Here is a 57671-nt window from a genome sequence, read left to right as displayed (position 1 = left end):
CGGGAAAAACCAAGACGGATCAAGGTCCTTGCCCACCCCGAACCCCGCCGTTACCCTGGCCCCCCGCGAAAAGGAACACCCGCACGCCTCATGCCCGCTTACTCACGCCCCGTTTTCATCGGTATCAGGGGCGCGTTCGCGCCGCTCGCCGTCGCCCTCGCACTGTGCAGCCTGTCCTCGCCAGCCGCCGCCGTGTCCAAGAAGGAGCAGGCCGCGGTCGATGCCCTGACCCAACGCCTGCAATCGGCCGAAACCCGTTACCAGTCGGCCCTGGTCAAGATCCGCAACGCCGATCCGACCGGACGCCAGGACAGCGACGCCGCGCTGGAGGACATGGAGGACGTGATCGCCGCCTGCCTCAAGCAGAAGGGCTGCCAGGTCAGCACCATGCTGGCCGGCTACAAGCGCCTGCTCAAGGCCAGCGCCGACGCCTCGGCGGTCAGCGATGAAGACGCCGACGACGGCGGCCAGCTCGACAGCGACGGGCTCGCCGCCGACGTGCCCGAAGCCGCGCGCGCCGCCGCGCTGCTCAGCGACGACGGCCAGCGTTTCGTCAAGATGGTGCAGTACAACCCGGCCGTGCAGGCCGGCATCAAGCGCTGGCTGACCGATCTGCGCGGCCCGCTGATGCAGAGCTACGACAACTATCAGTACATGCGTTCGATGATGTGGCCGTCGTTCGAGCGCGAAGGCCTGCCCGAAGCGCTGCTGTTCGGCATCATGGCGAAGGAATCCAACGGCCGCGTGCACGCGACCTCGCGCGCCGGCGCGGCCGGCCCGCTGCAGTTCATGTTCGCCACCGGCAAGCGTTTCGGCCTGGGCGACGACGGCACCGGTTTCGATACCCGTTACGACGCGCGTTCTTCGTCGCAGGCCGCCGCGGAATACCTCAACGAACGCCTGGGCCAGCTCAACAACAGCATCGAAATGTCGCTGGCCGCCTACAACGGCGGCGAAGGCCGCGCGCTGCGCATCAACAATGCCAGCGGCGGGCGCAATTTCTGGGACGAGTCGGTCTATAACCAGTTCCCGGCCGAAACCCGCGACTACGTGCCGATGGTGATCGCCGCGGCCTGGCTGTTCCTGCATCCGCGCGAATACGGCCTGCGTTTCCCCAAGGTGGACAACAAGCCGGCGACGCTGCGCCTGAGCAAAGCCAGCTCGATCTACGAGCTGACCATCTGCATGGGCAGCAGCGGCAGCCGCGACGGCTACATGCGCGCGCTGCGCAACCTCAACCCGCGCTATCAGGCCGACAGCTATCTGTCCGCCGGCACCACCCTCAACGCCACCACCAAGATGGTCAGCCTGTACAACCGCTGGTGCGTGCAGGGCAAGCGCGCGGAACTGGCGCACACGCTGATCATGAGCGATCCCAACAGCGCGATCGTGCGCACCGGCCCGCTGACCGTGGTGCCGATGGAAGGCACGGGCGAAGACGGCACGGTGCCGGTCACCGTCGCCACCGGCGTGCCGACGACGGTCGCCACCGGCAAGCCCGCCGCGGTCAAACCCGAGCCGAAGAAGCGCGCGGTTCCGCGCGATTACAAGGTCCAGCGCGGCGAAACCCTGACCGACGTGGCGCGCAAGTTCTCCTGTGATACCAAGCAGCTGGGCAAGGCCAACGGCATCAAGGCGCCGCGTTATGTGGTCAAGCCGGGGCAGCGGATCAAGTTGAACGGTTGCGGCGACTGATCGGGGCGAAGTCGCCCACGCGCATCGAAGTACGGCGAACCGGCCGGTTCGCCGCTGACACAGACCGCACGAGCGAGGATGCATGACGGCGAACACGCAAGCCCCGGCATCCGCGCCGCGCGTCTGGATCGGCGCGATCGCGCTGTGCGCGATCCTCGCCATCGCCGGCGCCTACTTCGCGCCGTGGCTGCATTACCTGTTCAAACCATTTACCACGCTGCTGATCGCGGTGATGGTCTGGCGCCACGGCGGCGACGCCGAGCCCGGTTATCGCCGCGCGATCCTGATCGGCCTGCTGCTTTCGACCTGCGGCGACGTGTTCCTGATGCTGCCCGGGGATTGGTTCGTGTTCGGCCTGGGCTCGTTCCTGTGCGCGCATCTGGCGTATCTGGCGGGCTTGTGCGGACGCGCGCGATTGTTCGCGGTCATGTGGCCCTCGCTGGCCTACGCCGCGCTCGCCGCCGGCGTGCTGGCGATCCTGTGGCCGCATCTGCCCGGCGCGCTGCGTGTTCCGGTGATCGTCTACGTTGTCGTACTCGCGACGATGGCGGCGCAAGCGGCGGTGGTATGGCGTCGCTGGCCGGTGCCGGCGACCGCATTGGCCGCGTTGGGCGGAGCGTTCTTCGTCGCCTCCGACGCCACGCTGGCGATCGACCGTTTCGCCGCGCCGTTCGGCGCGGCGTCGCTGGTGGTGCTGGCGACGTATTGGATTGCGCAGACGTTGATCGGCTTGTCGGTGAGGCGGCTGAGCTAGGTCACAACTATTCGACCTGAACCTTAGGCATGCACTCAGTCTGATTTACTCGTGTCCAATCACGTGGTAAATCAGTTGCACGCAATTCCTCAGGATCAACGTTATGGCAACAGGACGTAGTCACGCCATTTTTTTCGTGCCCTTGGTGGTTGTATTGAGCGCCTGCGCAACCGCAGGTACGCCGAATTTCGCCGGGCAGTGGGGCTATCGGCAGACCTGCGGCTGGAACCACTCGGCCAATCTCGAACTACGCAGCACGGGGAAGTCGTACACCGGTAGCTGGGATGACGGCACCCGTGTGCGCGGCGACAACGGGCAACTGCGCGGCGAAGTGCAGGGCGACCGGTTGATGCTGCGTTTTTGTACTCAGACCTCCGACCAGCCTTGCAGCGATTTCGATCAGATCGGCGGCTATGCGGTTCGCAAGGGCACGGCCTTGCATTGGTATCGAAAGAGCGGCGACAGCTACTCACCTTATCTGGTGTTGCAGCAGGCCAAGGCAGGCAAGCAGGTGCCGGCCGACAATCAGTGCGATGAGGAAGAGCCCAAGGACGACGTAGCGCCGGAGCGCTGAGTCCCATAGTTCATGATTTTTTGTTGCAGGGAAGCCAGACGATGAATCAGCCAGCACCAGCCGCCGCCCCGCCGCGTGTGATGACCGACGACGAGCGTCGCGCCATCGCTTACTTCGCCATCGGCGTGGGCTCGGAAGGCAGTATTGCCGGACGCGATGTGTCCAATCACCTGTCCTTTGCCGGCAACACCCGTAACGGTGTAATGACGCCGGTAGGCAACAGTGGTTATTCGATCGGAACCCTGCAGACCGATTTGGGACAGCATCCGGAAGTGGTGCCGTCCCTGGTCGATGCTTATCAGGATTGGGCGCGATTGCAGCAACCCGAGCGGACACTGACAGCGGCTCAACGTACCCAGACCATCGCCGACCTCAGTCGCAACGGGAACACGATCACGACGCAGGGCGGCCGCCCGATGGATGCGGGTGTCGAAGCCAATCTCAACGAGTTTCTGCGTTCCGATGCAGGCGTGACGTATATCCACACCCGCGACGTTGCCCAGGTCGATGAGTTGGTCGGCGGCATCATGCCTCGAATCGCCCAGACGGCGGCCTACCGTAACGCCAGCGCCGACGATCAGGTGCGGTTGACCGCCATGGTCACAAAGGTGCAGAACCAGAGCGGCGACAATTGGACGCCCAGGTTATTGCGCGACATGGACAACGGCACGCTTAATAACGTGGCCGATGTCAGCGGCGCGATCGATCGTCTGTTACCGCGAACCAGTGGTGACCGCGATTACATGGAAACCGGCCGCGACGCGACGTTGCAAGGCGCCGAGGTGCTTATCGGATTGCGTAATGCCGATTCGCGCAGCCCCCTGCATCAGACTTGGCAGGATGTGGTCGCCAATCCTCTGATCAATCCCAGTCAGACTGGACAGGATGCGGCCCGACCGCAACTACCTGCCGAATACGGCACGGTCAAAAATCTGTTTCTGCAGAAGAACGAAGCTCCGCAGCTCATCCAGGCCTTGGATCAAGGCGGCAGTTACGCCTATGGGCGCCCACGCCCGGAGGGGCAGGGCCGGGCAACTGCTGGTCTGTATGCATCAGGTAACGATTTTGTGGTCTGGAATCGCGACGGCAGCGGTCATTCCAATATCGGTGGCGCTTGGGCCGAAGTAGACCGTAACGATCTGACGCGCACTCGCAATCGCGACGGAACCACAGACCTGGACATCGTTCGTGATGGTCAACCACCGCAGCGGTTGCTGCATGTGGATCCGCAAGCGCCGCCGTTGCGCACCACGCCGGACCCGGGTATCCCGATCGCCGCGCCGCAGGCGCCGGATGCGTCCGCACCCAACGGCCCGGCTACCTCGGCGCCAACGGCTCCGGTGCAAGGCGCAGTGCCGGATCGAGCCGCCTACGAATATCCCCTACAGGAACAAGCACGTGCGGCGGTAGCCCGATTGGACGTGCAGCTGGGTCGAACTCCGGACCAGTTCAGCGAATGCATGAGCCAGAGCTTGGCGTGTCTGGCCCGGGAGAATAATTTTTCCCGCATCGATGGGGTGTTCTTGAGCCAGGCTAGCGGGACCGCCATGGCCGGGCAGAACGTATTTGTGACGCAAGGCGATCCTGGGGATCCGGCCGGTTTGCGCGCCTATATGCCGACCGCTCAGGCAGTCGGTACTCCTGTGCAGGAATCGCAGCAGCGGTTTGCCGATCTGAACGAGCAGCAAGCCGCGCAGCAACGCGAATCGCAAGCCCAGCAGCAAGCGCAGGCATCTCCGGTTCGAGGCGGTCCTTGAGCGGTTAACCTATCGCCGCAACTCGCACTTACTTCGAGCCCGCCGCCCGCCGCTCGGCTTCAGCCGGTTTGTCCTGCGCCGGCTCAGCCTTCGGCAACGCCTCCGCCGGCATCACCGCCTCGCGCGCCTTGCTCCACCAGCTTCCCGCCACTTCGCGCGCTTTGCCGGCGCCGTTGCTCACCGAATCGTTCAAAGGCTTCCAGGCCTGCTGCTCGGCGAAACGTGCGGTGGTCTTCAGCACGTCCGGGCCTTCTTGCTTGATCGCTTCCCAGGTCAGCACCGCGACCAGGCGCGGCATGAAGGCGAAGGAATCGACATCGCCGCCCTTGGCTTCGATCTTGGCGATGAAACTCGCCAGTTCCGCGCGCACTTCCGGCGGTGCGGTCGGGTCCTGGCTCATGTGCTTGAGCGCGACCAGGCCGTCGCCGGTGCGGCCTTCCTTGAAGGCGATGCCGGCGCGCGGCAGGTCGCTCATCCACGGTTGCCTTAGCAATTGCGCGAGCGCGTCGATATGCAGTTGCGCGCGATCCCAGCGTTGTTCGCTGACCGCCAGATAGGCCAGGGTGAGGTGCAGGATCATCACCTGTTCGGCCGGCGCCTTGTCCTGGCCGGCTTGCTTGGGCGCGGCCCAGGCTTTGTCGCTTTCGGCCTGCGCCAGTTGCGGCCACTCCTGCCGGCGGAAGACGACCGAACGCAATGAATTGGCGGCGACGCGGTCGAACGGCGCGCAATCGCCGGCCTCGACGATGTCGCTTTCGGCCAGGGCGATGGTGCTCTTGTCGGCGATCAGGGCGCCGTAGGCCAGCAGCACATGCATGACGCAGGTGTCGGCCTCACTGAACTCCACCGGCGGCGTTTGGCCGCTCCACTGAGCGCCCTTGCGATACGCGGCGATGGCGGTGGGCATGCCGTTCTCGGACACGCGCCGGTAGTTCGTGTAGGCCAGACCGTCGCGCAAGTCGGTCAGTTGCTCGGTTTCGCTCTTGTCGCCGCAACCGCTGAGCACGATGGCCAGCACGGCCAGCGACAGCGCCCGGCGCAGCGCCGGGCGTAACAGGATTCGCATGATTCCCCTCCGTGGGTGATGAGGCGCGGTCAGGCGCCGCGCCGTGCCAGTGCCTGTCCCAGCCGCACCGCGGTCTCGGCGCTCAAGCCCGCGTCCAGCGTAGCCACACCCGGCGGCAGCAGCACGATCACGGTCGAGCCGTAGTTGAAGCGCGCCATCTCGGCGAAGCGGTCGAGCTTGATGCCCTTGCCGCGATAGTCCTTGGTGGTGACCGCGTCGGCGTAGCGCGGAATCTCCACGCCGCTCCAGACCGTTTCCACGCCCGAGACCAGCAGCGCGCCGACCATCACCATCGCCATCGGCCCGAATTCGGTATCGAAGTGGCAGACCAGGCGCTCGTTGCGCGCGAACAAACGCGGCACGTTGCGCACCGCGTCCGGGCCGACGCTGAAGAGACGGCCCGGTACGTGCACGGTTTCGCGCAGCGTTCCGGCCCAGGGCATGTGCACGCGGTGATAGTCCTTCGGCGACAGGTACACGGTGGCGAACACGCCGTCGTTGAACGGCGCGGCCGCGGCGGCATCGCCGCCGAGCAGTTCGGTCGCGGTGAACGACTGGCCCTTGGCCTGGAAGATGTCGCCGGCGCGGATCGGCCCGCATTGGCTGATGCGGCCGTCGGCCGGCATCAGCAGCGCGCGCGGGTCCGGATCGGCGACGCGCGCGCCGGGCTTGAGCGCGCGGGTGAAGAAGGCGTTGAAGGTGGCGTACGAACGCGGATCGGGATTGGCCGCCTCGGCCAGATTCACGCCGAACTTTTCCGTGACCGTGTCGATCAGCCAGCGGCTGACGCGCGGATCGTCCGAGTACGCCAGCGCGCGCGCCAGCGACGACATGAAACGGTGCGGCAGGGCGTAGGTCAGGGTGGTGACGAGGCTCACGGAGCGGCCTCCGTCAGCGCCTTCATGTCCTTGGCGATCACGTTCGGGTCGAACGGCGGACGCAGCAGGCCGGCCATGCGGCCCTGCGGATCGAGCACGGCCATGCTGGCGCTGTGGTCCATCGTGTATTGGTCGGCCGGCGCGCCGTCGGGCGCGGGCACCTTGGCGAAGACCATGCTCAGCGACTTGGCGAAGGCTTCCAGCGCCGGCACGTCGGCGGTGGCGGCCAGGGTGTCCTTGTGGAAGCCGTGCGCGTACTCGCCGATCTTGTCCGGCGTATCGCGCTCGGGATCGACCGACACGAACAGCACGCGCGGGCGGCTGGCTTCGGCGATCGACTCCCAGGACTTCTGCGCCACCGACATCTGCGCCAGCGTGGTCGGGCACACGTCGGGGCAGTGGGTGAAGCCGAGGAAGACCAGGGTCCAGTGGCCCTTGAGCTCGCCGGGAATCAGCTGGGTGCCGTCGGACTGGCGCAGCGAATAGGCGGGCAGGGTGCGCGGCGGGTCGAACAGGCGCACCGCTTCGGTCTGCGGCAGATTCGAGCGGCGGGCCTGGCCGAAGTATTTCTGCGAGGCCCACAGGCCGAGCGCGGCGGCGAGCGCGGCGATGAGGACGATGGCGGTGGTGCGATTGAACATGTCGGTTCCGGTTGTTGCGCCGGGGCATGATACCGGGCGCGGCGGGTGGTGCTGGGCTTAGGGCATAAAGGCAAAAGCGAATCCCCCCCGGCCCCCCTTTTTCAAAGGGGGGAGTCATCCTTTGGGATGCGAGGCGGCCGCAGCCGCGCCCCACCCGAACTCAACGTCCCCAACCCGAAGGATTCCCCCCTTTGAAAAAGGGGGGCAGGGGGGATTTGCTCTTCCCCAAACCCCCAATTCACCTCTGCGGCTATACTGCGCCCCTTGTTTCGCCCTCGGACCCGCCGTGCCCGCTCCCGTTTCCTTCGAACCGCTGACCCTCGTCGACCTGATCCGCTACGGCGCCAGCCGCTTCAACGCGGCCGGGCTGACCTTCGGACACAGTTACGACAACGCGCTGGACGAGGCGACCCAACTGGTCCTGCACGCGCTGCATCTGCCGCACGACCTCAGCCCGGTCTACGGCCAGGGCAAGGTCACCAGCGAGGAAAAGGACGCGATCCTGGCGCTGTTCGAACGCCGCGTCGCCGAGCGCATTCCGGCCGCCTACCTGACCGGCGAAGCCTGGTTTGCCGGCCTGAGCTTCAAGAGCGACCGCCGCGCCCTGGTGCCGCGTTCGCCGATCGCGGAGTTGATCGAATCGGGCTTCGAGCCCTGGCTCGGCGGCCGCGAAGTCGGGCGCGCGCTGGACCTGTGCACCGGTTCGGGCTGCATCGCCATCGCCACCGCGCATTACCACCCGGATTGGGAAGTGATCGGTGCGGACATCAACGACGAGGCCCTGTCGCTGGCGGCCGAGAACAAGGCGCGCCTGCACGCGGACAACGTCGAGCTGCGCAAGTCCGACCTGTTCCAGGGCCTGCAGGGCGAGGTCTTCGATCTGATCGTGACCAACCCGCCTTACGTCACCAACGACGAAACCGACGCGTTGCCGAAGGAATATTCCTTCGAACCCGAACTGGGCCTGCGCGCCGGCGACGACGGCCTGGACCTGGCGCTGAAGATCCTGCGCGACGCGCCGGAGCATCTGAGCGAGGAAGGCCTGCTGATCTGCGAAGTCGGCGAAGCCGAGCGCGCGCTGGTCGAACTGCTGCCGCAACTGCCGTTGGCCTGGGTCGAATTCAAGGTCGGCCAGATGGGCATCTTCGTGGTCGAGCGCCACGATCTGGTCGAACACCACGACGAAATCAAACGGCTCGCCGACGCGCGAGCCTGAGTCACGCGCGTCGGCGGCCGGTAGCGAAGGCGGAATCCCGTTCTTCGCAGTGCCGCGCGCAGCGCCGATTCCCCGGCGCCGCGTACACGGCGCCAAGCCCGCCGGAACTTACCCGCAGCAAGTGGTAAGCGCGCCGCGGCGTCCTGCACCCATCGGAAGCCGCGGATCGTCCGGATCCGTCGCGGCCGCGCGTGCGCCTTCGTTACAGCGGAAACCGGCCGGGTCGGCTATCGTGGACCGGATCGGTGTTTTGCTTGCGCGCTGGCCCTCACCCCAGCCCTCTCCGGCAAGCGGGAGAGGGAGCGGTACGGCCAGGCGCGATCGCGAACGCGCGCGAAACCGCCTTCTCCCTCTCCCGCCTGCGGCAGAGGGCCGGGGTGAGGGCCGCCGCCAACCGCCCGCACCGGCAAAGGTTCTGAGCCTGCGCCATTTGCTCATTTCCGCCCGCGAACGCCGCGTCATACCATCGAAGCGGCACGCGCGGCTCAAGCCGCCGCGCACTTCATCGGCAGCACACCGGCAACACCGATCATCGCCTTCGCCCCACACGCCGGAACACCGGCACGCACCAGGAACCCCGCAGTGGCCAGCAACAGCTTCGGAACCCTCTTCACCGTGACCACCTTCGGCGAAAGCCACGGCCCGGCGATCGGCTGCGTGGTCGATGGCTGCCCGCCCGGATTGGCGATCGCGCCGGAAGATTTCCGCCACGATCTCGACCGCCGCGCCACCGGCAAGACCCGCCACACCTCGGCGCGGCGCGAGGCCGACGACATCGAAATCCTCAGTGGCGTCTATCAGGGCCTGACCACCGGCACCCCGATCGCGCTGCTGATCCGCAACACCGACGCGCGCAGCAAGGATTACGGCGCCATCGCCGAGCAGTTCCGCCCCGGCCACGCCGATTACAGCTACTGGCAGAAGTACGGCCTGCGCGATCCGCGCGGCGGCGGACGTTCGTCGGCGCGCGAGACCACGATGCGCGTGGCCGCCGGGGTGATCGCCAAGAAGTGGCTGGCCGAACGTTACGGCGTGGTCGTGCGCGGTTTCATGTCGCAGATCGGCGAGGTCGTGCCGAACGGCTACGACTTGTCGGTGGTGGAGGGCAACCCGTTCTTCTGGCCCGACGCCGCCCAGGTGAGCGAGCTGGAAACCTACATGGACGCGCTGCGCAAGTCCGGCGATTCGGTCGGCGCGCGCGTGGACGTGGTCGCCGACAACGTGCCGCCGGGCTGGGGCGAGCCGATCTACGGCAAGCTCGACGGCGAACTCGCCGCCGCGCTGATGAGCATCAACGCGGTCAAGGGCGTGGAAATCGGCGACGGTTTCGCCGCGGTCGCGCAAAAGGGCAGCGAGCATCGCGACGAACTGTCGCGCGCCGGCTTCGCCAGCAATCACGCCGGCGGCATCCTCGGCGGCATCAGCACCGGCCAGCAGCTGCGTTGCTCGACCGCGTTCAAGCCGACTTCCAGCCTGCGCCTGCCGGGCCGCAGCGTGGACATCCACGGCAACGAGGTCGAGGTGGTCACCACCGGCCGCCACGATCCCTGCGTCGGCATCCGCGCCACGCCGATCTGCGAGGCGATGGTCGCGCTGGTGCTGATCGACCAGGCGCTGCGCCATCGCGCCCAGTGCGGCGATGTCGGCACGGTGACCCCGCGCATTCCCGCCGCGCCGGAATTCGACGGCGATGTCTGAGCGGCCGCGCGTATGGGTGTCGCAGCCGTTGTTCGACGACATCGTCGGGCGGCTGGCGGAGTATTTCGAGGTCAGCGCCACCGCGGCGGTGACCCAGCATTCGCCCGAGGCGGCGAACGCCGCCTTGCGCGAGGCCGACGGCGCCCTGGTCACGCTCAACGATCCGATCGGCGCGGCGCAGATCGCCGGCGCCGCCAAATTGCGCGCGATCGCCAACGTCGGCGTGGGTTACAACAATCTCGACCTGCCGGTGCTGAGCGCGGCCGGCATCCTCGCCAGCAACACGCCCGACGTGCTGACCGAAACCACCGCCGATTTCGGCTGGGCGCTGATGATGGCGACCGCGCGCCGGATCGGCGAGGCCGAGCGCTGGTTGCGCGAAGGCCACTGGCAGCGCTGGAGTTTCGATTCGCTGCTCGGCGGCGACGTGCACGGCGCCACGCTCGGCATCCTCGGCATGGGCCGGATCGGCCAGGCCATCGCGCGGCGCGCGACCGGGTTCGGCATGCGCACGCTGTATCACAACCGCAGCCGCCTGCCCGAGGCGGTGGAGCGCGAATGCGCGGCGAGCTATGTCGGTTTCGACGATCTGCTGGGCCGCGCCGATCATCTGATCCTGGTGCTGCCGTATTCGCCGCAGTCGCATCACCTCATCGACGCGGCGGCGCTGGCGAAGATGCAGCCGCATGCCACGATCACCAATATCGCGCGCGGCGGCATCATCGACGAAGACGCGCTGTGCGACGCCCTGGAGCAGGGGCGGTTGGCGGCGGCCGGTCTGGATGTCTTTGAAGGCGAGCCCAAGCTCAACCCGCGCTTGCTGCAACAGCGCCGGGTGGTGCTGACCCCGCATATCGCCAGCGGCAGCCTGGCCACGCGCCGGGCGATGGTGTCGCTGGCGGTGGACAATCTGATCGCGGCCCTGGGTTATGGGCCCGATGCGGGACGTCCGCCGTCGCCGTTGAATGCCGATCAGGTGGCTGTAACGAAGCGGAGCGGAGCATGAGCCGCTACGAGGTCGTTGTGGAGGCTTTTGTGGGAGGGGCTTCAGCCCCGATGCTTTTCGGTCAGACCTCAGGAATCCACTGCAACTGACCGAAAAACATCGGGGCTGAAGCCCCTCCCACAAAAGACCTCGCGGCTGTCGCAGCAACTGGTTTAAGTCGAGGCATCAACGACCGAAGCCGGGCCGCAGTTTTCACGCAACACCCGCCGGAAATGGGTCCGGCGGTCCCCACAAGTCAGGTAACTGAGAACAGATGAACGCCAAGACGTCCTGCAATGTCGCCGTGGTCGGTGCTACCGGCGCGGTCGGTGAAACCATGCTGAAGGTGCTGGCCGAGCGCAAATTTCCGATCGGCCGGCTGCATGTGTTGGCGAGCGAACGCTCGGCGGGAGAGAAACTCGAGTTCGGCGGCAAAACCATCGTGGTCGAGGATCTGGCGAAATTCGATCCGAGCGGCGTGGACATCGCGCTGTTCTCGGCCGGCGGCTCGGTGTCGAAGGAATACGCGCCCAAGTTCGCCGCCGCCGGCGTGGTGGTGATCGACAACTCCTCGGCCTTCCGCTACGACGACGACGTGCCGCTGGTGGTCAGCGAGGTCAATCCGGAAGCGGCCAGGAACCGTCCGCGCGGCATCATCGCCAATCCGAACTGCTCGACCATGCAGATGCTGGTCGCGCTGGCGCCGATCCACCGCAAGGCCAAGATCGAGCGCATCAACGTGGCGACCTACCAGTCGGTGTCCGGCACCGGCCGCCGCGCGCTGGAGGAACTGGGCAAGCAGACCGCGGCGCTGCTGAACTTCCAGCAGGCCAAGGCCGAGGTCTATCCGGTGCAGATCGCCTTCAACGTGATCCCGCACGGCGGCGACTTCACCGATAACGGCTACACCACCGAAGAGATGAAGCTGGTCTGGGAGACGCGCAAGATCCTCGGCGACGACAGCATCGGCGTGAACGCGACGGTGGTGCGGGTGCCGGTGTTCTACGGCCACTCCGAGGCGGTGCACATCGAAACCCGCGACAAGCTGTCGGCGGCCGACGCGCGCGCGCTGCTGGAAACCGCGCCGGGCGTGGAAGTGGTGGATGAGCCGGTCAATGGCGGATATCCGACGCCGGTCACGCACGCTTCGGGACAGGATCCCGTTTTCGTCGGCCGCATCCGCGAGGACATCTCGCACCCGCGCGGGCTGTCGCTGTGGGTGGTGTCGGACAACATCCGCAAGGGCGCGGCGACCAATGCCGTGCAGCTGGCGGAGCTGGTCTGGAACGAGCGCTGATCGCGCGGCGCTTGACGGCTATATAGAGGTATCGATCGGGCCCCGCGGGGCCCGATCTTCTTTGCGCGGCCGGGGCGGGGCGGACAGGGCGGATCGGCGGCCTCAAGGTCTTTTGTGGGAGGGGCTTCAGCCCCGATGCTTTTCGGTCCGGTGCTGCCGGCTTACCGGTGCTGATCGAAAAGCATCGGGGCTGAAGCCCCTCCCACAAAAATCTCGGGGCCAGACGCCTTGGGCTGAGAGCCGTTCCAGCGGCAGGCTTTCAAGCGCAAACCCCATCGATTCCGTCATCCATACCCGATGACACCCATCCGACCGCAACGAAAACTTCACTTCGCGTTGCGCATAACTACTCCCGACCGCTAGAGTCGCCGCCTGACGTTGGCAATGGGATCGTCCGTGAGATCAGGTTTCGCACGCACCGCCTTGGCTCTGGCGCTGGCTTTGGCCAGCGGAGCTGCCTGTGCGCTGGGTCTGGGACAGATCGAGGTCAAATCGCGCTCCGGCCAGCCGCTGCTGGCCGAGATCCCGGTGATCTCCAGCGGTCCGGACGAACTGGCGCAGTTGCGCGCGGGCCTGGCCTCGCCGGAAACCTTCCAGCGCATCGGCCTGGAAGCGCCGCAGGGCATCGTCACCGACCTGCGCTTCACCCTCGCGCTGGACAGCGCCGGCAAGCCGGTGATCCGCGTGACCAGCTCGCTGCCGGTCAACCAGCCGCTGCTGACCTTCCTGATCGAAGTCGATTGGGGCCAGGGCCGCTTGACCCGCGAATACTCGGCCCTGCTCGACGCGCCGCGCACGGTGTCGGCGCCGATGCAGCCGCCGATCCAGGCGCCCAAGGGCGCCGCGCCGAACACCATCGAACGTCCGCTGGAGGCGCCGCTGCCGTTCGGCGCGCAGCCGCAGGCGACCGATCCGCTGTCGGTGGACAACGAACTCGATCGCTACGATCCGGGCAGCGCGGTGCCGGCGCCGTCGGCGTATCCGCCCGACGCGATCGCGGTCCAGCCCGAGCCGGCGCCCGAGCCCGACGTGCTCACCGCCGAGCCCGCGCCGCGTCCGCGCGCGCCGTCCAACACCGGCAGCATCCCGCGCGCGCCGCGCCAGCCGCGTGCGCAAGCCGCCGCGCCGGTTGCCGCCGCCGAGGGCGACATCACCGTCGAACGTGGCCAGACCTTGTCGGGCATCGCTGCGGGCATGGCCGGCGAGCACACGCTCAACCAGACGATGATCGCGCTGCTGCGGGCCAATCCTGAGGCCTTCATCGGCGGCAACATCAACCGCCTGCGGGCCGGCGCGGTGCTGCGCCAGCCGCCGAGCAATCAATTGACCGCGATCGACGCGCGCGAAGCCAGCGAACTGGTGCGCGTGCAGATCCAGCAGTGGCGCCAGGGCGTGGCCAGTCCGGCGGTGCCGCAGCCGATCGCGCTGGAGGCCGACCGCGTCGCCAAGGCGCCGGTGGCTCCGGCGCTGCGCGACGGCTCGGGCCGCAGCAGCGACGCGCGTTTGGAAATCGTTCCGCCGGGCGCCAGTCGCGCGACCCAGGCCGGGGCTCAATCCGGCATCAGTGCCGGAGGCGAGGGCGAGATGGTGCGACAAGAAATGCAGCAGGCCAACGAGACCATCGCCGCGCGCGATCAGGAACTCAGCGAACTCAAGAGCAAGGTCGCCGAGCTGGAGAAGTTGCAGAAGGATCAGCAGAAGCTGATCGCGCTCAAGGACAGCGAGCTGGCGGCGACGCAGCAGCATCTGTCCGAGCAGCAGGCGCGCGCCGACGGCGGTTCGCCGATGCCATGGATCTTCGGCGGCCTGGGCGTGCTGGCGCTGCTGGTCGGCGGCTGGGTGCTGAGCCGGCGTGAGCCCAAGCGGCCGGCGTTCCGCGCGCCGGGCCCGGACAGCGCGGCGTCCTACGGCGACCGCGACCCGGTCCAGGACCCGGTCGAATCGCTGCGCCGCCGGCCCGAGGTCGCGCCGGCGTTGATCGATCCGGTCGCGCAGTTGCTTGCCGAACCCGAATCCAAGCCTGCGCCCGACGCGCAGGACGAACCTTTGGCGGCGCCGTTCTGGACCGCGCCGGCGGCCGAACAGAAATCGCGTGCGACCGCGCCGACCTGGCATTCGGCCGAGGTCGGCAGCGGGCCGGCGCGCCGTGCCGCGCCCGCCGCGTCCACGGTCGCCGCGCCCGTCGCGGCTCCGCCCGCCGCGATCCCGGTTCCGGTGCAGGCCGCCGTGGCCGAGCCGGCCGCGGCCGACGCGCGTGCGGCGGTAACCGCCCAGGCCAGTTCGGCCCCGGGCCAGGAACGCATCGAGCTGGCCCGCGCCTACCTGGACCTGGGCGATGAAAGCAGCGCGCGCCAGTTGCTCGGCGAGGTGCTGATCAACGGCGACCACGCCGCGCGCCAACAGGCCGCGCGTCTGCTGCGCGAGCTGGAAGCCTCCAGCTAAAGCGCATCGGTGCGGCGAACTCGCAGGACGGCTGACTCATGGCGGTAGAGCAACGCGATCCCATCGCGAACGACGGCGCCGTGCCGGTGCGTCGCTTCGCGCTGGGCGTGGAATACGACGGCGGCGAGTACTCCGGCTGGCAGCGCCTGGTGCGTCCGGGCGAGCCGGACCTGCGCGGCGAATCGACCGTGCAGACCACCTTGGAAGACGCGCTGAGCTTCGTCGCCGGCAGCCGGGTCGAAGTGACCTGCGCCGGCCGCACCGATGCCGGCGTCCACGCCTCGTGCCAGGTCGTGCATTTCGACACCCATGTCGAGCGCGAACCGCGCGGCTGGGTGCTGGGCACCACCTCGCGCTTGCCGGCGTCGGTATGCGTACGCTGGTGCGTGCCGGTCGCGGCCGATTTCCACGCCCGCTTCTCGGCGCGGGCGCGGCGCTACCGTTACCGCATCCTCAACCGCTCGGTGCGTCCGGCCCTGCAGCGGCAATACCTGAGTTGGGAGAGGCGCCCGCTCGACGCCGACGCTATGCACCGCGCCGCTCAGGCGCTGCTGGGCGAACACGACTTCTCCGCGTTCCGCACCGTCCACTGCCAGGCGCCGCACGCGCGCCGCGATCTGCAGCACATCGGCATCCGCCGGGACGGCGACATCGTCGAGATGGAAGTCCAGGCCAACGCGTTTCTTCACCACATGGTGCGCAACATTGTCGGAAGCTTGCTGCTGGTCGGCCGCGGCGATCAGCCCGAAGGGTGGATCGCCGAGTTGCTGGCCGGGCGCGACCGTACCGTCGCCGGTCCCACCGCACCGTCGGCGGGTCTGGTGTTCGTGGGGCCGCGTTATCCAGTCGAGTGTCAGTTGCCTGCCGAGGTCAGCCTTTGAATCCGCCCCGCACTTTGTTCCGCACCCGCATCAAATTCTGCGGTTTCACCCGTCCCGGCGACGTGCGCCTGGCTTGCGAGCTGGGCGCGGACGCGATCGGCTTCGTGTTCGCCTCGGGCAGTTCGCGCCGGGTCGCGGCCGAGGAAGCCCGGGCGATGCGCCAGGCCCTGGCGCCGCTGGTCGATGCGGTGGCCTTGTTCAGCGACAACCCGGTCGATGAGGTGCGCGAAGTCGTGCGCCAGGTCCGGCCCAGCCTGCTGCAGTTCCACGGCAACGAGGACGACGCGTTCTGTCGCGGTTTCGGCGTGCCTTATTTGAAAGCGATCCCGATGGGCGGCGAGTTGGCCGACCAGCATCCCTCGGCGCTGCACATGCGCTATCCCGGCGCGGCCGGTTTCCTGTTCGACAGCCACGCCCGCGGCGGCAGCGGCGGCAGCGGCAAGACCTTCGACTGGAAGCGCATTCCGGTGGGCGTGCAAAAGCCGTTCGTGCTGGCCGGCGGCATCACCCCGGACAACGTGTTCGAGGCGATCCAGGCGACCTTGCCTTGGGGCGTGGACGTGTCCAGCGGCATCGAGAGCGCGCCGGGGCTGAAGGACGGCGACAAGATGCGGCATTTCGTCGAGGAAGTGCGGCGGGCGGATTGTCACGTCGATTGAAGGGGTTGGGTTGAGCGGCGCTTGCCGGTAAGAGCAAATCCCCCCTGGCCCCCCTTTTTCAAAGAGGGGAATTCTCCGGGTGAGAGCGGCGGCATTCGTGCATGCTCGCTTCGGTGCGATACCCCACGATCGCCGCGCAGCCGTTCCCCCCTTTGAAAAAGGGGGGCTAGGGGGGATTCGCTTTTCCCCACCCGATCACAACAAAACCGCGCACCCCATTCCGCCATACCCCGATGCGTACGGTCGCCGCCGTGATGCCCTAAACTCTGCGTTCCGCCGCGCAGCGCGCGACGCCCCTCGCAACGACGCCCAGCCGATGTCCGCCGAACCGATCGCCCAACCCGCCGTCGTCCCGCCAATCGATTTCCACGCCTACCCGGACGCCTCCGGCCATTTCGGCCGCTACGGCGGACGCTTCGTCGCCGAGACCCTGATCGCGCCGATCGAGGAGCTGGCCCGCGCCTACGACGCCGCCCGCGTGGATCCGGCCTTCATCGCCGAATTCGAACGCGACCTGGCCCATTACGTCGGCCGCCCGAGCCCGATCTATCACGCCCAGCGCCTCAGCGACGAAGTCGGCGGCGCGCAGATCCTGCTCAAGCGCGAAGACCTCAACCACACCGGCGCGCACAAGATCAACAACACCATCGGCCAGGCCCTGCTGGCCAGCCGCATGGGCAAGACCCGCATCATCGCCGAGACCGGCGCCGGCCAGCACGGCGTCGCCAGCGCCACCGTGGCCGCGCGCCTGGGCCTGGAATGCGTGGTCTACATGGGCGCGACCGACATCGAGCGGCAGAAGATCAACGTCTACCGCATGAAGTTGCTCGGCGCGACCGTGGTGCCGGTCACCAGCGGTTCGCAGACGCTCAAGGACGCGCTCAACGAGGCGATGCGCGACTGGGTCACCAACGTGCGCGACACCTTCTACATCATCGGCACCGTCGCCGGTCCCGATCCGTATCCGCGCATGGTCCGCGACTTCAACGCCGTGGTCGGGCGCGAGGCGAGGGCGCAGATGCTGGCCGAGTACGGCCGCCTGCCCGATGCGATCACCGCCTGCGTCGGCGGCGGCAGCAACGCCATCGGCCTGTTCCATGCGTTCTTGAACGATCCCTCGGTGCGCATCGTCGGCGCTGAAGCGGCCGGCGACGGCATCGAGACCGGCCGCCACGCCGCCTCGCTCGCCGCCGGACGCCCCGGCGTGCTGCACGGCAACCGCACCTACGTGCTGTGCGACGACGACGGCCAGATCATCGAAACCCATTCGGTCTCCGCCGGCCTGGATTACCCCGGCGTCGGCCCCGAGCACGCGTTCCTGAAAGACACCGGCCGCGCCGAATACGTCGGCGTCACCGACGAAGAAGCGCTCGAAGCCTTCCGCACGCTGGCGCGCACCGAAGGCATCCTGGCCGCGCTCGAGTCCAGCCATGCCATCGCCCAGGCGGTGAAGCTGGCGCGGACGATGCCGAAGGACCAGGTGGTGTTGTGCAACCTGTCCGGTCGCGGCGACAAGGACGTGCATACCATCGCCGGTCGCGAAGGCTTGCACTTTTGAAGCGAGGAACGAGTGCGTAGGAGTGAGGAGTGAGTAAGGGCGGCAACGTGCTGCCTTTGCCAGATCTCATCCGTCGTGCTGCTCGGTTTTGGCTTTGACTCACTCCTCACTCTTCTGAACTCATTGCTCGCCTAATGAACCGAATCGACGCCAAGTTCCAATCGCTGCAATCGGCCGGCCGCAAGGCGCTGATTCCGTTCCTTACCGCCGGCGATCCCTCGCTGGAGGCGACCGTGCCGGTCATGCATGCGCTGGTCGAAGCCGGCGCCGACGTGATCGAACTCGGGGTGCCGTTCTCCGATCCGATGGCCGACGGCCCGACCATCCAGCGCAGCTCCGAACGCGCGATCGCGCGCGGCGCCGGGCTGGGCTGGGTGCTCGATGCGGTGCGCGAATTCCGCGGCCGCGACGCCGATACGCCGGTGGTGCTGATGGGCTATCTCAATCCCATCGAAATCCGCGGCGCCACGCGCTTCGCCGGCGACGCCGTCGCCGCCGGCGTGGACGGCGTGCTGCTGGTCGATCTGCCGCCGGAAGAAGCCGCCGAACTGCGTGCGGCTTTCGTCGCCGCCGGGCTGGCGCTGATCCTGCTGGCCTCGCCGACCACCACCGAGGAACGCATCGCGCTGCTGTGCGACGACGCCCAGGGCTATCTGTACTACGTCAGCTTCGCCGGCGTGACCGGCGCCGACCGGCTCGACACCGGCGCCGCCAACGATCGCCTGCACCGTATCCGCCAGCGCGCCAAGGTGCCGGTGGTGGCCGGTTTCGGCATCAAGGACGCCGCCAGCGCCGCGACCATGGCGCGCGAGGCCGAAGGTGTCGTGGTCGGCAGCGCGCTGGTCGAAGTGCTGGCGCAGGCCGGCACGGCGGACGCCGCCGCGCAGGCCGCGCGCGGCTTCCTGGCGCCGTTGCGCCAGGCGCTGGACGCGGCGGGCTGAACCGCCGCGGCCCCGCCCCCGGCGGGCAAGCCTGAACAGCCGGCGGCAGAGCGCCCGGGCCGCTGCGCTAGACTTCTGAAGTCAGGCCGGTGCCGGCGATGCGCCGCCGCTCCATGACCGATCCACCCTCAGCCAGCCAGAACAGGAAGATTTCAACGCATGTCGTGGCTTAAGAAACTCATGCCGTCGGGCATCCGCACCGAGACGGTCGCGGCCAAGCGGCGCAGCGTCCCCGAAGGCCTGTGGGAGAAGTGCGACCGCTGCGGCGCCGTGCTCTACCGTCCCGAGCTCGAGGAAAACCTCGAGGTCTGCCCGAAGTGCAGCTTCCACATGGCGATCCGCGGCCGGGTGCGCCTGAACGCCTTGTTCGACCCGGGCAGCACGGTCGAGATCGGCGCCGAACTGGGCCCGGTCGACGTGCTCAAGTTCAAGGATCAGAAAAAGTATTCCGAGCGCATCAAGGCCGCGCAGAAAGCCACCGGCGAGCGCGACGCGCTGATCGCCATGCGCGGCACCATGAAGCAGCGCCCGCTGGTCGCGGCCTCGTTCGATTTCGCCTTCATGGGCGGCTCGATGGGCTCGGTGGTCGGCGAGCGCTTCGCCCTGGGCGCGGAAACCGCGCTGCAGATCGGCAGCCCGTTCGTGTGCTTCTCCGCCAGCGGCGGCGCGCGCATGCAGGAAAGCCTGTTCTCGCTGATGCAGATGGCCAAGACCTCGGCCGCGCTCGGCCGCCTGCGCGCGGCGGGGCTGCCGTACATCTCGGTGATGACCCATCCGACCACCGGCGGCGTGTCGGCGTCGTTCGCGATGCTGGGCGACATCAACATGGCCGAGCCCGAAGCCTTGATCGGCTTCGCCGGTCCGCGCGTGATCGAGCAGACCGTGCGCGAGAAGCTGCCGGAAGGTTTCCAGCGCAGCGAATTCCTGGTCGAGCACGGCGCGGTCGATCAGATCTGCGATCGCCGCGAAATGCGCGACCGCCTCTCCCATCTGCTGGCGATGATGATGAAACAGCCGCAGCCGGAGGACGACGTCGAGGCCGCCTGACGGTGGCTTCGATGGGAATCGGGAATGGGGAATGGGGAATCGGAAAAGCAAAAGCCGCATCGCGCATGTTTTGGCTTTTCCGATTCCCCATTCCCCATTCCCGCAGGGAACTGTGAACTCGGAAGCGCTATGCCGTCTCGTTCAGCCGCGCGGCGGTGTAGCACCGATGGCTTGCGGCAAACTCCTGCTGCGGCGGTCCCCCGGCGGCAGTGATGCCGCACCACGCCGCATGGCTTCGATTCCCCATTCCCGATTCCCTATTCCCGAACCAAACACATGACTCGTAAATATTTCGGTACCGACGGCATCCGCGGACGCGTAGGCGAAGGCGCGATTTCCGCCGATTTCGTCCTGCGCCTGGGCAACGCCTACGGCCACGCGCTGACCCGTCGCGGCTGGCGCAACCCGATGGTGATCATCGGCAAGGACACGCGCATCTCGAACTACATGTTCGAAGCCGCGCTGGAAGCCGGCCTGGTCGCCGCCGGCGTGGACGTGCAACTGATGGGACCGATGCCGACCCCGGCCGTCGCCCACCTCACCCGTTCGCTGCGCGCCGACGGCGGCATTGTGATCTCGGCCTCGCACAACCCGCACTACGACAACGGCATCAAGTTCTTTTCGGCCGAGGGCGAAAAGCTCGACGACGAGACCGAACTGGCGATCGAGGCGGCGCTGGAAGAACCTTTCCGCACCGTCGAATCCGAGCGCCTGGGCCGGGCGATCCGCACCCGCGACGCCATCGGCCGTTATCTGGAAGCGTGCAAGGGCTCGGTGTCGCGCGGTTTCGATCTCAGCGGCATGCGCATCGCCATGGATTGCGCCAACGGCGCGACCTATCAGGTCGGCCCGCTGGTGCTGCGCGAACTGGGCGCGCGCGTCGATGCGATCGGCGTGGACCCCAGCGGCCTCAACATCAACGACGGGGTCGGCTCGACCCATCCGCAGACTTTGGTCGAGCGCGTCCTCACCACCGGCGCCGATGTCGGCATCGCCTTCGACGGCGACGGCGACCGCGTGTTGTTCGTCGATAACGAAGGCGCGATCTGCGACGGCGACGATCTGCTCTACATCCTGGCCAACGACTGGCAGCAAAGCGGCCGCCTGCAGGGCCCGGTGGTCGGTACGTTGATGACCAACTACGGTCTGGAGCGCGCGCTGGAGCAGCGCGGCATCGGCTTCATCCGCGCCAAGGTCGGCGACCGTTACGTGCATCAGCAACTGATCGCGCACGGCGGCGTGCTCGGCGGCGAGGCTTCGGGCCATCTGCTGTGCCTGGACCGCACCAGCACCGGCGACGGCATCGTCAGCGCCTTGCAGGTGCTGGAAGTGCTGGGCCGGCGCGGCTTGTCGCTGCGCCAGGCGCTGGAGGGTTTGAACCGGGTGCCGCAGAAGACCGTCAACGTGCGGTTCGAGGGGCAGTCGAAGCCAACCGAAGCTGAGTCGGTCAAAGCCGCGCTGAAGCAGGCCGAAGCCGCGGTAGCCGGCCACGGCCGCGCGTTCCTGCGCCCCTCCGGCACGGAGCCCGTGGTGCGCGTGACAGTAGAAGCCGACGATGCGACCTTGATGCAGAACACCCTCGACGCCTTGTCCGCGGCGGTACGCGCGGCGGTGTGATCGCGGGGTTGTTTGCGATGGAACAGACGAAGGCTGCGAAAGCGGACTTCGTCGTTTCCCAGACCCTCATTCGAGCGCGGATCCCTCAAGCCCATCGCGTCAAAGTTCCCCCCTTTGAAAAAGGGGGGCGAGGGGGGATTTGCTTTTACGCTCAGATCGCCGAGCAGCCAAAGCAAAAGCAAATCCCCCGGCGCCCGTGCATCAGCAAGAAACACACGCCCGCAAGCGCCAGCCCCCTTTTTCAAAGGGGGCGAATTGACGTGGCTGTGCGCTTTTCGGGTGATCTCGACGCGGGGTGCTGTCGCCGTATGCGCCATCCCGATTCGAGCGTTCGCCTTTGGCTCTGGCTCCGGCTTTGGCTTAGCTCTGGCCCGGCGCAGCTACTAACTCGCGAGACCAGAGACACCCGAAGGGCGGCGCACATGGACGTGCGCCGGGTGCCACCTTGGGCAGGATGCCCAATGTGGCACCTGCCCGCGCAAGCACCGTACTCGTGGCTTTTGACTCGAAACAGCCCAAAGCCCTTTCTTTGGTTACTTTCTTTGTGGCTTTGGACAAAGAAAGTGACCCGCCGCTCTATGGCGGAAGCGTTTAGCGTTTGATCTTGCTTGTAGCGCTTGATCTTGCTTGAAGCTTCTAAGGAACCTAGCGATTACTGATCGAAACAGCCAGATCTGCGCACTCCCTCCTATCGTCATTCCCGCGAAGGCGGGAATCCAGAGACTTCAAACGTTCTCGCACGAAAGGCCCTGGATTCCCGCGTTCGCGGGAATGACGAGCAAAAAGCGGAAGCCTCAAGCGAGAGCAAGATCAAACGCCTAAAGCTTCCGCCATGGAGCGGCGGGTCACTTTCTTTGTCCAAAGCGACAAAGAAAGTAACCAAAGAAAACGCTTTGGCTGTTTCGAGTCAAAAGCCACGAGTGCGATGCCTGCGCAGGCAGGTCCCACATTGGGCATCCTGCCCAAGGTGGGACCCGGCGCACGTCCATGTGCGCCGCCCTTCGGGTGTCCTTTGGTCTCGCGAGTTAGTAGCTGCGCCGGGCTAGAGCAAAGCAACTGCGTCAGCAACGGCTAGAGCCACAGCAACAGCGGTGGCGAGGTGACGGGAGCGGAACCTGGGCTAGCGGGTTGCTTTGCGATCGGATCGCCACGCGGCAAAAGCAAATCCCCCGGCGCGCACGCATCAGCAAGAAGCAATAGTCCGCAAGCGCCAGCCCCCTTTTTCAAAGGGGGCGAATTGACGTGCTCAAGCGCTCGGGCAAATCAACGCTGCTGAAACCGCGTCAACATTTCCCACGACTGACTCACCGCCGCCGGATCGACCTTGGCATCGGGCAAGGGCTGGTAATTGCGATCCACCACCGTCGCCGCACCGTAGTTGTCGAACAGATAAATCCGGTCGCCCTGACGAATGCCGCGCTGCGACCAGCTCTCCACCAACAGCGGCCGATCCGCTTGCCCCGGCCCGAACAGATCGCGGCCGGTGCTGTAGTCGGCGATGTCGTTGCGGCAGCCCAGGGCGTGCTTCATCACCGTCGGCACGAAATCCTCGTGCGAAGTGGTGTTGGCGATCTTCTGCGCCGGCTTGCCCGGCCAATGCAGCACGAACGGCGTGTGCAATTGATAGTCGGAGAAATTGCCGTTGTGACCCCAATAGTTCTGCTTGAGATCGTTGAACTCTTCGCCGTGATCGCCGGTGATCAGCACCACGGTGTTGTCCGCGAACACGCTGGCCTGCAGCGCGGTCAGGAATTTTCCGATCAGCGAATCGCTGTAATGCGCGGAGGTGCGATAGCGGTTGAAGTCCGGCAGCGGATCGTGGTCCTGGCTGAATTCCAGCGGATTGATCGACTTGGCCATCGGCTGGAACAGCGGCGGATAGCCCTTGGGCATGTAGTAAGGCTGATGGGTCGAATCCATGAACACGAACCCGAAGAAACGCTTGTCGGCCGGCGTGGCGGCGATGTCGCGCTGCAGGTCCTGCAAGATGGCCTGATCGCGCTCGGCGCTCTTGCGCTCGCGCGGGCCGTTGACCAGTTGCTCGCGCACCTCGGAAAACGCGGTGCGATCGAATTCGGGGTTGTACAGCGGCGCGCTGCCATAGATATGCATGGCGTAGCCGTCTTTCTTCATCTGGCCGATGAACGCCGAGCCGCGCTGTTCGGCCAGCATCGGATGCCAATAGCCGCCGGGCAGGCCGTACAGCAGCCCGAACACGCCGAAGCGGGTGGCGTTGCCGGAGCTGTAGTGATCTTCGAACACCTGCGACTGCTGGGCATAACGCCAGGTGTTGGGCATGACCTGCTCGGTCATGACGTCGTGGCGCAGCGATTCGAGCAGGATCACCACCACGTTGAGCTTGGGCGCGGCCTCGCAGTCCAGCGCGCGGCGCGGATAGTTCAGCAGGCCCTGGCCGACGCCGGGCAGGCTCGCCGAGGGATCGCTCTTGACCCCGAAGCGCTGCAGCGAATCCTTCAAGGTGATCGGCTGCGCCCACGGGATGTACGGCAGCTGCGACATGATCGCGCGATCGCCGCGGGCGTCGTAGTAGGCCACCATCGCCTGGCCGAACAGCATCACCGCCAGCGCGATCCACCAGGCCTTGAGGATCTTGACCAGGCCCGGGCGCCGGTTCAGCGCGCGCCACCACAGCCAGGCCAGGGCGATCTCCACCGCCAGCACGCTGGCCACCGCCAGCGCGATCAAGCCCCACACCGTGCCGGAGAACACCACCTGGTCCTGCATGGCGCCGCCGAACACCATGTTGGCGACCATCGCATTGAGGTGGAAGCGGTACAGGGCGAACACCTTCGCGTCGGTGACCAGCAGGCATAGCCACACCGCCTGCAAGACCACCGCCGACACCGTCATCCAGCTCAGCCGCCGGCTGATCCAGCCCAACAGCAGCGGCAGCAGCCCGAGCAGGGCGCCGAAGAAGACGAAATGCCCCGGCAGCGCCAGGGTCAGGAAGAACGCCGCCTTCCAGTGTTCGGCCAGATGGGCGAAGGGGATGTTGAGCGAGGCGATGCCGATGGCCAGCGCGGCGTTGCTCAGGATGAAGCCGGTCAGCCAAGCCAGGGCACGGCGTGCCGGAAAGGCTGGGCGGGCGGCGAGGTCTTCCATGCGCATGGGTTCTCGGCAGCGGTGGTGCGACCGGCGTGCGACACCGGAGTCGGGGGCGCGACTTTAGCCTGGAACAATGCCGCAAGACACCGCCGGAAGACGGGCCGGCCGATCGGGCATGCAGCCCATGGGCCGGCCGTTCAGCCTGGGCTGCCCGGCGGGACGAAACCGGCGCGACCGCGCCGCCACGTGCACAGTAGCGCGCGGCCGTCGGCTTTGAGCGAAGATAGCCGCCTACCCGGAAGAGACACCAACAGGATCCCAACGTGAGTCAGATTCCCACCCTGGACATCCGCCGCTTCGATACCGATCGCGCGGCCTTCGTCGCCGAGCTCGGCGCGGCCTACCGCGAATGGGGCTTCGCCGGCATTCGCGGCCACGGCATCCCGGCCGAGCAGATCGATCAGTCCTACGATCTGTTCAAGCGCTTTTTCGCCTTGCCCGACGAGGTCAAGCGCAAGTACCACGTCCCCGGCGGCGGCGGCGCGCGCGGCTACACCCCGTTCGGCGTGGAAACCGCCAAGGGCGCCAAGCATTTCGACCTGAAGGAGTTCTGGCACGTCGGCCGCGAGATTCCGCGCGACTCCAAGTACGCCTCGGACATGCCGGCCAATCTGTGGCCGGAGGAAATCCCCGAGTTCCGCGAACAGGCCTACGGCCTGTACACCGCGCTCGATAACCTGGGTTCGCGCGTGCTCAGCGCGCTGGCCCTGCATATCGGCCTGCCGGAGAACTACTTCGCGGACAAGACCGATTTCGGCAACTCGATCCTGCGCCCGATCCACTACCCGCCGATCACCGCCGACGACATCCCCAACGTTCGTGCCGGCGCGCACGAGGACATCAACCTGATCACCTTGCTGGTCGGCGCCAGTTCGGAAGGCCTGGAAGTGAAGTCGCACCAGGGCGAGTGGGTGCCGTTCACCGCCGACGCCGACACCATCGTGGTCAACATCGGCGACATGCTGCAGCGCCTGACCAACCACGTGTATCCCTCGACCACCCACCGCGTGGTCAATCCGCCGGGCGCGAAGGCGCGCCAGCCGCGGTATTCGACGCCGTTCTTCCTGCACCCGAATCCGGATTTCCTGATCGACGTGCTGGACTCGACGATCACCCCGGACAATCCCAGCCGCTACCCCGAGCCGATCACCGCGCAGGGCTATCTGGAAGAGCGTCTGCGCGAGATCAAGCTGAAGTAAGCCGCGCCGGATCGGGCGTCGATGCAATCAACGAAGCTGGCCTCGCGCCGGCTTCGTTGCATTCGCCGCCGATGATCGCGGGCGGTTCGCGGCGGGCGGGGCGGCCTAGGCCATCCAGAAGAACACCGCCGCCATGCGCTTGGTCTCCAGCGTGCGGCCCCAGTAGCCGCTGGCGCTGTGGATCAGGTTGGAGCGGTACAGCAACAGGCGGTTGTAGCGGTGCGGGACGACCACGTCCTCGGCGAAGGAATCCGGCGCAACGAAGCGGGTGCCCAACGCCTGCACCAGATTGGCGTGCGGCGGCGACACGGTATTGCCGCCGCGCTGGCCGTTGCCCAGGCGCTGGCGATAGAAGCCGGTGCCGCACTGGTCCGGCACCGAGGGATTGAGGTACAGCACCGCGGCGTAGCGGCACAGCAGGCGCGAGTCGGTATGCGGGCGCGGCTCGCTTTCGTCGATGCCGACCACCTGCACGCAGTTGTGGTTCAAGTACTGGCCTTCGGGCGGCTCGACCACCCACAGCTTCTGCACGCCGGTGACCTGGCGCACGCGCGCCTCGACCAGGGCCAGTTCGTCGTCCTGCAGGCCGGGCGTGGCGCGCAGGCCGGGCCAGCTTTCGGGTTTGTACGGATAGCCTTCGGCCCAGTCGGTCTTGGCCAGGCAGCGCGCGCGCACGGCATCGGGGTCGGGCAGGATGTCGTCCACGACCCAGTAGTCGCGCCCTTGCGTGGGCTTGCGATAGGGCAGGATCGGCAGGCGGGCGGGGTGGGCGATGCGGTTCATCCGCGCACTCTATATCGCGCGGGGTGGGCGAAAACGAGTGCGGCACGCATGAATCCGGGTGCGTTCGCCGTAACGCGTCACCAAACCGGCAAGTGATGCGGTTCGGCACGCTGACTCAGGCCGATGCCGGTCGCAGATACGACGAAGCCGGCCCGAAAGCCGGCTTCGCCTTGAACAAGCGGACGTCCCTGTCCCAGCCCGCGGCATCCTTGGCTGCTGGCCGCGCGGCAGGCCCGTCTCCGGGGCCCGTACTCGATTACCCGATTCGATCCAGGCCACCGTTCCCTCGGCTGCCTTACCGGCGCGCGTGCGTCCTGCGCGCGCGCCGGCGGTGGTTCGCGCCGCGGCGCCGTGAATCGCTTATCGCCGCATCGGCGAATCGGATCCGCGGCGCCGGCCGATCAGCAACCGATCGCCGTGCACAGCGCGACGATGTTGTCGTCGTTGAAGCGCGCGCCGACCCACGCGGTGCCGAAGGCGCCGATGTGCGGGCCGCTGACCACGCTGTTGACCTGATTGCCGGCGCTGGAATTGGGCGTGTAGTTGATCAGCCACGCACCGCCGCTGGCGCCGTAGGTCATGTCGCAACCCTGGACGACGACGTTGGTGCCTTCAGTCGGCGAATCGTAGGTCTGGCCGGCGCAGATGTTGGTGTACTGCGTGCTCAGGTTGCTGGCGTAGCCGTGCGAGTAGGTGTACAGCGAATACGGCTGATTCCAGGCGCGGCCCAGCCAGCCCACGTAGTTGATCACCGGCAGGCCGCTGGTCTGCTCGCCGGTCAGCTTGATCACCGCCACGTCCCAGCGACGGGTGCCGTAGGTGATCCAGTTGGTCGGCACGCGCGCGGTGCTCCAGCCGAACTTGCCGTACGGCGCTTCGCCGTAACGCTCGGCCGGCACGAACACGAAGTTCGAGTTGAAGCCGGCGCCGAAGGTGTACACGCAATGCGCGGCGGTGGTCAGCACCGAATTGCCGCTGGAGACCTGCGCGGTGCAGTACGAACTGGCGCCGCTGGGCGTGGTGAAGTACAGCTTGCCGATCTTGTTCCACGGCGCGGCCTTCCACTGGGTGGTGTAGTAGTTGCCGGGGAAGCGGCTGTAGGCGTAGTGGGCGCCGTCTTTCTCGCCGCCGAGCGCGGAGATCGGCGCGGCCGGCTGGCGCGCGTCCAGCGCTTCGAGCTTGTCCCAGGTGGCGCGGAAGTGATTGCGCGCGAGGTAGTTGCCGAACGCCGGCGCGTTGCCGCCCGGCGCGCTGCCGGCGGTGCGGACCAGCGTGTCGGCCAGTTCCGCCGGGGCGGCCGGCGCGACCTTGGCGTCGCGATCGACCCACACCATCGGCTGCACCGCGGCGCGTTGGCGCGCGCTGGCGAAGGGATGCGCGGCGGCGGTCTTGGCGTTGAGCTGCTGCGACTTGGGGGCGTCGATCGCGGCGATGTCGCCGTGGGGCGTGCGGATGACGGTCTCGCCGGCGACGGCCAGCGCGGCGGTGCACAACAGGGCTACGCCGCCGAGAACGGCGAGCTTGCGGGACAGGCGGGTCGGGGGATTGCGATGCGACTTCATTTTGGAGCTCCTTGAGGTATCGCTTCCATGGGCGATGGGTGGATCGGCGGTGGGAAAACCGTCGCGCGCCTCGATCCAGGCGGCGCGGACGCTGTTTCGACCTTCCGACGACCTCGTTTCGCCTGGATGGGCAGGGCCTGCGCCTTGCGGGCAAGCGACTTCCCATCCCGCGCCACTGCAGGGCGGCGCAAGCGATCGTCTGGTTGTGGATGGACCTGTCGGGCGGTCAACCCCAGGAAACGGGGGTGCAGGCGGGCGCAGGACAGGGGCGGGGCGAAGAAAATCGCCGCGGCGGGGTGTCGAGAGCCGGCGCTGGAGCCGTGGTTATCGGGCGCAAAGCCTGCAGTGGCAAGGGTTTGAGGCCAATGGCCGGCGCCGGGGCAGGGGGCGCGAATGTTTCAAGCGCGATACGCGATTCGAGGGCCTGAAGCCCGAGTTCACGCGGCCGGCGCCTGTGAGAGGGGCGGCTTTTGTGGGAGGGGCTTCAGCCCCGATGCTTTTCTTTCAGGGCCCAAGTAGCAGCGAGGTCGCTGACCGGAAAGCATCGGGGCTGAAGCCCCTCCCACAAAAGCTCAACCCGCGCGCACCTTCACCCCAGCCTCGCTCAGCGCCTCGCGCCAGGCCGCCAGCTTGGCCTGCCCGCGCTGCGAGGCATTGGCCGGGCTGGTCGAGGGCAGCCGCAGCAGGCGCAGGTCCGGCCGCGCCAGCGGCTTGAGCACGAAGCGGCGGAAGCTGTTCTCGGCCTTGGCGCCGTTGAACAACACGGTGCGCACCCGCGGATGGCGGGCCAGGAAGCCGGCGAAATCGTTCGCTACCGCGGTGTCGTCGCGGATCGCCGAATCCAGGCTGCCTTCGCGCTCGCATTGCGCCAGCACGTCCCACAGTGCGATCCCGGCCGCACGCAAGGTCTCGATCCGGCGCTCGTAGTCCAGTTGCGGCCCGGCGCCGATCAACTCGCCCATGATCGGCCAGAACCGGTTCTGCGGATGCGCGTAGTAGCGCCCGGCGCTCAGCGACGCCACGCCGGGCATGCTGCCCAGGATCAGCACCCGCGCCCGCGGCGATTCGATCGGGGCGAAGCTGTGCAGCACGGCGGCGGTCGGTCGGCTCATGCGGCTGTTATGGGGGCTGGGGCGATGCAGGCAAGCAGCGGCGCGCGCGCCAATCCGCCGGCATCGCCCGCGCCCGCGCGAGGCCGATCGCGGCGGCACGCGCACCGGCCGCATTCGCCCGCGCAGCGCCCAGAAGGTAGACTGCGCCGTCTTCGCAACATAGGGATCGCCATGCGCCGCAAGATCGTCGCCGGAAACTGGAAACTGCACGGCAGCCGCGAATTCGCCTTCGCCCTGCTCGATGAAGTCGCGGCGCAGACGCCGCCGGCCGGTGTCGAACGGGTGATCCTGCCGCCGCTGCCGTACCTGGGCGAGCTGGTCGAACACTACGGCGAGCGCGGCCTGAGTTTCGGCGCGCAGGACGTGAGCAGCAACGTCAAGGGCGCCTACACCGGCGAAGTCTCCGCGGCGATGCTCAAGGAAGTCGGCGCGCTCTACGGCCTGGTCGGCCATTCCGAGCGCCGCCAGTACCACGCCGAAAGCAGCCAGCTGGTCGCGCGCAAGTTCGCCGCCGCCAAGGCCGCCGGCCTCACGCCGGTGCTGTGCGTGGGCGAAACCCTGGAAGAGCGCGAAGACGGCAAGACCCAGTGGCGCCTGCAGGAACAGCTCGCGCCGGTGCTGGAACTGGTCGGCGTGCTGGGCCTGGAAGGCGCGGTCCTGGCCTACGAACCGGTCTGGGCGATCGGCACCGGGCGCACCGCCACGCCGGAGCAGGCGCAGGAAGTCCACGCATTCATCCGTAGCGAAATCGCCGCGCACGATGCTAGAATCGCTGGCTCGCTTCCGATTCTGTACGGCGGAAGCGTGAAAGCCGACAACGCCGCCGCGCTGTTTTCCCAGCCCGACGTCGATGGCGGCCTGGTCGGAGGCGCCTCCCTGGTCGCGGCCGATTTCAACGCCATCGCAGCCGCGGCGGCACCCTGATCGCGCGAACCGGCGAACCCCGCCCGTCCGCCGCGGTCGTAACAAGCTCTCCTTAGCGAAGAATCCTCAACGATGCTGTTGTTCCTCAACGTCATCTACGTACTGATCGCGATCGCGATGGTCGCGCTGATCCTGATGCAACGCGGCGCGGGTGCGCAGGCGGGCTCGGGCTTCGGCGGCGGCGCCTCGGCCACGGTGTTCGGTGCTCGCGGTTCGTCCAACTTCCTGTCCAAGGCCACCAAATGGCTGGCGATCGCGTTCTTCGTGATCAGCCTGTTCATGGGTTGGCAGGCCAGCCGCAGCATGGCCGCCGCGACCCCGGGCAAGCCCGATCTCGGCCTTCTCGGCGGCGCCGCGACCCAGCAGGCCGCCAAGCCCGCGCCGGCCGCGACCACGCCCGCCGCTCCGGCGACCGGCGTGCCGTCGGCCCCGGCCAGCGGCGTGCCGCAGGTTCCGGCCGGTCAGGCCGCTCCGGCGACGACGGCTCCGGCCGCGCCCGCCGGGCAGGTTCCGGCCGCTCCGGCCGCCGCTCCGCCCGCGCAGCAAGCGCCGGCGCAGCAGGCGCCGGTCCAGCCGACCGCCCCGGCAAAACAGCCGGCTACTGGCGGCTGAGATAAACAGGTTAAAATAGAGTTTCAGCCTCGCCCGGATGGCGGGGCCGGTCAGCGATGACCAGTCGGCTTCGAGACGATTACGAAGCCGGAGCCAGGATGGCGTGGTTGGTAGCAGTGCCCAGATGGCGGAATTGGTAGACGCACTACCTTGAGGTGGTAGCGACTTAGGTCGTGGGGGTTCGAGTCCCCCTTTGGGCACCACATCCATCCCGACGCAGTAATCCCCAGCTCCAAGCAATTCGCAACTCGCACCACGGTACGCAGGTGCGGCACGCACGGCGGGCCGCGCCGCGTGTCCAAACGACTGGGCGCAAGTGGCGCCAAGCCAAGGTCGCGGAAACGCGCCCATGTAGCCGAACAAGTAGCCGAGAGAACACCGCGTGCTGGCCGAATACCTGCCGACTCTGCTGTTCCTGATCGTCGCCGGTGGTATCGGCGTCGCCCTGTTGGTAGTAGGTAATGTGCTCGGGCCCAAGCGCCCGACCGCGGAGAAACTGTCTCCCTACGAATGCGGCTTCGAAGCCTTCGAAGACGCGCGCATGCAATTCGACGTGCGCTACTACCTGATCGCCATCCAGTTCATCATCTTCGACCTGGAAATCATCTTCATCGTGCCCTGGGCCACCGTGTTCCGAGATCTCGGCGTGGTCGGCCTGATCGAAATGGGCATTTTCGCCAGCATGCTCCTGCTCGGCTTCGTTTACGTCTGGAAGAAGGGAGCGCTCGAATGGGAGTGATCCAAACCGTCAGCGACACCGTCTCGGGTCTGATGCACAACCCGATTCCGGAAGGCCGCCTCGACGACATCCTGCGCCCGGAAGGCGAAAACCCGCTGCTGCAGCAGGGCTTCGTCACCACCAACCTGGACACGCTGTGGAATTGGGCGCGTACCGGGTCGATGTGGCCGATGACCTTCGGTCTGGCCTGCTGCGCGGTCGAGATGATGCACGCCGGCGCCTCGCGCCTGGACCTGGACCGTTACGGCGTGGTGTTCCGCCCGTCGCCGCGCCAGTCCGACGTGATGATCGTCGCCGGCACCCTGGTCAACAAGATGGCCCCGGCGTTGCGCAAGGTCTACGACCAGATGCCCGACCCGAAGTGGGTGATCTCGATGGGCAGCTGCGCCAACGGCGGCGGCTACTACCATTACTCCTACGCCGTGGTGCGCGGCTGCGACCGCGTGGTTCCGGTCGATGTCTACGTGCCCGGCTGCCCGCCGACCGCCGAAGCGCTGGTCTACGGCATCCTGCAATTGCAGCGCAAGATCCGCCGCGGCACCAACTTCGGCGAACACAAGCAGGGCGTGCGCGAATGAGCGCCGCCCCTCTTGCCCAGCGCCTGAGCGATCGCTTCGCCGGCGCTTCGGTCATCGTGGCCGAGCCGCGCGGTGAAATCACCCTTGAAGTCGCGCCGACGCAGTGGCTCGCCGCCGCGCTCGCGCTGCGCGACGAGTTCGGCTTCGAACAATGCGTCGATGTCAGCGGCGTGGATTACCTGAGCTACGGCAGCGACGAGTGGGACACCGACGTGTCCTCGGAAGGTTTCTCGCGCGGCGTGGAAGGCAAGAGCGCCGGCCGCTTCCGTTGGGGCGAGTCGCCCAACGGCGCGGAAGATTCCAAGCCCGCGCGCCGTTTCGCCGCGGTCGCGCATCTGCTGTCGTGCCAGCACAACCAGCGCGTGCGGCTTAAAACCTTCGCAGATAATGACGACCTGCCGGTGGTCGGTTCTCTGAGCGGCATCTGGCCGGGCGTCAATTGGTTCGAACGTGAAGCCTTCGACCTGTACGGCATCATTTTCGAAGGCCATCCGGACCTGCGCCGCATCCTCACCGATTACGGTTTCGTCGGCCATCCGTTCCGCAAGGACTTCCCGCTGATCGGCAACGTCGAAGTTCGCTACGACGCCGAAAAGCGCCGTGTGGTTTACGAACCGGTGTCGATCGAACCCCGCGTCGGCGTGCCGCGCGTGATCCGCGACGACGCGCGCTACCAGACCGCCCAGGGCGAGACGGCTCAGCGCGACGCACAGCGCGAGGTGAAGTGATGAGCAACCCCGCCAGCGACATGCCGTTGATCAACCTCAACACCTCCGGCCTCAACAACGCCGAGATCCGCAACTACACCTTCAACTTCGGTCCCCAGCATCCTGCCGCGCACGGCGTGCTGCGCCTGATCCTGGAGATGGACGGCGAAGTGGTGCAGCGCGCCGATCCGCATATCGGCCTGTTGCATCGCGGTACCGAGAAGCTGGTCGAGTCCAAGCCGTTCAATCAGTCGATCGGCTACATGGATCGCCTGGACTACGTGTCGATGATGTGCAACGAGCACGCTTACGTGCGCGCGATCGAGACCCTGCTGGGAATCGAGGCGCCGCAGCGCGCCCAGTACATCCGCACCTTGTTCGACGAAATCACCCGCATCCTCAATCACCTGATGTGGATCGGCTCCAACGCGCTCGACCTGGGCGCGATGGCGGTGTTCCTGTACGCCTTCCGCGAACGCGAAGAGCTGATGGACTGCTACGAGGCGGTCTCCGGCGCGCGCATGCACGCGGCGTACTACCGTCCCGGCGGCGTCTACCGCGACCTGCCGGACCGGATGCCGCAGTACAAGGAATCGCCGTGGAAGAAGGGCGCCGGCCTCAAGCGCTTCAACGCCTGGCGCGAAGGCTCGATGCTCGATTATCTCGACGCCTTCGCCGACGACTTCCCCAAGCGCGTGGACGAATACGAAACGCTGCTGACCGATAACCGCATCTGGAAGCAGCGCACCGTCGGCATCGGCGTGATCTCGCCCGAGCAGGCCCTGGCCTGGGGCATGACCGGACCGATGATCCGCGGCTCGGGCATCGCCTGGGATCTGCGCAAGAAGCAGCCCTACGCCAAGTACGCGGAAGTCGATTTCGACATCCCGGTCGGCGTCAACGGCGACTGCTACGACCGTTACCTGGTGCGCGTGGCGGAAATGCGCGAATCCACCCGCATCATCAAGCAATGCGTGAAGTGGCTGCGGGTCAATCCCGGCCCCGTGATCGTCGACAACTTCAAGGTCGCCCCGCCCAAGCGCGAGGAGATGAAGGACGACATGGAAGCCTTGATCCATCACTTCAAGTTGTTCTCGGAAGGCTACTGCGTGCCGGCCGGCGAGACCTACGCGGCAGTGGAAGCGCCCAAGGGCGAATTCGGCTGCTACCTGGTCTCCGACGGCGCCAACAAGCCGTTCCGCTGCAAGCTGCGCGCGCCGGGCTTCGCCCACTTGTCGTCGATGGACGAAGTCGTCCGCGGCCACATGCTGGCCGACGTGGTGGCGATGATCGGTACCTACGACATCGTGTTCGGCGAGATCGACCGGTGAAGCCGGGAATCGGGAACAGGGACTCGGGAATGGGCAATGCCAAGGCTGCGCGAGATCGCGCCGGGCGACGCTCGATCCAGATGTCTTCAGTTCCTGCTCTCCGCTCCCACCGATTCCCGATTCCCTATTCCCGATTCCCGGCTTTACCCCTATGAAAGCGACAGGCAATTTCGAGGCCGCACAGCACGTCGATCCGATGGTTGCACTGTCGGACAAGACGCGCGCGCACATCGACCACTGGCTGGCCAAGTTTCCGCCCGACCGCAAGCGTTCGGCGGTGCTGCAAGGCCTGCACGCCGCGCAGGAGCAGAACGACGGCTGGCTGACCGACGAGCTGATCGCCGCGGTCGCCAAGTACCTGAGCCTGCCGCCGGTGTGGGCGTACGAGGTGGCGAGCTTCTATTCGATGTTCGAGACGCAGAAAGTCGGCCGCAACAACGTCGCCTTCTGCACCAACATCAGCTGCTGGCTCAACGGCGCCGAGCAGCTGGTCGCGCATGCCGAAAAGAAGCTGGGCTGCAAGCTCGGCGAATCCACCCCCGACGGCCGCGTCTTCCTCAAGCGCGAGGAAGAATGCCTGGCCGCGTGCTGCGGCGCGCCGGTGGTCGTCGTCAACGGTCATTACCACGAGAAGCTCGACGCGACGAAAGTCGACGAGCTGCTCGATGGTTTGAAGTGAGGTCGGGCGAGATGGCGCACGGTCACCACGATTATTCCCAGGGCTACGGCCCGGTCGGCCCGGCTCCGCAGGAGCATCAGGTCGTCTACACGACGTTGCACTATGAAACGCCGTGGTCGTACGAAAACTATTTGAAGACCGGCGGCTACAGCGCGCTGCGCAAGATCCTGACCGAGAAGACCGACCCGTCGGTGATCATCGACACGGTCAAGGGCTCGGGCCTGCGCGGCCGCGGCGGCGCGGGCTTCCCGACCGGCCTGAAGTGGAGCTTCATGCCCAAGGGCAGCGGCACCCAGAAGTACATCCTGTGCAACTCGGACGAATCCGAGCCGGGCACCGCCAAGGACCGCGACATCCTGCGCTTCAACCCGCATTCTGTGGTCGAAGGCATGGCGATCGCCTGCTACGCCACCGGTTCCACCGTCGCCTACAACTATCTGCGCGGCGAATTCCATCATGAGCCGTTCGAGCATTTCGAGCAGGCGCTGAAGGAAGCCTACGAGAACGGCTGGCTGGGCAAGAACGTGCTCGGCAGCGGCGTGGACATCGACATCTACGGCGCGCTCGGCGCCGGCGCCTACATCTGCGGCGAAGAAACCGCGTTGATGGAATCGCTGGAAGGCAAGAAGGGCCAGCCGCGCTACAAGCCGCCGTTCCCGGCCAATTTCGGCCTGTACGGCAAGCCGACCACGATCAACAACACCGAGACCTACGCCTCGGTGCCGGCGATCATGCGCAACGGCGCGGAGTGGTTCTTGAACCTGGGCAAGCCCAACAACGGCGGCCCGAAAATCTTCTCCGTGTCCGGCCACGTCGCCAACCCGGGCAACTTCGAAATCCGCCTGGGCACGCCGTTCGCCGACCTGCTGCAGATGGCCGGCGGCATGCGCGGCGGCAAGAAGCTCAAGGCGGTGATCCCCGGCGGATCGTCGATGAAGGTGTTGCCGGCCGAGCAGATGATGGCCTGCACGATGGACTACGACTCGCTGCAGAAGGCCGGTTCCGGCCTGGGCTCGGGCGCGGTCATCGTGATGGACGAGACCACCTGCATGGTCCGCGCCTGCCAGCGCATCGCCCGGTTCTATTTCAAGGAAAGCTGCGGCCAGTGCACGCCGTGCCGCGAAGGCACCGGCTGGATGTACCGCATGCTGACCCGCATCGCCGAAAAGCAGGCGACCCTGGAAGACCTGCAGATGCTACGTGCCGCCGCGGGCCAAATCGAAGGCCACACCATCTGCGCGTTCGGCGAAGCCGCCGCGTGGCCGGTGCAGGGCTTCCTGCATCATTTCTGGGACGAGTTCGAATACGCGATCGTCAATAAGCGATTCCTGGTGGACGATCAGGCCGCGGGCACCGTGGTCGAGAAGAAGGTGGCGGCATGAGTGCGCAACCGGTAAACCCGAATCTTCCGCCCGACCACGTCACCGTCTTCATTGACGGCGTCGAGATGGCCGCGCCGAAGGGTTCGATGATCATCCAGGCCGCCGACAAGGCCGGCATCCCGATCCCGCGTTTTTGCTATCACGACAAGCTGGCGATCGCGGCGAACTGCCGCATGTGCCTGGTCGAAGTCGAGAAGATGCCCAAGCCGGCGCCGGCCTGCGCCACGCCGGTGATGGACGGCATGAAGGTCATCACGCGCAGCGAGAAGTCGCTGAAGTCGCAGCGCAACGTGATGGAATTCCTGCTGGTCAACCATCCGCTGGACTGCCCGATCTGCGATCAGGGCGGCGAGTGCGAACTGCAAGACCTGTCGATGGGCTACGGCCGCTCGGTCAGCCGCTTCTCCGAGCGCAAGCGCGTGGTGCCCGACGAGGACATCGGCCCGCTGGTCGCCACCGAGATGACGCGCTGCATCCAGTGCACCCGCTGCGTGCGCTTCACCGCGGAAATCGCCGGCACCTATGAGCTCGGCGGCATGTACCGCGGCGAGAACCTGCAGATCGGCACCTTCGACGGCAAGCCGCTGACCACCGAGCTGTCCGGCAACGTCATCGACGTGTGCCCGGTCGGCGCGCTGACCAACAAGGTGTTCCAGTTCAAGGCGCGTCCGTGGGAACTGACCGCGCGCGAATCGCTGGGCTACCACGACGCGCTCGGCAGCAATCTGTTCCTGCACACCCGCCGCGGCGATGTGTTGCGCACCGTGCCGCGCGACAACGAAGCGGTCAACGAGTGCTGGCTGTCGGACCGCGACCGTTATTCGCACCAGGGCCTGTACGCGGAAGACCGCGCCCAGCGTCCGCTGGTGAAGGACAACGGCGAATGGCGCGAAGCGAGCTGGGACGAAGCGCTCAGCCGCGCGGCCAAGATCCTGCGCGACAACGGCGGCGACAGCCTCGGCGTGCTCGCCCATCCGGCGACCTCGAACGAAGAAGGCGAGCTGCTGGCGCGCCTGGCCCAGGCCGCGGGCACCGGCAACATCGATCACCGCATTTCCCAGCACGACCTGTCCGATGCCGCGATCGCGGAAACCTTCGCCATGTCGGTCGCCGAGATTGAGAAGGCGGACGTGGTGGTGATCGTCGGCTCCAACCTGCGCCAGGAACTGCCGCTGGTGCATCAGCGCGTGCGCAAGGCCTGGACCCGTGGCGCCAAGGTGCACGTGGTCAATCCGGTCGATTTCGATTTCACCTTCGACATCGCCGGCAAGCGCATCGTCGCGCCGTCGCAGCTGGCGGCCGCGCTGGGCGATGAAGCGCTGCGCGAGATCGCCAAGGCCGGCAACCACGTCGCATTGATCCTCGGCGCGGTGGCCGAGAACGGCCCCTACGCGGCGGCGATCCGCGCCGCGGCGACGTCGTTCGCGCAAGCCACCGGTGCCAAACTGTGCCGCATTCCGCAGGGCGCCAACGCGGTGGGCCTGGCCCGCCACGGCGTGCTGCCGAGCGCGCGCGACGCCCGCGCCATGCTCACCGACGCGCGCGGCGCTTATATCATCTACGGCATCGAGCCGGGCCTGGACTTCGCCGACACCGAAAGCGCGTTGCGCGCGCTCGGCGCGGCGCAGGTGGTGGCCTTCAGCCATTACGCCTGCCGTTCGACCAAGGCCGTCGCCGACGTGATCCTGCCGATCGGCCTGCTGCCCGAAGTCGATGCCACCCTGACCAATCTCGACGGCCTGTCGCAGGTCGCAACCGCGGGCGGCAAGCTGCCGGGCTCGGCGCGCGCCGGCTGGCGCGTGCTGCGCGCGCTCGGCGGCGAGCTGGGCGCGAACGGTTTCGAGTTCACCGATCTGGCCGGCCTGCGCAGCGGCATCGTGCCGCGCGAGGTCTCGCCGGCCGCGAGCTTGGCGCCGAGCGTGGCGGGCGAGGGCCTGGAAGTCGCGGTGTCCACCGCGATCTACCGCAGCGACGCCACCGTGCGCCGCGCTCCGGCCCTGCAATCGCATCCCTTGAACCAGGAACCGCGCGCGGTGCTCAACTCCAAGGACGCCGCGGCGCTGGGTTTGGGCGATGGTGCGGTCGGCAAGTTCAGCGCGGGCGCCGGCACGGCGACGTTGCCAGTCGCGATCAGCGACAAGGTCGCGCCGGGCACGGTGTGGATCGAAAGCGGGCATGGCGCGACCGCGCCGCTCGGCGCCGGCCGCGTGCAGGCGGGGAGGGCTTAAGCCATGGCGGACGGAATGTTCTTCACCCAGGTCGTCGATCCGGCGCGCGAGTTCTTCCTGTCGTTCGGCATGGCCGGCGCGGTGGCGTGGATCGTGCTCAAGATCCTGTTGATCGCCATGCCGGTGATCATCAGCGTGGCCTTCTACGTGGTCTGGGAGCGCAAGCTGATCGGCTGGATGCACGTGCGCCGCGGTCCGATGTACGTCGGCATGGGCATCCTGCAAGCCTTCGCCGACGTGTTCAAACTGCTGTTCAAGGAAGTGATCCAGCCGGCCAAGGCCGAGTCGTTCCTGTACAAGCTCGCGCCGCTGCTGACCCTGGCGCCGGCGTTCGCGGCGTGGGCGGTGGTGCCGTTCGACGCCAAGGCGGTGCTGTCCAACGCCAACGCCGGCCTGCTGTATCTGCTGGCGATGACCTCGCTGGGCGTGTACGGCATCATCCTCGCCGGCTGGGCGTCGAACTCCAAGTACGCCTTCCTGGGCGCGATGCGCGCCGCGGCGCAAGTGGTGTCGTACGAAATCGCCATGGGCTTCGCCATGGTCGGCGTGATGGTCGGCGCCGGCAGCCTCAACCTCACCGACATCGTGATGGCGCAGTCCGGCAACGCCGGCGCCTTCGAGTGGTTCGCGCTGCCGATGCTGCCGCTGTTCGTGGTGTATTTCATCTCCGGCGTGGCCGAGACCAACCGCGCGCCGTTCGACGTGGTCGAAGGCGAGTCGGAAATCGTCGCCGGTCACATGGTCGAGTATTCGGGTTCGGCGTTCGCGCTGTTCTTCCTGTCCGAATACGCCAACATGATCCTGATCAGCTTCCTGACCTCGATCTTCTTCCTCGGCGGTTGGCTGAGCCCGTTCCAGGGCCTGGGCATTCCGTTCCTGTCGGTCGATGGCTGGTGGTGGCTGTTCGCGAAGGTGTTCTTCTTCGCCAGCTGCTTCATCTGGTTCCGCGCTTCGTTCCCGCGCTACCGCTACGACCAAATCATGCGCTTGGGTTGGAAGGTGTTCATTCCGCTCACCATCGCCTGGATCTGCGTGGTCGCCGTGATGGCGTACTACAAAGTGTTTCTGCCGGGCGCGTAAGGACAGGCATCCCACGACATGAATCGCATCGTTTCCTACTTCAAAAGCCTGCTCCTGATCGAGCTTGCGCAGGGCCTTGGGCTGACGCTCAAGTACCTGTTCAAGCCCAAGTACACGCTGATGTACCCGATGGAGAAGACGCCGCAGTCGCCGCGTTTCCGCGGCATCCACGCGCTGCGCCGTTATCCCAACGGCGAAGAGCGCTGCATCGCCTGCAAGCTGTGCGAGGCGGTGTGCCCGGCGCTGGCGATCACCATCGACTCGGAAAAGCGCGCCGACGGCACCCGCCGCACCACGCGTTACGACATCGATCTGTTCAAGTGCATCTTCTGCGGTTTCTGCGAAGAATCGTGTCCGGTGGACTCGATCGTGGAAACGCATATCCACGAATACCACTTCGACCAGCGCGGACAGAACATCGTCAACAAGCAGCAGCTGCTGGCCATCGGCGACCGTCTCGAAACCGAGATCGCCGAGCGCCGCGCTGCCGACGCCGCCTTCCGCTGAGTATTTGATATGGATCTCGCCCAGATCGCCTTCTTCGTCTTCGCCGCCGCGGCCACGCTGTCCGCGGTGGCTGTGATCAGCGTCAAGAACCCGGTCCACGCCGCGCTCAGCCTGGTGCTGACGTTCTTCTCCGTCGCCTGCGTGTGGATCATCGCCGGAGCCGAGTTCCTCGGCGTGGCCCTGATCCTGGTCTACGTCGGCGCGGTCATGGTGCTGTTCCTGTTCGTGGTGATGATGCTCGACATCGACGTCGCGCCCTTGCGCGAAGGCTACGTCCGCTACCTGCCGGTCGGCCTGCTGGTGGCGATCGTCATGCTGGTGGAGATGCTGACCCTGATCGGGGTCAAGGCCAGCGTGGTCTCGCCGCTGACCGCCGATGCCTCGGGCGGCTCGAATACCAAATGGTTGGCCACCGCGCTGTTCACCGACTTCCTGCTGCCGTTCGAGATCGCCGCGGTGATCCTGACGGTGGCGGTGATCGCCGCGGTGATGCTGACCTTGCGTCGCCGTCCCGGCGCCAAGCACCAGAACCCGGGCGAGCAGTCGCGCGTTCGCGCCAGCGACCGTGTCCGCTTGATCAAGATGGATGCGGTGAAGCCGGCGGCGCCCGTCGTGCCCGCCGAAGCCGCGCCGCAGGAGGCCAAGCCGTGAGCGAATTCTTCGGGTCGGGTCTGGCCCTGGGCCACTATCTGGCGCTGGGCGCGGTGCTGTTCTGCATCAGCGTCGCCGGCATTTTCCTCAATCGCAAGAACGTGATCGTGCTGCTGATGTCGATCGAGCTGATGCTGCTCGCGGTCAACATCAACTTCGTCGCCTTCTCGCGTCAGCTGGCCGATCCGGCCGGTCAGGTGTTCGTGTTCTTCATCCTGACCGTCGCCGCCGCCGAGGCCGCCATCGGCCTGGCGATCCTGGTCACGCTGTTCCGCAACCGGCGCACGATCAACGTCGCTGAAATCGACACGATGAAGGGCTGACCGGCATGCAACCCGTCGTAATTTCCAAGACCATCCTGCTCGCCGTCGTGCTCGCGCCGCTGCTCGGCGCGATCGTCGCCGGCCTGTTCGGACGCAGGGTCGGCCGCGCCGGCGCCCACACCATCACGATTCTCGGCGTCGCCGCCAGCTGCGCGATGTCGATGTACGTGCTTTGGCAGCTCGTGGGGCAGGGCGCCGCGCCGTTCAACGAGAACGTCTACACCTGGTTCCAGATCGGCAGCTACGAGGCCCACATCGGCTTCATGATCGACAAGCTGACCGCGATGATGATGGTGGTCGTCACCTTCGTCTCGCTGCTGGTGCACATCTACACCATCGGCTACATGGCCGACGACGACGGTTACCAGCGCTTCTTCAGCTACATCTCGCTGTTCACCTTCTCCATGCTCATGCTGGTCATGAGCAACAACTTCCTGCAGCTGTTCTTCGGCTGGGAAGCGGTGGGCCTGGTGTCGTACCTGCTGATCGGTTTCTGGTTCAAGAAGCCGACCGCGGTGTTCGCCAACATGAAGGCTTTCCTGGTCAACCGCGTCGGCGACTTCGGCTTCCTGCTGGGCATCTGCGGCGTGTTGTGGCTGGTGGGCTCGCTCGACTACGGCACCGTGTTCGCCAACGCAAGTTCCGCGCTGGTCGGCAAGACCGTGCCGATCCTGGGCGGCAGCATCACCTTGTTCGGCAATACCTGGACCTACCTGAGCGAGCCGATCGCCTGGTCGGCGCCGACGGTGATCTGCATCTGTCTGTTCATCGGCGCCATGGGCAAGTCGGCGCAGGTGCCGCTGCACGTGTGGCTGCCCGACTCGATGGAAGGCCCGACCCCGATCTCGGCGCTGATCCACGCCGCGACGATGGTGACCGCGGGCATCTTCATGGTCGCGCGCATGTCGCCGCTGTTCGAGCTGTCGCAGACCGCGCTCAACTTCGTGCTGTTCATCGGCGCCACCACCGCGTTCTGGACCGGCCTGATCGGCATCGTGCAGAACGACATCAAGCGCGTGGTCGCGTATTCGACCCTGTCGCAGCTGGGCTACATGACCGTCGCGCTCGGCGTGTCGGCGTACTCGGCCGCGGTGTATCACCTGATGACCCACGCCTTCTTCAAGGCGCTGCTGTTCCTGGCCGCGGGCTCGGTGATCATCGGCATGCACCACGAGCAGGACATGCGCAAGATGGGCGGCCTGCGCAAGTACATGCCGATCACCTACTGGACCAGTTTGCTCGGTACTCTGGCCTTGGTGGGCACTCCGTTCTTCGCCGGTTTCTATTCGAAGGACACCATCATCGAAGCCGCCGCGCATGCCGCGCACGGCGAGCACGCGACCTGGGTCTCGCAGTACGCCTACTGGGCGGTGTTGCTGGGCGCCTTCGTCACCGCGTTCTACAGCTTCCGCCTGCTGTATATGACCTTCCACGGCAAGGAGCGTTTCCGCGACGCGCATGCCGATCATGGTCATGACGCGCACGCTCACGACGAGCATGCGCACGACAGCCACGCCAAGCACGATGATCACGCCCACGACGACCACGGTCATCACGGCGCGCACGAGCCGCACGAGTCGCCGTGGGTGGTGACGGTGCCGCTGGTGCTGCTGGCGATTCCGTCGGTGCTGATCGGCTTCTTCACCGCCGGCCCGATGCTGTTCGGCACCGACTGGCTCGGTCACCACAAGCAACTGCCGTTCTTCCTCGGCGCGATCGATCTGTCGGCGGCGCGCGACACCATCGCCCAGGTCGGCGAAGAAGCCTGGCACGGCCCGATCAAGTTCGCCCTGCACGGTTTCACCGCGCCGGCGTTCTGGCTGGCCTTCGCCGGCTTCGCCCTGGCCACGGTCATGTACCTGTGGAAGCCGGAATTGCCGGCCAAGGCGGCCAAGCTGTTCAAGCTGCCGATCCGCATCCTGGAAAACAAGTACGGCATGGACAATCTCTGGATCGACGGCTTCGCCGGCGGCGGCGTCAAGCTCGGCAAGGCCTCGCGCGCGATCGACAGCCACGTCATCGACGGTGTGGTGGTCAACGGCAGCGCCAGCCTGGTCGGCTTCATCGCCAACCTGACGCGCCGCGTCCAGTCCGGCTATCTCTACCACTACGCCTTCGCGATGATCATCGGCCTGATTGTTCTGCTCGCCGTCGTCATCCGGTTCTGGCACTAATTCGACAAGGACACCAGACGTGAGCACCGTGCCCTTGCTTAGCATTCTGATCTGGCTGCCGATCCTCGGCGGCTTGGCGACCCTCGCGTTCGGCAACGAGCGCGCCAACGCCGCGCGCTGGTTCGCGCTGGTCGTGGCCATCGCCACGCTCGCCACGAGCGTGCTGATGTTCACCCACGCCGACTTCACCAGCGCGAGCATGCAGCTGGTCGAACAGCGTGCGTGGATTCCGGCCTACGACATCCGTTATCACCTCGGCGCGGACGGTATCTCGGCGGCGCTGATCGCGCTGACCACGCTGACGTCCATGCTGGTGCTGATCAGCGCCTGGACCTCGATCGACAAGCGCGTGAGCCAGTACTACGCCGCGTTCCTGATCCTCGAAGGCCTGATGGTCGGCGTGTTCTCGGCGCTGGACGCGATGCTGTTCTATGTCTTCTTCGAAGGCATGCTGATCCCGATGTTCATCATCATCGGCGTGTGGGGCGGCCCGCGCCGCGTGTACGCCTCGGTGAAGTTCTTCCTGTACACCTTCCTCGGCTCGGTGTTCATGCTGGTCGGGTTGATCTACCTGTTCCTGAAGGGCGGCAGCTGGCAGCTCGCGGACATGTACGCGCTGCAGCTCAGCGCCACCGAGCAGATGTGGATCTTCTTCGGCTTCCTGATCGCCTTCGCGGTCAAGGTGCCGATGTTCCCGGTCCACACCTGGTTGCCGGACGCGCACGTGGAAGCGCCGACCGCCGGTTCGGTGATCCTGGCGGCGATCATGCTGAAGATCGGCGGCTACGGTTTCCTGCGCTTCGTCCTGCCGATCGTGCCCGACGCCGGCCACGAGTACGCTTGGCTGGTGATCACGCTGAGCCTGATCGCGATCATCTACGTCGGCCTGGTCGCGTTGGTGCAGGAGGACATGAAGAAGCTGATCGCGTATTCGTCGGTCTCGCACATGGGCTTCGTCACCCTGGGCACCTTCATCGCCTTCTACCTGGTTCATAGCGGCGATGCCCACGGCACCGACGCGGCGCGCCTGGGCTTGCAGGGCGCGATGGTGCAGATGATCAGCCACGGCTTCGTGTCGGGCGCGATGTTCACCTGCGTCGGCGTGCTCTACGACCGCATGCACAGCCGCATGATCAAGGACTACGGCGGCGTCGCCAACGTGATGCCGTGGTTCGCCGCGTTCGTGGTGTTGTTCGCGATGGCCAACTCGGGCCTGCCGGGCACCTCGGGCTTCGTCGGCGAGTTCATGGTCATCCTGGCTTCGTTCCAGCAGCATCCGCTGATCGCCTTCGGCGCGGCGACCACGCTGATCGTCGGCGCGGGCTACACGCTGTGGCTGGTCAAGCGGGTGATCTGGGGCGAGGTCGGCAACGCCCACGTGGCCGAGATGGAAGACCTCAACCCGCGCGAAGCGCTGGTGCTGGGCGTGTTCGCGGTCGGCGTGCTGGTGCTGGGCGTGTGGCCGAAGCCGCTGACCGACCTGATGGAGCCGGCGATCGCCAATCTCGCCAGCCAGATCGTCGCCAGCAAGTTGTAAGGCGCGGGCGTTGCCCACGCAGAAGTGAGTAGAAGCGAGCAGTGAGGAAAGAGTCGTAAGCGCGAGCATCCGCCGCTCACTTCTCACTCCTTTGTACTCGTTCCTAGAGCAAGGCTCGAACAGGGCCGGATCCGCCAAGAGATTCACTAATGAACATGCCCGTACGGACCTTCGCCGATGTGATGCCCCTGCTGCCCGAACTGGTGGTCGTCGTCGGCGCGTTCGCGCTGCTGATGCTCGATCTGTTCGTCGAGGAGCGCAATCGCATCATCTCCCACGTGTTCTCGATCGTCGTGGTCGCCGTCGCGACCGCGCTGATCGCTTTCGACGTGGGCGGGCAGGGCACCGTGCTCAGCGGCATGTTCGTACGCGACACCGCTGCCGACGTGCTCAAGCTAGCCATCGGCGTGGTCGGCATCCTCTCGCTGATCTACACCTGGCCGTACCTGCGCGCGCGCAACCTGTACAAGGGCGAAGTCGGCGTGCTGATGCTGTTCGCGATCGCCGGCATGATGTTCCTGGTGTCCGCCGGCAGCCTGACCATGGTCTATGTCGGCCTGGAAATGCTCGCGCTGTGCTCCTACGCGCTGGTCGCGGTGGATCGCGACAGCCCGCTGGCCTCGGAAGCGGCGATCAAGTATTTCGTACTCGGCGCGCTGGCCTCCGGCCTGCTGCTGTACGGCCTGTCGCTGATCTACGGCGCCACCGGCAGCCTGATGCTGGACAAGATCGCGCTGGCCGGCTCGGTCGGCCCGTCCTCGCTGATGCTGATCACCGGCGTGGTGTTCGTGGTCGCCGGCATCGCCTTCAAGTTCGGCGCCGCGCCGTTCCACATGTGGCTGCCGGACGTCTACCAGGGCGCGCCGACCCCGATCACCTTGTTCATCGGCGCCGCGCCGAAGCTGGCCGCGTTCGGCATGACCTACCGCCTGCTCGAAGTCGGCGCCAACGGCCTGGACAGCCACTGGCGTCTGTTGCTCGCCGGCCTTGCGGTGCTGTCGCTGGCGATCGGCAACCTCAGCGCGCTGATGCAGACCAATCTCAAGCGCCTGCTCGCGTATTCCACCGTCTCCCACGTCGGCTTCCTGTTCCTGGGCATGGCCGGCGGCGGCGCGCAGGGTTTCGCCGCCTCGATGTTCTACGCGATCAGCTATTCGCTGATGACGGCCGCGGCCTTCGGCGCGATCATCGTCATGTCCAGCCGCGGTTTCGAAGCCGACCAGATCGACGACTACAAGGGCCTCAACGCGCGCAACCCGTGGATGGCCGGCATGATCCTGTGCGTAATGGCCTCGCTGGCCGGCCTGCCGCCGTTCCTGGGCTTCTGGGCCAAGCTGGCGGTGCTCAAGGCCGCGCTGCAGGGCGACATGCTGTGGCTGGCGATCGTCGGCATCGTGTTCGCGGTGGTCGGCGCGTTCTACTACCTGCGCGTGATCAAGGCCATGTACTTCGACGAGCCCGAGGGCAAGTTGCCGGCGCCGAGCGAGGACCGCCCGCTGCGCGTGGTGTTCGCGGTCAACGCGCTGGGGCTGCTCGCGCTGGGCATCGTCTGGAATCCGATCATGGAGTGGTGCCAGCGCGCCTTCATGATCTGAGCGCGCGTGGTCATGGCTGCAGCGTCGTCGAGGGCCGGCTTATGCCGGCCTTTCGCTTTTGCGGCGCCGGCGCGCAGCGGTGGCCTGCGCTTGAAATTTCCGGCAACGGGCGCGGATCGCCCGCGCGGCGCGCAGCGGCGCTCGGATCGCCGATCGTCGCGCCTGCGCGGCCAGTTCCTGTCGCGCCGGCGAAGCTGGGAGGGGGGGCGGGATTTGAACCTGCGCGACGAAGTTTTCCGCCGGATCGAACATCAATCGTACGCATTCATGAAAAAGACTTGAAATATTTTGAATACGGCATAAGATTGCGCACCTGCGAACGATCAACGTTTTCCTCCGGGGAAACAGCCGGGAAACCGGAGATTTTTCGAAGCGGTAAGCGGCAATCACGAAACATCGATTGCAGGCTTGCAGTAAGTTCCGCCGGCCGTTATGATGGTCGGCCTGATGCGGGGTGGAGCAGTCTGGCAGCTCGTCGGGCTCATAACCCGAAGGTCGCAGGTTCAAATCCTGCCCCCGCTACCAGCTTCGGCTGGTCGATGAAAGCCTCTCTCGAGGTTTTTTTTTGGCCGCCAAGCTCGGGCTTTGTGATCGCGCTCTGCTCGCGCGAACACACCGAAATCCAGTTGTACGGACAAGGGGCCCGATGGGCCCCTTGTTGTTTTTGTTATCCGGAAAACCGGATTTTTCAGTGGACAGCGGTTTTCGCGTGGTACGGCGGTCGGATTGCGATCGTTGCGATGCCTGGCGGAAAGCTCGCGGAAACATGGTTTGACGAAGATGTCAGGCCAGTCGCAACCCTCAGGAGTTCAGGCGCGTGACGGACAAGGCAACGCAAATCGCCGCATTGCTCGCCCCGACGGTGGAGTCGCTGGGCGTGGAATTGCTTGGCATCGAATATCTGCCGGCTGTCGGCAATGCAACGCTGCGCATCTATATCGACGTGCCGGCCTCGGAATACGAAGCCACGCCCGAAGGCGAGCAGCCGCGCTCGGTCTCGATCGAAGACTGCGAAGCGGTCAGCCGCGAAGTGTCGGCGCAGCTCGACGTCGAAGACCCGATCAGCAGCAACTACACGCTGGAAGTGTCCTCGCCGGGCATCGACCGCCCGTTGTTCACGCTCGAGCATTACGCGCGCTTCATCGGCGAGACCGTCAAGGTCGGCCTGAAGCTGCCGCACGAAGGCCGCCGCCGTCTGACCGGGCAGATCATCGCCATCGAAGGCGAGCAGGTGGTGTTCTCGGTCGAAGGCGCGCCCGACGAGGGCCGTTTCGTCGTGCCGTTCACCAATATCGACAAGGGCCGGATCGTGCCGGACTGGGCCGCGCTGGGTTTCGCGCCGACCAAGCCCGGCCAACCGGCCGACACGGGCCGCATCAAGCCCAAGGACAAGCCTTCGAAGCCGCCCAAGCGGCGCGCTTCGAAGAAAAAGTAATTTGAATCTGACGCCTATTACCAACCCGAATAGCCGGCGGCGCGAGCCGACCCGTGCGGAGTGACGAAATGAGCAAGGAACTGTTGCTGGTGGTGGACGCAGTCGCCAACGAAAAGGGCGTACCGCGCGAGGTCATTTTCGAGGCCATCGAGGCCGCGCTGGCTTCGGCCGCGAAGAAGCGCTACCACGACGAAGACGTGCTGGTGCGCGTCAGCATCGATCAGAAAGACGGCAGCTACGAAACCTTCCGCCGCATGGAAGTGGTGGCCGACGACGTGGTCATGGAATCGCCGGACCGCCAGATCCGCCTGATGGACGCCGTCGATGAAGTCGAAGGCGTGGAAGTCGGCGACTACATCGAAGAGCAGATCGAAAACCCGGATTTCGGCCGTATCGCCGCGCAGGCCGCCAAGCAGGTGATCGTGCAGCGCGTGCGCGAAGCCGAGCGCGCGCAGGTCGTGGACGGTTGGAAGGATCGCGTCGGCGAGTTGGTCACCGGCATCGTCAAGCGCGTTGAGCGCGGCAACATCTACGTGGACCTGGGCGGCAACGCCGAGGCCATCATCCCGAAGGACAAGGGCATTCCGCGCGATGTGCTGCGCGCCGGCGACCGCGTGCGCGGCTACCTGTTCGACGTGCGCACCGAGCCGCGCGGCCCGCAGCTGTTCATCAGCCGCGCCGCCCCGGAATTCATGATGGAGCTGTTCAAGCTGGAAGTGCCGGAAGTCGGCCAGGGCCTGGTTTCGATCAAGGCCTGCGCGCGCGATCCGGGCGACCGCGCCAAGATCGCCGTGCTCGCGCACGACAACCGCACCGATCCGATCGGCGCCTGCATCGGCATGCGCGGTTCGCGCGTGCAGGCGGTGTCGAACGAGCTCAACGGCGAGCGCGTGGACATCGTGCTGTGGTCGGACAACCCGGCCCAGTTCGTCATCAACGCGATGGCGCCGGCCGAAGTGCAGTCGATCATCGTCGATGAAGAAAAGCATTCGATGGACCTGGCCGTGGCCGAGGACCGTCTGGCCCAGGCGATCGGCAAGGGCGGCCAGAACGTGCGTCTGGCCAGCCGCCTGTCGGGCTGGCAGCTCAACGTGATGACCCAGGATCAGGTCACCGCCAAGTCCGAGGCCGAGCAGACCGCCGCCCGCCAGCTGTTCCAGGACAAGCTGGAAGTGGACGAAGAAATCGCCGGCATCCTGGTTTCGGAAGGTTTCAGCACGGTCGAGGAAATCGCCTACGTGCCGGTCGGCGAGCTGCTGGCGGTGGAGGGCTTCGACGAGGACATCGTCGAGGAACTGCGCGCCCGCGCCCGCGACGCCCTGCTCAACGAGGCGCTGGCCGCCGAGGAAGAGCTCGACGAGCACCAGCCGGCGGCCGATCTGCTGTCGCTGGAAGGCATGGACGAAGCGCTGGCCTTTACCCTGGCTGCGCGCGGCGTGGTCACCCGGGACGACCTGGCCGATCTGGCCACCGACGAGTTGACCGATATCGAAGGCGTGGACGAGGAACGTGCCGCCGCCCTGATCATGGAAGCGCGCAAGCACTGGTTCGAATGAGGTGACACGAGTCGCAAGAGGCCCGGCGAGGCGTCTTGCGGCAAACCGGGATTCGGCCCTGGGCCGGCCCCGGATTCGCAGGATCGGGCATCGGCCCGGTCCGCGGGCAGGCCGAGATGGCTTGCGCGAGCCGGTGCAGGGGCGCGCGCGGAGCTAGAATGGCGCCATCACGCGCGGGATGCGTCCCGCGCCAAGAGGACACGGAAAACCGAATGTCGCAGCAAACCACCATCCGCAAGCTGGCCGAACTGGTGAACACGCCGGTCGAGAAGTTGCTGGAACAGCTGGCCGAGGCCGGCATGAAGTTCAGCGGCCCCGACCAGGTCGTGACCAGTATCGAGAAAGTCAAGCTGCTCGGCTTCCTTAAGCGCTCGCACGGCAAGGCCGACAAGCCTGTCGAAACCGACGACGCCGCGAAGAAGATCACCCTCAACCGCAGCCGCAAGCAGGAAATCACTGTCGGCGGCGGCAAGCACAAGACCACGGTGGATGTGGTCGTGCGCAAGAAGGTGACCCTGGTTCGCCCTAACGAGCCGGCAGGCTCCGGTTCGCCGGACGACGAGCGCGCGGAAATCCTGCGCAAGCTCGAAGAGTCCAAGCAGCGCAACCTCGCCGAGCAGCAGCGCCTGGCCGCCGACGACAAGCGCCGCGCCGACGCCGCCGATGCGGTGCGTCTGGCCGCCGAGGAAGTCGCCCGCGCCAAGGCCGAGGAAGAGCAGAAAGAAAAGCTCGCCGACGCCAGCGCCATCGTTCCGAGCACGGACGACGCGCCCACCGCGACCGCGGTGCGCAAGCCGCCGGCCACGCACGGTCACGGCCATCCCAAGCCGCCCGCGCCGGCCGCGCCTGCGCGCGTGGATCACAACGCTCCGCGCAACAAGACCCGCGGCTCGCACGCGATGGTCGCCGGCGTGGAAGACGACGATGCGGCCAACCGCTTCGCCGGCCAGTTGCACCTGAGCCCGTCCGACCGCGCCCGCCGCACCACCAATTCGCGCGGCAAGGGCGGTAATCGTCCGCAGCAGCGCCGCCAGTCCGAGCAGTCGCGTTCCGGCGGCGGCCAGCACGGCTTCTCGCGCCCGACCGCGCCGATCGTTCGCGAAGTCGCCATCGGCGATACCGTCACGGTCGCCGATCTGGCGCAGAAGCTCGCGCTCAAGGGCGGCGATGTGGTCAAGGCGCTGTTCAAGATGGGCGTCATGGCGACCATCAACCAGAGCATCGACTTCGACACCGCCGCGCTGGTGACCGAGGAACTCGGCCACACCGTCGTGCGCACCAACGCCAACGCCGCCGAGGACGCGCTCATCGCGCATGCCGAGGAAGTGCAGGGCGACAAGGTCGCGCGTCCGCCGGTGGTCACGATCATGGGCCACGTCGATCACGGCAAGACCTCGCTGCTGGATTACATCCGCCGCACCAAGGTCGCTTCCGGCGAAGCCGGCGGCATCACCCAGCACATCGGCGCGTACCACGTCGAAACCGCTCGCGGCGTGATCAGCTTCCTCGACACCCCCGGCCACTCGGCCTTCACCTCGATGCGCGCGCGCGGCGCCAAGCTGACCGACATCGTGGTGCTGGTGGTGGCGGCCGACGACGGCGTCATGCCGCAGACCAAGGAAGCCGTGCAGCACGCCAAGGCGGCCGGCGTTCCCTTGATCGTGGCGATCAACAAGATCGACAAGTCCGGCGCCGATCCGCTGCGGGTCAAGAACGAACTGCTGGCCGAGGAAGTGGTCGCGGAAGATTTCGGCGGCGAGACCCAGATGGTCGAGCTGTCGGCCAAGACCGGCGACGGCGTGGACGATCTTCTCGACGCGATTTCGCTGCAGGCCGAAGTGCTGGAGCTCAAGGCGGTTCCGATCGGCCGCGCCATCGGCACGGTGATCGAATCCTCGCTCGACAAGGGCCGCGGCCCGGTCGCCACCGTGCTGGTCCAGCAGGGCCAGCTCAAGAAGGGCGACTACCTCGTGTGCGGCGTGCAATACGGCCGCGTGCGCGCGCTGTTCGACGAAACCGGCCGTCAGGTCGAGTTCGCCGGCCCGTCGATTCCGGTGCAGGTGCTCGGCCTGTCGGGCGTGCCCGATGCCGGCGACGACTTCGTCGTGGTCGAGGACGAGCGTCTGGCCAAGGATGTGGCGCAGCAGCGCGACGCCAAGCGCCGCGAATCGCGCCTGGTCGCCGCTGCCGGCAACCGCATGGAAGACATCATGGCCCAGATGGGCAAGGGCGAGGGCCAGCTGAGCCTCAACCTGGTCATCAAGGCCGACGTGCAAGGTTCGGTCGAGGCGCTGCGTCAGGCCCTGGTCGCGCTGTCCAACGATCAGATCCGCATCAACGTGATCAGCTCGGGCGTCGGTGGCATCACCGAGTCCGACGCCAACGCCGCGGCCACCGCCAAGGCCACGGTGATCGGCTTCAACGTGCGCGCGGACGCTTCGGCCCGCCGCATCATCGAAGGCAACGGCGTGGATCTGCGTTACTTCTCGATCATCTATGACGTGATCGATCAGGTGAAGCAGGTGGCGTCGGGCATCCTCGGCGTGGAAATCCGCGAAGAGATCATCGGCATCGCCGAGGTTCGCGACGTGTTCCGCAGCTCGAAGTTCGGCGCGGTCGCCGGCTGCATGGTCGTGGAGGGCGTGGTCAAGCGCTCCAAGCCGATCCGCGTGCTGCGCGACAACGCCGTGGTCTTCGAAGGCGAGCTGGAATCGCTGCGTCGCTTCAAGGAAAACGTGGACGAAGTGCGCAACGGCACCGAGTGCGGCATCGGCGTGAAGGCGTACAACGACGTCAAGCCGGGCGACCAGATCGAGTGCTTCGAGCGCATCGAGGTTCAGCGCACGCTGTAAAAGCCAGGAGCGGGTGGGGAGGAGTGAGAAATGAGCAAGTCTCTTTGTCGCGACTCCCGGTGTTCCCGCTCTGAAAAGGCAGGAGTAAGCGGAGAGAGGCGAGAGTGAGCGAAAGCTCATCCTCGCAACTCTCCGCTTTCTCGCTTTACTCGCTCCTCACTTCTCCGGACTCTTTTCTCGCTTTATGCCCAGCAGCAAATCGTTCCACCGTACCGACCGGGTCTCGGCGCAGTTGCGCCGCGAGCTCGGCAAGATCGTGCACGAGGCCGTGCGCGAGCACGGCCTGCCGTCGGTCAGCGTGTCCGACGTCGAGGTCTCGCGCGACCTGGCCCATGCCAAGGTCTTCGTGACCGCGCTGCAGCCCGAGCGTTCGCTCGAGGCGGTCAAGGACCTCAAGGAACTCGCTCCGAACCTGCGTTACCAGCTCGGCAAGGCGATGAAGCTGCGCCACGTGCCGGAGCTGCATTTCCATTACGACGACTCGGTCGATCGCGGCGAAAGCATCGACAACCTGCTGCGCGATCATCCCGATCTGGAAACCCGCGCCGAGGAAGGCGCGAGCGAAGACGGCGAGGGCGACAAGCCGGAGTGATCGGCGGCTTCGCCTGCCCGGCCGCGTGAGCGTCCGATGCGGGTGGCCGGTACTTGCGCTACTCCCGCGATCGATCAGGGCGGTAGCGGCGACCCTGTCGGGGTTTGCGTTGGGAGATCGGTGATCCGAGTCGGGGCTGAAGTCCCTCCCACAAAAGACGTCGAAGCCACGAGGTTTGTTGTGGGAGGGACTTCAGCCCCGACTCGAAACCGCACCCACGACGACAGCCCGGCAACTCCCGCATACCCGCGCCCCACCGAGCGGGACTACCATCCGGCCGATCGCCATCCCCGTTTGCCCCCGAGTTTCCGCAAACCCGCGCCACCGGCCGCCATTCGCGCCGCCGTCTGTTCTCTGCCAGGAGCCCCCGCATGTCCACGCTGCCCCCGCGTTACGGCGCCCCGATTTCGTTCGCAACCGCCAGCCGGGTCATGCGCGCCGCGCAGGCGCGGGCCGAGCGCGAAGGCTGGCCGATGGTGATCGCCATCGTGGACAGCACCGGCCACCTGGTGATGCTTCACAAGCTCGATCAGGCGCAATATGGGAGCATTCCCGTGGCCCAGGCCAAGGCCGAGACGGCAGTGAAGTTCCGCCGCCCGACCAAGGTGTTCGAAGACGCGGTCGCTGCCGGCGGATTGGGCATGCGATTGCTCGGCATGGACAATCTGTTGCCGTTGGATGGCGGGCTGCCCCTGATCGTGGGCGGCGAGGTGATCGGTGCGATCGGCGTGTCCGGGATGCAGTCGGTCCAGGACGCGCAAATCGCGCAGGCAGGAGTGGACGGCTTGCTTGAACACGACGCGTAAACGCAATTGGCGCAACGTCGACGGCTTGTTGCTGCTCGACAAACCGCAAGGCCTGAGTTCCAACCAGGCCTTGCAGCAGGCGCGCCACCTGTTCCGCGCCGAAAAAGGCGGACACACCGGCAGCCTGGACCCGCTGGCGACCGGCCTGCTGCCGCTGTGCTTCGGCGAAGCGACCAAGATCGCCGGTCTGCTGCTCGGCGCGCACAAGGCCTACGCCACCACCGCCGTGCTCGGCCTGACCACCGACAGCGACGACGCCGACGGCGCGCCGCTGCTCACGCGCCCCGTGCCCGAGCTCGACGACGCCACCATCGAAGCCGCGCTCGCGCCCTTGCGCGGGGCCATCCGCCAGCGCGCGCCGATCTATTCCGCCCTCAAGCAGGGCGGCGAGCCGCTGTACGCCAAGGCCCGCCGCGGCGAGGCCATCGAGGCGCCCGAGCGCGATGTGATCGTGCATTCGCTGACCCTGACCGGCCGCGACGGCCCGCGCCTGGAACTGCATGTGGAATGCGGCTCGGGCACCTACGTGCGCAGCCTGGTCCGCGACCTGGGCGAAACCCTCGGCTGCGGCGCCCACGTCAGCGTGCTGCGCCGGCTGTGGGTCGAGCCGTTCATGCAGCCGCGCATGGTGACCCTGGAGCAGCTGCGCGAACTGGCCGAGCAGGGCAACGACCTGGCCCTGGATGCCCACCTGCTGCCGATCGAAGCCGGCCTGAGCGAATTCGCCCGGGTCTCGATCGACGCCGCCTCCGCCCATCGGCTGGGCCAGGGCCAGGCGGTCACGTGCGAAGAGGGCGAGGCCGGGCTGGTGGCGATCTTCGGCGAAGCCGGTCGCTGCCTGGGCCTGGGCCTGCGTCAGGCCGAGGGCCGCCTGCAGCCGCAGCGGCTGTTCCGCTGGGCGGCGCAGGGCTGACAAGTGCCGAAGCCGTGGCCGATATGGGCCGCGGTGCTGGCGGCGCGGCGCAGCTGAACAGCACGCCCACTCACCGATTGCGTGCCGCCCGGGCCGGGCACGGATCGTCGATCCGCACTGATCCAAGGTCGCAATCGTCGTCGCGGGCTGTTACAATTCCGCCGCTTTTCAAGCACTTCGCCCAAGGCCATCGGTTCGGGCGATGCTCGTACGGCAATCCTCACTTAAAGCAAGCGGCGGGCCAGGCGGTGCGTCGGGGCGGAAATTCCGCGACCGATTCGCTTCTGCGGGCCCCGCATCTACAGAGAACATAAGTCATGTCGATCGACACCAGCAAGGTAATTGAAGACAACAAGCGCGGCGCCAACGACACCGGTTCGCCGGAAGTCCAGGTCGCTCTGCTGACCGCTCGCATCGAGCAGCTCACCGGCCACTTCAAGCAGCACAAGCAGGACCACCACAGCCGTCGCGGTCTGCTGATGATGGTCAACCGCCGTCGCAGCCTGCTTGATTACCTCAAGCGCAAAGACGGCGAGCGCTACAAGGCCCTGATCGAGAAGCTCGGTCTGCGCCGTTAATCGGACACCCAACCGCGGCGCAGCGATGCGCCGCGGTTTGTTTTGGCGGACATGAAAGTTCCGCAGGCGGTGCAGGAAGCAACGCCGCCAGCGACGGTACGCGAGCGCGACCGTCGAACTGGATGGGCCCCACGGCCTCGTGCGACGCAGCGCCGGAGCGCGCGCGAAACGCAACAAACCTCAGGTCGCTGCGCCGGCGGCCGACCGGAGCGGGGCAAGGGCCCCGACCGGAACGCATAGATACCGAAGGAACCCAACGTGGCAAAAATTACCAAGACCTTCCAGTACGGCAACCATCAAGTGACCCTGGAGACCGGCGAAATCGCCCGTCAGGCCGGCGGCGCCGTGATCGTCAAGATGGACGACACCGTACTGCTGGTGGCAGCCGTCGCCGCCAAGAGCGCGCGCGAGGGCCAGGACTTCTTCCCGCTCACCGTGGATTACCAAGAGAAGTTCTACGCCGGCGGTCGCATCCCGGGCGGCTTCTTCAAGCGTGAAGGCCGTGCGACCGAGAAGGAAACGCTGATCTCGCGCCTGATCGATCGCCCGATCCGTCCGCTGTTCCCGGAAGACTACAAGAACGAAGTCCAGATCATCGCCACGGTGATGTCGATGAATCCGGAAGTCGACGGCGACATCCCGGCGCTGATCGGCGCGTCCGCCGCGCTCGCGCTGGCCGGCACGCCCTTCCAGGGCCCGATCGGCGCGGCCAAGGTCGGTTACAAGAACGGCCAGTACCTGCTCAACCCGACCGCGACGGAGCTGCTCGACTCCGAGCTGGAACTCGTCGTCGCCGGCACCTCCAACGCGGTGCTGATGGTCGAATCCGAAGCCAAGATGCTGTCCGAGGACGTCATGCTCGGCGCGGTGATGTTCGGCCATCGCGAACTGCAGAAGGTCATCAACGTCATCAACGAGCTCGTCGTCGAAGCCGGCACCAAGCCGTCCTCGTGGGAAGCTCCGGCCAAGAACAACGCCCTGATCGGCGCGTTGAAGGAAGCCGTCGGCAGCCAGCTGGAGCAGGCCTTCCAGGTCCGCGACAAGCTGCAGCGCCGCGACGCCATCAGCGCGATCAAGAAGGACGTGCTGCAGGGCCTGGCCGGCCGCGCCGAAGCCGACGGTTGGCAGAACGCCGAGCTGTCGAAGGAATTCGGCGAGCTCGAATACCAGACCATGCGCAACTCGGTGCTCAGCACCAAGGTCCGCATCGACGGCCGCGCTCTCGACACCGTGCGTCCGATCGCCTCGCGCGTCGGCGTGCTGCCGCGCACCCACGGCTCCTCGCTGTTCACCCGCGGCGAGACCCAGGCCATCGTGGTCGCCACGCTGGGCACCGCGCGCGACGGTCAGATCATCGACGCGGTCTCGGGCGAGTACAAGGAACACTTCCTGTTCCATTACAACTTCCCGCCTTACTCGGTCGGCGAAGCCGGCCGCATGATGGGCCCGAAGCGCCGCGAAATCGGCCACGGCCGTCTCGCCAAGCGCGGCGTGCTGGCGGTGATGCCGACGATGGAAGAGTTCCCGTACACCATCCGCATCGTCTCGGAAATCACCGAGTCCAACGGTTCCTCCTCGATGGCTTCGGTCTGCGGCAGCTCGCTGGCGCTGATGGATGCCGGCGTGCCGATCAAGGCGCCGGTCGCGGGCATCGCGATGGGCCTGGTCAAGGAAGACGATAACTTCGTCGTCCTGTCCGACATCCTGGGCGACGAGGATCACCTCGGCGACATGGACTTCAAGGTCGCCGGCACCGCCACGGGCATCTCGGCGCTGCAGATGGACATCAAGATCCAGGGCATCACCGAAGAGATCATGAAGGTGGCGCTGGAGCAGGCCAAGGCCGGCCGTCTGCACATCCTCGGCGAGATGGCTCACGCCCTCACCGAATCGCGCACCGAGCTGTCCGAGTACGCGCCGCGTCTTTTGACCATGAAGATCCATCCGGACAAGATCCGCGAAGTGATCGGCAAGGGCGGCTCGACCATCCAGGCGATCACGAAGGAAACCGGCACCCAGATCGACATCCAGGACGACGGCACCATCGTCATCGCTTCGGTCAACGCCGCCGCCGCGCAGGCCGCGAAGGCGCGCATCGACCAGATCGTCTCCGACGTCGAGCCGGGCCGCATCTACGAAGGCAAGGTCGCCAAGATCATGGACTTCGGTGCGTTCGTGACGATCCTGCCGGGCAAGGACGGTCTGGTCCACGTGTCGCAGATTTCCAACGAGCGCGTCGAGAAGGTCAGCGACAAGCTCAAGGAAGGCGACGTGGTCAAGGTCAAGGTGCTGGAAGTCGACAAGCAGGGCCGCATCCGCCTGTCGATGAAGGCCGTGGAAGAAGGCGAGGGCGTCGTGGCCGAGTAATCGCCGCGCGCATCGCTGGATTTCGGAAAAAGCGGGC

General features: G+C 66.5%; 48 protein-coding genes and 2 tRNA genes. 42 read left to right on the top strand and 8 right to left on the bottom strand.

The genetic code is table 11. From position 1 onward, the window contains the following. Positions 1–90 precede the first annotated feature (90 nt). The 4 genes from AB4Y92_RS01650 (at position 91) to AB4Y92_RS01635 (ending at position 4780) form a co-directional block, all read left to right on the top strand. Positions 91–1695 carry a transglycosylase SLT domain-containing protein gene (locus AB4Y92_RS01650; RefSeq protein ID WP_441818049.1) on the top strand — a complete coding sequence of 535 codons (1605 nt, stop codon included), beginning with the start codon at positions 91–93 and terminating at the stop codon, positions 1693–1695. A gap of 82 nt (positions 1696–1777) precedes the next feature. Next, positions 1778–2449 carry a lysoplasmalogenase gene (locus tag AB4Y92_RS01645; RefSeq protein WP_441818048.1) on the top strand — a complete coding sequence of 224 codons (672 nt, stop codon included), beginning with the start codon at positions 1778–1780 and terminating at the stop codon, positions 2447–2449. A gap of 154 nt (positions 2450–2603) precedes the next feature. Then, on the top strand, positions 2604–3023 hold the full coding sequence (locus AB4Y92_RS01640; protein ID WP_441818047.1) for a hypothetical protein: 420 nt from the start codon (positions 2604–2606) through the stop codon (positions 3021–3023). A 41-nt stretch (positions 3024–3064) separates the two neighbouring features. Next, the gene (locus tag AB4Y92_RS01635) at positions 3065–4780 is read left to right on the top strand and encodes an XVIPCD domain-containing protein (RefSeq protein WP_441818046.1); all 1716 of its coding nucleotides are present in this window, start codon (positions 3065–3067) and stop codon (positions 4778–4780) included. Between the two features lie 28 nt (positions 4781–4808). Here the strand turns inward: AB4Y92_RS01635 and AB4Y92_RS01630 are convergent, their stop codons facing one another. Genes AB4Y92_RS01630 through AB4Y92_RS01620 form a run of 3 tightly spaced genes read right to left on the bottom strand, consistent with a single transcriptional unit; the run spans position 4809 to position 7365 of the window. Continuing rightward, positions 4809–5846, bottom strand: a complete 1038-nt coding sequence (locus AB4Y92_RS01630; RefSeq protein WP_441818045.1) for a hypothetical protein — start codon at positions 5844–5846, stop codon at positions 4809–4811. 29 nt (positions 5847–5875) lie between these two features. Then, positions 5876–6724, bottom strand: a complete 849-nt coding sequence (gene asd / locus AB4Y92_RS01625) for an archaetidylserine decarboxylase (protein ID WP_441818044.1) — start codon at positions 6722–6724, stop codon at positions 5876–5878. Then, on the bottom strand, positions 6721–7365 hold the full coding sequence (locus tag AB4Y92_RS01620) for an SCO family protein (protein ID WP_057942688.1): 645 nt from the start codon (positions 7363–7365) through the stop codon (positions 6721–6723). The genes asd and AB4Y92_RS01620 overlap by 4 nt, the downstream gene beginning before the upstream one ends. 286 nt (positions 7366–7651) lie before the next feature. On the opposite strand from AB4Y92_RS01620, the gene prmB reads away from it, so the two are divergent. The 11 genes from prmB (at position 7652) to glmM (ending at position 21706) form a co-directional block, all read left to right on the top strand. Further along, positions 7652–8581, top strand: coding sequence for a 50S ribosomal protein L3 N(5)-glutamine methyltransferase (gene prmB / locus AB4Y92_RS01615; RefSeq protein WP_441818043.1), 930 nt, complete (start codon positions 7652–7654; stop codon positions 8579–8581). 582 nt (positions 8582–9163) lie between these two features. After that, on the top strand, positions 9164–10279 hold the full coding sequence (aroC, locus tag AB4Y92_RS01610) for a chorismate synthase (RefSeq protein ID WP_441818042.1): 1116 nt from the start codon (positions 9164–9166) through the stop codon (positions 10277–10279). Further along, positions 10272–11285, top strand: coding sequence for a 2-hydroxyacid dehydrogenase (locus AB4Y92_RS01605; RefSeq protein ID WP_441818041.1), 1014 nt, complete (start codon positions 10272–10274; stop codon positions 11283–11285). Before aroC ends, AB4Y92_RS01605 begins: the two co-directional genes overlap by 8 nt. 253 nt (positions 11286–11538) lie before the next feature. Continuing rightward, complete coding sequence (locus tag AB4Y92_RS01600; protein WP_057942692.1) at positions 11539–12561, top strand: aspartate-semialdehyde dehydrogenase; 1023 nt, start codon at positions 11539–11541, stop codon at positions 12559–12561. Positions 12562–12957: 396 nt separating this feature from the next. Next, positions 12958–15003 carry a FimV/HubP family polar landmark protein gene (locus AB4Y92_RS01595; protein ID WP_441818040.1) on the top strand — a complete coding sequence of 682 codons (2046 nt, stop codon included), beginning with the start codon at positions 12958–12960 and terminating at the stop codon, positions 15001–15003. A 38-nt stretch (positions 15004–15041) separates the two neighbouring features. After that, on the top strand, positions 15042–15884 hold the full coding sequence (gene truA / locus AB4Y92_RS01590) for a tRNA pseudouridine(38-40) synthase TruA (protein ID WP_441818039.1): 843 nt from the start codon (positions 15042–15044) through the stop codon (positions 15882–15884). Beyond that, a complete protein-coding gene (locus tag AB4Y92_RS01585; protein ID WP_057942695.1) occupies positions 15881–16543 on the top strand; it encodes a phosphoribosylanthranilate isomerase in 663 nt (220 codons plus the stop codon). Before truA ends, AB4Y92_RS01585 begins: the two co-directional genes overlap by 4 nt. A 316-nt stretch (positions 16544–16859) precedes the next feature. Further along, positions 16860–18101, top strand: a complete 1242-nt coding sequence (gene trpB, locus AB4Y92_RS01580; protein ID WP_057942696.1) for a tryptophan synthase subunit beta — start codon at positions 16860–16862, stop codon at positions 18099–18101. A 134-nt stretch (positions 18102–18235) separates the two neighbouring features. After that, positions 18236–19042 carry a tryptophan synthase subunit alpha gene (trpA, locus tag AB4Y92_RS01575; RefSeq protein ID WP_441818038.1) on the top strand — a complete coding sequence of 269 codons (807 nt, stop codon included), beginning with the start codon at positions 18236–18238 and terminating at the stop codon, positions 19040–19042. Between the two features lie 159 nt (positions 19043–19201). Then, complete coding sequence (gene accD, locus AB4Y92_RS01570; protein ID WP_215060964.1) at positions 19202–20089, top strand: acetyl-CoA carboxylase, carboxyltransferase subunit beta; 888 nt, start codon at positions 19202–19204, stop codon at positions 20087–20089. A 276-nt stretch (positions 20090–20365) separates the two neighbouring features. Then, positions 20366–21706: a phosphoglucosamine mutase gene (gene glmM, locus AB4Y92_RS01565; protein WP_057942699.1), complete on the top strand. Its 1341-nt coding sequence runs from the start codon at positions 20366–20368 to the stop codon at positions 21704–21706. Positions 21707–22969: 1263 nt separating this feature from the next. Here glmM and AB4Y92_RS01560 read toward each other — a convergent pair. Next, positions 22970–24835: a DUF3413 domain-containing protein gene (locus tag AB4Y92_RS01560; RefSeq protein ID WP_441818037.1), complete on the bottom strand. Its 1866-nt coding sequence runs from the start codon at positions 24833–24835 to the stop codon at positions 22970–22972. A gap of 260 nt (positions 24836–25095) precedes the next feature. On the opposite strand from AB4Y92_RS01560, the gene AB4Y92_RS01555 reads away from it, so the two are divergent. Then, the gene (locus AB4Y92_RS01555) at positions 25096–26031 is read left to right on the top strand and encodes an isopenicillin N synthase family dioxygenase (RefSeq protein ID WP_215060871.1); all 936 of its coding nucleotides are present in this window, start codon (positions 25096–25098) and stop codon (positions 26029–26031) included. 105 nt (positions 26032–26136) lie between these two features. Here the strand turns inward: AB4Y92_RS01555 and AB4Y92_RS01550 are convergent, their stop codons facing one another. The 3 genes from AB4Y92_RS01550 to AB4Y92_RS01540 form a co-directional block, all read right to left on the bottom strand. Continuing rightward, a complete protein-coding gene (locus AB4Y92_RS01550) occupies positions 26137–26814 on the bottom strand; it encodes a DUF6445 family protein (protein WP_441818036.1) in 678 nt (225 codons plus the stop codon). Positions 26815–27215: 401 nt separating this feature from the next. Next, positions 27216–28376 (bottom strand): trypsin-like serine peptidase, encoded by a 1161-nt coding sequence (locus AB4Y92_RS01545; protein ID WP_441818035.1) that lies wholly within the window; start codon positions 28374–28376, stop codon positions 27216–27218. Positions 28377–28948: 572 nt separating this feature from the next. Next, positions 28949–29488 carry a DNA-deoxyinosine glycosylase gene (locus AB4Y92_RS01540; protein WP_441818034.1) on the bottom strand — a complete coding sequence of 180 codons (540 nt, stop codon included), beginning with the start codon at positions 29486–29488 and terminating at the stop codon, positions 28949–28951. 171 nt (positions 29489–29659) lie between these two features. Here AB4Y92_RS01540 and tpiA point away from each other — a divergent pair, with 171 nt between their 5' ends. From tpiA to nuoN, 17 genes are all read left to right on the top strand, one after another. Then, a complete protein-coding gene (gene tpiA / locus AB4Y92_RS01535) occupies positions 29660–30412 on the top strand; it encodes a triose-phosphate isomerase (RefSeq protein ID WP_441818033.1) in 753 nt (250 codons plus the stop codon). Positions 30413–30484: 72 nt separating this feature from the next. Beyond that, on the top strand, positions 30485–31024 hold the full coding sequence (gene secG / locus AB4Y92_RS01530) for a preprotein translocase subunit SecG (RefSeq protein ID WP_441818032.1): 540 nt from the start codon (positions 30485–30487) through the stop codon (positions 31022–31024). 118 nt (positions 31025–31142) lie between these two features. After that, a tRNA-Leu gene (locus tag AB4Y92_RS01525) sits at positions 31143–31227 on the top strand. 179 nt (positions 31228–31406) lie between these two features. Continuing rightward, entirely contained in the window at positions 31407–31763 is a 357-nt protein-coding gene (locus tag AB4Y92_RS01520; protein WP_057942707.1) for an NADH-quinone oxidoreductase subunit A, read from the top strand. Then, positions 31754–32341: a NuoB/complex I 20 kDa subunit family protein gene (locus AB4Y92_RS01515; protein WP_057942708.1), complete on the top strand. Its 588-nt coding sequence runs from the start codon at positions 31754–31756 to the stop codon at positions 32339–32341. Before AB4Y92_RS01520 ends, AB4Y92_RS01515 begins: the two co-directional genes overlap by 10 nt. Beyond that, positions 32338–33069 carry an NADH-quinone oxidoreductase subunit C gene (locus AB4Y92_RS01510; RefSeq protein ID WP_441818031.1) on the top strand — a complete coding sequence of 244 codons (732 nt, stop codon included), beginning with the start codon at positions 32338–32340 and terminating at the stop codon, positions 33067–33069. Before AB4Y92_RS01515 ends, AB4Y92_RS01510 begins: the two co-directional genes overlap by 4 nt. 20 nt (positions 33070–33089) lie before the next feature. Next, positions 33090–34379, top strand: a complete 1290-nt coding sequence (locus AB4Y92_RS01505) for an NADH-quinone oxidoreductase subunit D (RefSeq protein WP_441818268.1) — start codon at positions 33090–33092, stop codon at positions 34377–34379. Between the two features lie 151 nt (positions 34380–34530). Further along, positions 34531–35058, top strand: coding sequence for an NADH-quinone oxidoreductase subunit NuoE (nuoE, locus tag AB4Y92_RS01500; protein WP_441818030.1), 528 nt, complete (start codon positions 34531–34533; stop codon positions 35056–35058). A gap of 11 nt (positions 35059–35069) precedes the next feature. Further along, positions 35070–36440 carry an NADH-quinone oxidoreductase subunit NuoF gene (gene nuoF / locus AB4Y92_RS01495; RefSeq protein ID WP_441818029.1) on the top strand — a complete coding sequence of 457 codons (1371 nt, stop codon included), beginning with the start codon at positions 35070–35072 and terminating at the stop codon, positions 36438–36440. Then, a complete protein-coding gene (gene nuoG, locus AB4Y92_RS01490) occupies positions 36437–38668 on the top strand; it encodes an NADH-quinone oxidoreductase subunit NuoG (RefSeq protein ID WP_441818028.1) in 2232 nt (743 codons plus the stop codon). The genes nuoF and nuoG overlap by 4 nt, the downstream gene beginning before the upstream one ends. Positions 38669–38683: 15 nt before the next feature. After that, positions 38684–39748 (top strand): NADH-quinone oxidoreductase subunit NuoH, encoded by a 1065-nt coding sequence (gene nuoH / locus AB4Y92_RS01485; RefSeq protein WP_441818267.1) that lies wholly within the window; start codon positions 38684–38686, stop codon positions 39746–39748. 18 nt (positions 39749–39766) lie between these two features. Continuing rightward, complete coding sequence (gene nuoI, locus AB4Y92_RS01480; RefSeq protein ID WP_441818027.1) at positions 39767–40255, top strand: NADH-quinone oxidoreductase subunit NuoI; 489 nt, start codon at positions 39767–39769, stop codon at positions 40253–40255. A gap of 9 nt (positions 40256–40264) precedes the next feature. Further along, positions 40265–40906: an NADH-quinone oxidoreductase subunit J gene (locus tag AB4Y92_RS01475; RefSeq protein ID WP_441818026.1), complete on the top strand. Its 642-nt coding sequence runs from the start codon at positions 40265–40267 to the stop codon at positions 40904–40906. 20 nt (positions 40907–40926) lie between these two features. Continuing rightward, positions 40927–41229: an NADH-quinone oxidoreductase subunit NuoK gene (gene nuoK, locus AB4Y92_RS01470; RefSeq protein WP_056176675.1), complete on the top strand. Its 303-nt coding sequence runs from the start codon at positions 40927–40929 to the stop codon at positions 41227–41229. A 5-nt stretch (positions 41230–41234) separates the two neighbouring features. Then, the gene (gene nuoL / locus AB4Y92_RS01465) at positions 41235–43403 is read left to right on the top strand and encodes an NADH-quinone oxidoreductase subunit L (protein WP_441818025.1); all 2169 of its coding nucleotides are present in this window, start codon (positions 41235–41237) and stop codon (positions 43401–43403) included. 19 nt (positions 43404–43422) lie between these two features. Beyond that, entirely contained in the window at positions 43423–44940 is a 1518-nt protein-coding gene (locus AB4Y92_RS01460) for an NADH-quinone oxidoreductase subunit M (protein WP_441818024.1), read from the top strand. Between the two features lie 149 nt (positions 44941–45089). Continuing rightward, a complete protein-coding gene (gene nuoN / locus AB4Y92_RS01455) occupies positions 45090–46535 on the top strand; it encodes an NADH-quinone oxidoreductase subunit NuoN (protein WP_441818023.1) in 1446 nt (481 codons plus the stop codon). 39 nt (positions 46536–46574) lie between these two features. Here nuoN and AB4Y92_RS01450 read toward each other — a convergent pair whose 3' ends face one another. Then, on the bottom strand, positions 46575–46925 hold the full coding sequence (locus tag AB4Y92_RS01450; RefSeq protein WP_441818022.1) for a hypothetical protein: 351 nt from the start codon (positions 46923–46925) through the stop codon (positions 46575–46577). 58 nt (positions 46926–46983) lie between these two features. Between AB4Y92_RS01450 and AB4Y92_RS01445 the strand changes: the two genes are divergently transcribed. The 9 genes from AB4Y92_RS01445 (at position 46984) to pnp (ending at position 57634) form a co-directional block, all read left to right on the top strand. After that, positions 46984–47060, top strand: a tRNA-Met gene (locus tag AB4Y92_RS01445). Between the two features lie 292 nt (positions 47061–47352). Beyond that, positions 47353–47970, top strand: a complete 618-nt coding sequence (gene rimP / locus AB4Y92_RS01440) for a ribosome maturation factor RimP (protein ID WP_441818021.1) — start codon at positions 47353–47355, stop codon at positions 47968–47970. Between the two features lie 68 nt (positions 47971–48038). Then, the gene (gene nusA / locus AB4Y92_RS01435) at positions 48039–49526 is read left to right on the top strand and encodes a transcription termination factor NusA (RefSeq protein ID WP_441818020.1); all 1488 of its coding nucleotides are present in this window, start codon (positions 48039–48041) and stop codon (positions 49524–49526) included. A 212-nt stretch (positions 49527–49738) separates the two neighbouring features. Then, the gene (gene infB, locus AB4Y92_RS01430) at positions 49739–52378 is read left to right on the top strand and encodes a translation initiation factor IF-2 (protein WP_441818019.1); all 2640 of its coding nucleotides are present in this window, start codon (positions 49739–49741) and stop codon (positions 52376–52378) included. 184 nt (positions 52379–52562) lie between these two features. Beyond that, positions 52563–52970, top strand: coding sequence for a 30S ribosome-binding factor RbfA (gene rbfA, locus AB4Y92_RS01425; protein WP_441818018.1), 408 nt, complete (start codon positions 52563–52565; stop codon positions 52968–52970). Positions 52971–53341: 371 nt separating this feature from the next. Next, positions 53342–53776, top strand: a complete 435-nt coding sequence (locus AB4Y92_RS01420) for a GlcG/HbpS family heme-binding protein (protein ID WP_057942723.1) — start codon at positions 53342–53344, stop codon at positions 53774–53776. Beyond that, positions 53760–54689 carry a tRNA pseudouridine(55) synthase TruB gene (truB, locus tag AB4Y92_RS01415; RefSeq protein WP_441818017.1) on the top strand — a complete coding sequence of 310 codons (930 nt, stop codon included), beginning with the start codon at positions 53760–53762 and terminating at the stop codon, positions 54687–54689. Before AB4Y92_RS01420 ends, truB begins: the two co-directional genes overlap by 17 nt. 317 nt (positions 54690–55006) lie before the next feature. Then, complete coding sequence (gene rpsO / locus AB4Y92_RS01410; protein ID WP_057942725.1) at positions 55007–55267, top strand: 30S ribosomal protein S15; 261 nt, start codon at positions 55007–55009, stop codon at positions 55265–55267. A 258-nt stretch (positions 55268–55525) separates the two neighbouring features. Next, the gene (pnp, locus tag AB4Y92_RS01405) at positions 55526–57634 is read left to right on the top strand and encodes a polyribonucleotide nucleotidyltransferase (protein WP_441818016.1); all 2109 of its coding nucleotides are present in this window, start codon (positions 55526–55528) and stop codon (positions 57632–57634) included. Positions 57635–57671 lie beyond the last annotated feature (37 nt).

Origin of the sequence: Lysobacter sp. TAB13 (assembly GCF_052113885.1) — a bacterium.
Classification (GTDB): domain Bacteria; phylum Pseudomonadota; class Gammaproteobacteria; order Xanthomonadales; family Xanthomonadaceae; genus Lysobacter; species Lysobacter gummosus.
The sequence above is the reverse complement of the archived record's forward strand: the minus strand, read 5'-3'. Positions and strand labels throughout refer to the sequence as shown.

Bases quoted from the DNA above. Each gene is read 5' to 3' on its own strand.
- AB4Y92_RS01515 (WP_057942708.1), top strand. From the start codon at position 31,754: ATGGGAGTGATCCAAACCGTCAGCGACACCGTCTCGGGTCTGATGCAC.
- nusA (WP_441818020.1), top strand. From the start codon at position 48,039: ATGAGCAAGGAACTGTTGCTGGTGGTGGACGCAGTCGCCAACGAAAAG.
- glmM (WP_057942699.1), top strand. From the start codon at position 20,366: ATGACTCGTAAATATTTCGGTACCGACGGCATCCGCGGACGCGTAGGC.
- AB4Y92_RS01505 (WP_441818268.1), top strand. From the start codon at position 33,090: ATGCCGTTGATCAACCTCAACACCTCCGGCCTCAACAACGCCGAGATC.
- nuoF (WP_441818029.1), top strand. From the start codon at position 35,070: ATGGCGCACGGTCACCACGATTATTCCCAGGGCTACGGCCCGGTCGGC.
- tpiA (WP_441818033.1), top strand. From the start codon at position 29,660: ATGCGCCGCAAGATCGTCGCCGGAAACTGGAAACTGCACGGCAGCCGC.
- nuoI (WP_441818027.1), top strand. From the start codon at position 39,767: ATGAATCGCATCGTTTCCTACTTCAAAAGCCTGCTCCTGATCGAGCTT.
- rbfA (WP_441818018.1), top strand. From the start codon at position 52,563: ATGCCCAGCAGCAAATCGTTCCACCGTACCGACCGGGTCTCGGCGCAG.
- nuoG (WP_441818028.1), top strand. From the start codon at position 36,437: ATGAGTGCGCAACCGGTAAACCCGAATCTTCCGCCCGACCACGTCACC.
- AB4Y92_RS01420 (WP_057942723.1), top strand. From the start codon at position 53,342: ATGTCCACGCTGCCCCCGCGTTACGGCGCCCCGATTTCGTTCGCAACC.
- AB4Y92_RS01605 (WP_441818041.1), top strand. From the start codon at position 10,272: ATGTCTGAGCGGCCGCGCGTATGGGTGTCGCAGCCGTTGTTCGACGAC.
- AB4Y92_RS01650 (WP_441818049.1), top strand. From the start codon at position 91: ATGCCCGCTTACTCACGCCCCGTTTTCATCGGTATCAGGGGCGCGTTC.
- AB4Y92_RS01475 (WP_441818026.1), top strand. From the start codon at position 40,265: ATGGATCTCGCCCAGATCGCCTTCTTCGTCTTCGCCGCCGCGGCCACG.
- trpA (WP_441818038.1), top strand. From the start codon at position 18,236: ATGAACCGAATCGACGCCAAGTTCCAATCGCTGCAATCGGCCGGCCGC.
- secG (WP_441818032.1), top strand. From the start codon at position 30,485: ATGCTGTTGTTCCTCAACGTCATCTACGTACTGATCGCGATCGCGATG.
- trpB (WP_057942696.1), top strand. From the start codon at position 16,860: ATGTCCGCCGAACCGATCGCCCAACCCGCCGTCGTCCCGCCAATCGAT.
- nuoN (WP_441818023.1), top strand. From the start codon at position 45,090: ATGAACATGCCCGTACGGACCTTCGCCGATGTGATGCCCCTGCTGCCC.
- nuoL (WP_441818025.1), top strand. From the start codon at position 41,235: ATGCAACCCGTCGTAATTTCCAAGACCATCCTGCTCGCCGTCGTGCTC.
- accD (WP_215060964.1), top strand. From the start codon at position 19,202: ATGTCGTGGCTTAAGAAACTCATGCCGTCGGGCATCCGCACCGAGACG.
- rpsO (WP_057942725.1), top strand. From the start codon at position 55,007: ATGTCGATCGACACCAGCAAGGTAATTGAAGACAACAAGCGCGGCGCC.
- AB4Y92_RS01645 (WP_441818048.1), top strand. From the start codon at position 1,778: ATGACGGCGAACACGCAAGCCCCGGCATCCGCGCCGCGCGTCTGGATC.
- AB4Y92_RS01560 (WP_441818037.1), bottom strand. From the start codon at position 24,835: ATGCGCATGGAAGACCTCGCCGCCCGCCCAGCCTTTCCGGCACGCCGT.
- AB4Y92_RS01550 (WP_441818036.1), bottom strand. From the start codon at position 26,814: ATGAACCGCATCGCCCACCCCGCCCGCCTGCCGATCCTGCCCTATCGC.
- nuoE (WP_441818030.1), top strand. From the start codon at position 34,531: ATGAAAGCGACAGGCAATTTCGAGGCCGCACAGCACGTCGATCCGATG.
- AB4Y92_RS01630 (WP_441818045.1), bottom strand. From the start codon at position 5,846: ATGCGAATCCTGTTACGCCCGGCGCTGCGCCGGGCGCTGTCGCTGGCC.
- AB4Y92_RS01540 (WP_441818034.1), bottom strand. From the start codon at position 29,488: ATGAGCCGACCGACCGCCGCCGTGCTGCACAGCTTCGCCCCGATCGAA.
- AB4Y92_RS01620 (WP_057942688.1), bottom strand. From the start codon at position 7,365: ATGTTCAATCGCACCACCGCCATCGTCCTCATCGCCGCGCTCGCCGCC.
- truA (WP_441818039.1), top strand. From the start codon at position 15,042: ATGGCGGTAGAGCAACGCGATCCCATCGCGAACGACGGCGCCGTGCCG.
- AB4Y92_RS01600 (WP_057942692.1), top strand. From the start codon at position 11,539: ATGAACGCCAAGACGTCCTGCAATGTCGCCGTGGTCGGTGCTACCGGC.
- AB4Y92_RS01635 (WP_441818046.1), top strand. From the start codon at position 3,065: ATGAATCAGCCAGCACCAGCCGCCGCCCCGCCGCGTGTGATGACCGAC.
- infB (WP_441818019.1), top strand. From the start codon at position 49,739: ATGTCGCAGCAAACCACCATCCGCAAGCTGGCCGAACTGGTGAACACG.
- nuoH (WP_441818267.1), top strand. From the start codon at position 38,684: ATGTTCTTCACCCAGGTCGTCGATCCGGCGCGCGAGTTCTTCCTGTCG.
- AB4Y92_RS01510 (WP_441818031.1), top strand. From the start codon at position 32,338: ATGAGCGCCGCCCCTCTTGCCCAGCGCCTGAGCGATCGCTTCGCCGGC.
- AB4Y92_RS01545 (WP_441818035.1), bottom strand. From the start codon at position 28,376: ATGAAGTCGCATCGCAATCCCCCGACCCGCCTGTCCCGCAAGCTCGCC.